This window comes from Flavobacterium anhuiense (assembly GCF_900101855.1).
GTDB classification, from domain to species: Bacteria; Bacteroidota; Bacteroidia; order Flavobacteriales; family Flavobacteriaceae; genus Flavobacterium; species Flavobacterium anhuiense.
This window is the reverse complement of record NZ_FMVC01000005.1, coordinates 230,686-288,356: the sequence shown is the minus strand read 5'-3', so window position 1 is coordinate 288,356 and position 57,671 is coordinate 230,686. Positions and strand designations below refer to the sequence as shown.

The window sequence follows — 57,671 nt, the reverse complement described above, 5'->3', positions numbered from 1 at the left end:
GGACAGAGTATAAATGGCTATAATGCTAATGAGCTTATTTATAATAATACGAGTATTAACAAACCAGATTATATTTCTACTTGGTATCTTACTGAAATAATTCCGCCAAACAGTAAAAACCCTAATGATATTATATCTTTTACGTATAAACCATTAAATAATTCTATTGATTATGCAATACCTATTGGTGAACAATTAACAGATACAATTAGAGCTATTACACCTCCCATCTTAAAAACAATTATATCCGATGTAACGCGATCAAACAAACAGTTTTTAAGTACTATAAATTTTAATAATGGAATGATAGAATTTATATCTTCCCAAGACAGACAAGATTTACTTGATGAATACAAATTAGATAAAATAAGTGTTTTTTCTTTAAAAGGAAATACAAAAAATTTGATTACTGAATATGGTTTTATTTATGATTATTATTCCAGATCTGGTGGACCTTTGGTAGATTCATTTATACCTTTAAGTTACTATAATGAGCGAAATACAAAAAGTAGAACTAAATCATTAAAACTAAATCAGCTAACAAACAATCTATTAAATGTAAGTCATAAATTTGAATATGAAAGTACTCCATTACCTCAAAGGGGGACTACAAAAAAAGACTATTGGGGATATATTAATGCAAATCAAGGGAGTTTATCACCTCCAACAGTTGTCAAGCGAGACTCAGAATGGGCTAACAACAATGTTACATATTCGATTGGTAATGGCAATAGATCTGCTGATGAAAACTTAATGAAATCAGGAATTTTACAAAAAATTACTTATCCAGAAGGTGGCTATTCTGTTTTTGAATATGAAACCAATAGATATATGGAAAATGTTACTACATTTAATGTAGTTCCTAAAAGTGCTTCAGTAGTGGTTTACGGTAGTGGCTGTAATTCAAATTATGGTCCAAATACAAAAACTACAACCTTTACACCAGTAAATTATGTACAAGGTAGTGGAAAATTAAATATCTCTTTTATGCCAGCTACACAAGAATCTGGCGGAATTACAAATGTTAAATATGATAGTGAAATGTGGCAGAGGCCATTGCCTTTTACGGCTGGAGGATCATTTGAATATGACAAAAATTTTGGAGATTTTACCCATACTTTATCTGCAGAAGAATATAGATCTGGTCAGATTGGTGCCTATGGGTGTCCTTTAACTACTATTACTGCTTCATGGAAAGAAAACATTGGCAGTACCACTGTACCTACTGTTAAATTTATTGGAGGATTAAGAATTAAGTCAATAAAAAATTACGATGGAAAAAATAACCTTGTCCCTGCATTTACCAAATTGTTCCAATATGAAGATCCTAATGTAATTGTTAGAGAAGGAAATGGTTGTTTTGTAAGAGGAATGTTCGTTCGACAGTCGAAATCTGATGTAGTTTCTATTCTTTCAACCTCTTCGGTGTTTGACAATAATACTAGTGGAAGTCCAGCTATTACATATGGTAAGGTAACAGAATTTGATTTTAGTACAAATACAAACTCAAATAATGGCAAAACAGAATATATATTTGAAAATATTCCTATAGAACGTTTATTTGATATTAATGCCAACAGTCTTCCTACTGTATTTAAAAGTCCGTTTTTTAATCCTATTTACAATTATAATGGGGAATTTGTTGCAAACATTTATTTACCACTGTCATTTTTATCCGATTTTGCGTTTTATAAAAATGACCAATGGAACCGAGGCTCATTGCTGAAAAAAAATATATACAAAAACGGTACAACTGTCAACACCTACAAATTAGTTCAAAGTATAACAAATCAATATACAATATCAAAACAATCGACACTACCCTATAATATTGTTTTTAACAATTTTCCATCAGCAATTTTTCCAGGAGACGAACTTAGCTCATTTTATTTACCGTATAATCAATCAGCTGATTTTCATACTGGTATTTTTTATTACGCGGTTGGTCAGACTTCGCAGGGCAAAAAGCAAATAATCAAAACAATAGAAACAGATTATGATGAAAATGAGAATCCTACAAATGAAAAAATTACAACTTACAGTTATGAAAACCCGATTCATCATCAACTAACTAAAACTGAGACTGTCAATAGCAAATCAAAAACCTTAAGAACACAGTTAAGTTATCCTCAAGATTTGATTTCAACAGAACAGACGGCTGAAATGCAGACTCTGATAAACCAAAACAAGATTAGCCAGCCTGTAAAAACAGAGACTTTTGTAAACAATGTACAAACATCTGAATCTAATACAAAATATGAACTGAGCAGTACTACTGGCGGTGTACTTCTTCCAAAAGAAATCCATTCTTCAAAAGGATTAGTAGAAACTTTTCCTTTTAATGACGCTAATCGTAAAGTAAAATTTACTTTATATGACACTGATGCAATTAACGGAGTTGCTTTCGGAAATGGAAATGTTTTGGAATATGCTCCTGAAAACGGCGCTCCTGTTTCCATCATCTGGGGATACAACAAAACCCAGCCAGTAGCCAAGATCGAAAATGCCTCTTACAGCGAAGTTCAGCCTTATGCCGCAAATATCCAAAACCTTTCCAATACAGGAAACGAAGCCGATCTGATCTCAGCCTTAAACGCCTTGAGAAATGCTCTTCCAAATGCCATGGTGACCACTTACACCTATATTCCTTTGGTCGGAGTAAGCACTATCACAGATCCTAAAGGAGATAAAACCACCTACACCTACGACAGCTTCGGAAGGCTAGAATCCGTAAGGGACAATGCAGGAAACATCCTTTCAGAGAACCAGTACCATTATAAAAACTAACCGGACCAAAGCATCATGAAAAACGCAATAAAATTCCTTTTGGCTCTGTTTCCTATTATGGCATCAGGCCAGACGCAAAGCGAAAACTACATCAAGACCGTAAAATACAAGGTGCCGAGCGCCACACCTATAGCATCCCCAACCATCCAGCAGGCATCGCAGAACACGACCTATTTTGACGGACTGGGAAGGCCCGTGCAGCAGAACGCCTCGCAGCAGTCGGCTTCAGGGAAGGACATCATCACCTATATCGAATACGACGGCTTCGGAAGGCAGGCAGAAGAATACCTGCCGTTTAAGGCAGAAACGGCAGACATGGCTTTTGACCCTTCAGCCAAAGCCAAACAGTCTTCATACTATGCAAATCCAAATCCTGCCATTAACGGAAATCCCGCTATGGAAGCCACTTCCTATCCCTTCAGCAGAAAGGAGCTTGAGGCTTCTCCGCTCAGCCGCGTGCTCAAGCAGGCCGCTCCGGGAAACGCTTGGTATTCGGGATCGGGCCATGAAATAAAAATGGACTACCAGGCCAATGCCGCCAATGAGGTGAGGCTGTTCTCTGCCGCCACGCAATGGAATTCCGCATCTGGACTGTATGGCATTTCCCTTGTCGCCAATGGCTACTACAGCGCCAATGAGCTCTATAAAACCGTAACCTATGACGAGAATACGGCTGCTGCTCCATCTGAAATAAACGGATCGACCGTTGAGTTCAAAAACAAGGAAGGGCAGATTGTGCTCAAAAGAACCTATGATGCCCAGGCAAAACACGACACCTATTATGTCTATGACATCTACGGAAACCTAACCTATGTGATTCCTCCAAAGGCTTCCGACCTCATTGACGGTTCTCAAGGCATTCAGGCCGACATCACCTCTACGGCTGTGGTCGCGCCTGGACAGACCCTGAATCTGACCGCTTCAAATTCCATCACCCTGCTGCCGGGATTCCATGCGCAGGCTGGAAGCGTCTTTTCGGCTATGATCGACAATGGCACCCAGACCCTCTTAAACGATCTGTGCTACCAGTACAGATACGACCACAGAAACAGGCTGGCCGAGAAGAAGCTGCCAGGAAAACAGTGGGAGTTTATGGTCTATGACAAATTGGACCGAATTGTGGCCACAGGCCCTGCCAATTCGCCTTTCCCTGATGGGAACGGCACGGGATGGACCATCACCAAATACGATGCTTTCGGCCGCGCAGTCTATACCGGATGGGCGCAGCATGCCTCGGCTGATGCTGCGGGAAGAGTCACACTGCAGGCTGCGCAGAACGGCGCATCTGCCATTAATGAGGCCAGAACGGCTTCGGGAACCCTGGACGGAGTGCCTGCCCATTACACCAATGCTGTGGCTCCTGCATCTTTCAGGCTCCTTTCGGTAAGCTATTACGACACTTACGCTTTCCCTGGCGCTGCCGCAGTGCCTGCAATGCTGGAAGGCCAGAACATATCCCCTCAGGTTAAGGGTCTCGCATCGGGATCATGGACAAGGGTGCTCACTTCAAGCGCCGAAGCCTTGGGAGAAACCTCAACCACTATCTATGACGATAAGGCAAGGCCGGTGAGGGTATGGACATCAAACCATCTGGGAGGATATACCTGTACCGACACCAAACTTGATTTTTCGGGCAAAACGGAATACAGCATCACAAGGCATAAAAGAACGGCTTCCGATGCCGAGCTTACCACGAGAGACGGCTTCATCTACTCCGCGCAGGACCGCCTTCTGGTGCAGACCCATCAGATAAATGGCGGGACAGTCGAGGTTATTGCCGAGAACGCCTATGACGAGCTGGGGCAGCTCATTTCCAAAAAGGTAGGAAACAGTGCCCAGAATGTCAATTACAGCTATAACATCCGCGGATGGCTGGCGGGAATCAACGATGTCACCTCTCTTGCAAAGCCTGGAGACCCTAAGGATCTTTTTGCCTTTAAGATCAGCTATGAGAATCCTTCAGCCGGAGCCGATGCGCTCTACAATGGAAACATAAGCCAGACACACTGGAAGACTTCCAATTCTGAAAGTGTGCTCAGAAGCTATAATTATGCCTATGATAAGCTTAACAGGCTTATAAATGCCGATTTCAGAAACAGTGCGTCAGCGGCGCAGAATTCAAGCTATTTTGAAAAGCTGCAATACGATAAGAACGGCAACATCACTTTCCTCCACCGCTCTGGAGATGTGGTTTCTCAAGCAAACTTAGAATGGATGGATTACATGACTTATTCCTATAATGGCAACCAGCTGAAAAGAGTTAAGGAAGCAGGAAACAATTACTTTGGGTTTACCACCCAGATCGCGCAGACTGACGCGGCAGACCAATATGCCTATGATGCCAACGGAAACATGGTATCCGATGCAAATAAAAATATAACTTCCATTGCCTACAACCATCTGAACCTTCCCGTAAAGGTAACTTTTGCGGCAAGCGGAAATATTGCCTACATTTACAATGCTGCAGGGCAGAAATTGAAAAAGATTGTAAGCGAAACAGGAAAGGCTGCCATAACAACCGATTATCTGGGAGGATACCAGTACGAAAACGGGGTGCTGAAGTTTTTCCCAACCGCAGAAGGTTATGTTGAGCCATCTGCAGGCACATACAAATATGTGTACCAGTACAAGGACCATTTGGGCAACATACGTCTGAGCTACGACAAGAACCTGACCATTCAGGAGGAGAACAATTACTATCCTTTTGGGATGAAGCATATGGGTTACAATGGTGCAATTGCGTCAACAAACAGCGCTTTAAAGTACAAGTTTCAAGGACAAGAGCGTCAGGATGAGCTGGGCTTGAACTGGGACAGCTTTAAGTGGAGAAATTATGATCCGGCCATCGCAAGATTTATGAGTATTGACCCTCTAACTGAAAAATATCGTGATTGGGCACCATATGTTTTTAGTGGTAACCGTGTAATCGATGCTAGAGAATTGGAAGGGCTTGAGCCATATTTTCCATATAAGAGCAAAGATGCTGCTGCTGAAAATTTTTCTCAAAATTACAATGGTGTTTCAATTGTTAAAGATCGTGAATTTGCAACCAAAGTTTATAGTACAAGTGATAACAGTGGAAATACTATATATTCATATGCAGAACCAGTCGAAGGAGGTCCTGATGGCGTAAATCCAAGCAAAGTTACTGTTCCTGCAGGAACTAGTGAGGAAGCAATGGCACACACCCATGGTGCATACGGTGTATTGTATGATAATGATAATTTCTCTGGACTTGCTGGCGATGCACAAAGTCGAGGAGATATGGGACTAGCTGAAAGAAAAAACTTAGATGTATATGTTGCAACGCCAAATGGTTCTTTTCAAAAATACGATGTTAAGACGGATAAAATAACATTGTTAAGTACTGCGATGCCTAGTGATCCAAAACATCCTTCAAGATTAAATACAAAAGATGCAATGGTGCCTGTTACAACTATAACACCTAAGCCTGTTGAAATTAAACCTGTAGAGATAAAAGCTTCTCAAATTAAATCTAACTAAACATCAACACTAAATGAAAGTAATTAATTACAAATTTATTTTAATGTTTTTTTTAACTACCTGTTTTACTTTTTGTACTACAATAAAACCAACAGGAGATATTAATTATGTTCCAAATGAAGAAACTGCAATAAAAATTGCAGAAACAATATTGATTCCAATTTATGGAAATGAAGTACTTACGAAAAGGCCTTTTACTGCAAAACTAATTAATGGTAACATCTGGCATATAGAAGGCTCTATTGGTTTAGATGAACTTGGTGGTATTCCGATAATTGAAATTCAGAAAAAGGATTGTAAGATTTTACGCGTAACACATACAAAATAAAATTACCTACTTTGCGAAAGTCATCAGCAAAGAACATCGACAAAGCATATAAATCAGAAACCTCGCCGGGGGCGAGGTTTTCTGCATTTATAAAGTTATGAGAAATCGGCTTGATTTTTTAAAAGAGTGCCTTTTTAATAAAAGTAAATCAAAGCAAAAAGCTCTGAGGCATTCTTTTAAAAAAAGCAAGCATAGCCCTTGTGGCGACTGAACAAAATAATATACTAACCTAGTGCGTTGGCAGTGGCGTTGGCTGGCAGAGCGTTGGGGGGCGGATATTTTACATAATGAGTTTATAGTGAAGGGCGGAGCGCACCCGCAGGGCCTGCACTATAATGACTTATTATGTAACATAGCTTGGGAGAAGCATGGGCAGAGCGTCGGCTTGGCTTTGGCTTTGGAAGTTTTGTTTTTCTTTTGAAACCTTAGAAAACCGGAATCGTTTAAAAACAAGAAAACCACTTGAAATCAGTGGTTTTTTTATGTTTTACAGAGTTGTTTTATTGTGCTAACTGCTGGATTTTCTTTTTGGTAATGAAGGCATCAATTAGAGTTTTGATTACAGATTTATCATTTTCCTGCATTTTTTCAATCCCCTGCTCTCCGAAGAGTTCCATATGAAAAGCTGCGCAAATGTCTCTGACTTTGCGCAATTTTTTTGCCTTAGAAATTGTAAACCTGATAAAAAGTCTCCGACTTTTTACGATTACTTCTTAAAAACCTAAATTTGTAAATATCTTAACCTACATTCAATTTGATATTAAAGTTAATAGCTTTTAGATATTTCTTTTTCAAAGAAAGTGAGATGATATAAAGTCGGAGAAATTTGTGTAGCCTTAATAATAAGAATGTTTTTACGAAACAAGATCTATTTTTCAAATTGCAAAATCAACCCGATAGCTCGGATATGCGCAACGATAGCGCGGAAATTTTTTCCGTGCCCGCAAAGAAACTCGACAAAGGAATAGTAAGCCCCCCTACCAAATGGCGGGGTTTGCTGCTTTTTAGAGTATTGAGATCAGGCTTGTTTTTTAGCATAAACATCAACCAACTAACCAAAGTTGCCAGCAACAGCCGCAAGGATTTGGGATTCATTGACGGAGCCAATGCATGCTATGACTATGCCTATGACCTTAACGGAACATGGTATCCGATGCCAATAAAAACATCACTTCCATCGTTTACAACCATCTGAACCTTCCCATAAAGGTAGTCTTTGCCAATGCAGGAAATATTGCCTACAGATGAAATTATGTTACTTTAGTGAGTAAGTTTATAAAGTATCTTATTAGTTAGAAAAAAAGAATATTAAATCCCTTTTTAAATACATAAGCGTTAATCTTACTTTAAACGATTAACGCTTATTTTGATTATTTAAGTTTTATGAAGACCTTTAAATTTTGAGATTACTAATCTCGCTATCAATCCATGCTACGTAAATAGTTCTCAATCATCACACAGCTAGGTTAATTTCCATAGCTCCCCAGAAAGTTCAACTGAAAAGCTGCGCAAATGTCTCTGACTTTGCGTTTTTTTTGCCATATTGAACACAACATCTCAAAAGTCTACGACTTTTTTCCATTTATATCTTGGCAGAATTTTATATTATGAAGTTTTATTTTAAAGTCTGAGACATTTGAATATTAGGTTTAGATGTTTGAATGGTGACTTCACAAAGCCAGTTAAATAAGTATTCTAAATATTCCTTTATCTTAAAAATTCCCTTTCTTAAGCGGATACTCATCATTCCCTGGATTAATGTTTGCTATTGACTCTCCTGAGATTATATACTGCTTATCATTTTTTTGAATGTATATAATTCCAAGTTCATTATACTTTTTATTGAATACTATTTTAATTTTATCCTCAGCCATATTTTCTGCCTTAAGATTTTTATACAATTCTGGTTTTTCTCCATCACCAATGTAAACAATGGCAATATCGTCTAGACTTTTTATGTCTATTGAAAAACTGGTTACCAGTTCATCTTTATTTGTTCTCTTAAAAGTGTATCTCCCTGACCAAGAATTAGCTTCTCTCCTATTTTCAGATCTGGTTTTAGAACTTATGATTTTCCCTTCAGGGGTAATTTTATAACCCTCATTCAGCTTTTTATAAATTTTGGAAAACTGCATTTCAAAAATACTTATGGTTAAATCTTTATTGATTACAAACGATTTGGCAGAATAATTTGCATCTTCTGGAACTTCTCCGTCTGCTTCAGTTGCAATAAGCTGCTTCGAAATCAGTTCTTGATCTTTTACATTTAGAATCAAATGATTTAGAAAATAATCCTCTTTTTCATCTCGAATATTTACAAGATACGTCTGAAATGGCAATCCTCCATTATCTATTCTATATACAACATTAGGATTGTTTTTATTGATTTTTGCATGAATAATATTCGTTATTGATTTTAATTCGTTTCCTTTTACTCGCGGATACTTTTCATTGCATTTTGCATTTTCTTCCAAATAACATTCTTCCATATATTTATAATAATCAAAAGGCAACGCTAATAAAGATTCTTTCTCCAAAAGATTTTTATTACTGATTAATTCACAGACAATAGTTCCATTTTTACTTGAAATAGTCACGGTATTATTTTCGTATTTAGCCGTAATTATCGATTCTTCATTATTTTCTTTTTTGCTATACTCAGTTCGTTTTATAGTTTTAATTACCCTGTTTTGATTATCGTATTCATTAACAATGCTTTCAGTACGATTGTAGTTTTCTCCCACAAAATATTTTTTCTCGTGGAATAAGACAAAACTTTTCGGATTGTAAACCGTTTTTATTTCTTTTCGAACGTTGTAACTTCCAAATTCTAAATAAGTTTCAATCATCGCATTGTTTTTATACGCATATTTTGCATTGTCTTTTTTAGCATAAGAAGCTGTATCCTCTTTCTGAATTTTTTCCCAATCTTTCTTATACTGGAAAAATGTATTCAAATTGGTTTTCTTATAAACAGAACCTTCAATATTTTCGATTAGACTGTCTTTATCTTTAAAATTCAAAAACTTATTGGTTCTAAAAACTTCATACGCTTCTGTAGAAAGTTTTTCTTTTTTTGAAAGAGAATAAATCTGAGATTCCTGCGAAATACATCTAACCGCAGACGATAAAAACATAAAAAAGATTAATATAACACGCATATTTTTTTTTTGAAATATTTACTTGAATATAATTTACTATTCAAATTAAAGAATTAATTCTCATATGAATATTCATACACTTCGCTTAAATTATTATCAGAATTGTAATTGTATATCATTTTAGCACAGCCATTAGAATCATTTAATGATATAGTTTTCGATAAAATCTTATCTTTTTCCTTCGATATAAAAATGTCTTTGTTACCCTCTGAATATCGCATGTTCTCAGAAAGTAATGTATTGTCCATTATGTTGTAAATTTTCATTTTAGAATTCAAAACTTCCTGTTCGTTTTTATATTCATAAACCAGTCTCTGCGTTGCATTGACTTCTTTTGCAATTCTTCCCAAATCATCATATTCACAAAAACTGATCGCAACCACATCTCCGCTCCCATTTACTGTTTCAATCTTTGCACACTGAAATTTGTCATTCAAATGAAACACTTTGGCAATCATCACATTTTTTTCATCAACAGAAATGATGCTGAACTGTTTTTTGCCATATTTAAAAACGTCCTTAGATTTTTCTCCCTTTTCATTTCTTCGCACTATACTGTCAATCAAATGATATGAATTTCTATAATACAGATCGTCGGAATACAAAACGCCATTAATAATGGTCGAGTATTGTTTAATTTGTCCGTTTTTATCATACAGCGTTTCTAACTGCATAAAACTTTTTGCAGTTTTGGAACTGTCTTTATACGCTTTTGCTGTTACCTTTCCTGCAGAACAGCTCAAAAAAACATTGGGCTTTGGATAATAAGAAACATTTGAATTTTGCATCAAATTATCAGCATAGTTCTGATCCACTTTAAATTTTGATTTTAATTCTTTTTCTGATTCTTTCTGCCTTTCCGCGATTTCTGCTTTTCGCAATTTGCTATAATACACTTTGTCATTAAAGGGAACTTTAAAATACGATTCGTAGGTTTCAATATACTTATCCGGATTGGTTACAAGAATCGGCTTATCGACACCATTGGACAATATCATTCCCGATTTTAGCTTGTAATCTTGGTTATTGAAATAATAGTAGCCATAATTCCTAAACTCGATTACGCAATCTTCCTTGACATGAAACACATGCACATCCTGAATGGTGTCAAAAGCTTCAGCAAATCGTTGATAGATATTTAAATGCTTTTCTAAACCACTTCCCTGATTGTGGTCGAAGAATACCAAACTCACATCGTTTTTATGGTTAATTTCATAAAGCATTGCCTCGGGTTCGGGATTATCAGTTAGTATTTTTTTAGAACATGCGGTCAATAAAAGTAAACAGAGCACCGCGCCGATTAAATTGCTTTTAGCTTTCAAATTCTTATTGTTTATCTTTTTTAAGACAAATTTGAAAAATATAAGCATACGGATTTGAACTGATATAAATCCGTATGCTGTAATTGAATATTTGTAAAGGTTTTTTATAAATCCGTACGGGCGTCTTTAGTTTTTAAGAGGAAGTGTCAGTAAAACTATAGTTCCGTTGTCATTGGAAGTAATTTCTATATTGGTTTTGATTTTGTTTTCTCTAGCCAAAATCTCCAAACGTTCTCGGGCTATAGTCCCCGATAAAGACTGATGATCGGAATCAGCATTCGATTTATCCTGATAACCTTTTCCGTTATCTGTAATTTTCACCACGATCTGATTTTCTTCCACGGCGATTTCCAGTGTTATCAATCCTTTATCAGAAAGACTTCCTATTCCATGAATAATAGCGTTTTCGACAAAGGGCTGAATCAGCATTGGAGGTATCAATAAAGCAGAAGTATCCGTATCGGGTACGATTATGTTGTAGGCAAACGTATATTCAAAGCGCATCTGCTGCAAACTCAGATAGTTTTCTATTGCTTCGATTTCTTGGTCGAGAGGCACATAATTTTTACGGCTTAATTCTAAACTGCTTCTCAACAATCGGCTAAACTGACTTAAATATTTTATAGATTTTTCTTTTTCGTCAAATCTGATAAAACTTTGCAGGGCAGACAAAGTATTAAAAATAAAATGTGGTTCCATTTGCGTTCTCAGCAATTGCTGCTGCAATAAAATTTTCTCTTTTTCTTGTTTTTGCCTTTTCTGTCTTTGGAAAAAATAAAGCAAAAATATCCACGAAATGGCCAATAATGATAATAACCCCACAATAAGCAACAGTAATTGATTTCGTTCAAGACGATTCTCAGTATTATCAATCGCCTTATTTAATCCATGAATAGACCTGTCTTTGGCCTGAAGTTCATATATCGTAGCCATTTCTTCTGTAGCCTGAATACCCGAATTCCTGAGAATGTTATCTTTAAGTGCCAATATCTCATCTGCTTCTTCTAGAGCTTTTTCTTTATTTCCTTTCGCAAAATAATAATGCATTTTGGCTTTTTTGTTCAGACATTTTTCATAATAAGACAACAGCTGCAAATGCTGCCTTTCAATCTTATCAGCTTGTTTAATTAAGTTTTCTGCCTCAGGAAAACGTTTGGTATGAACATATAGATCGATTAGGTTGGCAATAGTGGTGTAAAGATTTTTAATCATGACAGGACTTTCAGGACTTGCCAATAGACCTTCTTCATCATATCCTTTAACCAAATTGTAATGATGTATCGCCTTATCGTACTGATTGTTTAACAAATAATAATGTGCCATATGCTCATTAGTAAATCTAACCTGCATCGGCTCATTTGTTTTTGATGAAATCTGTTTGAGTTTTTTAATGTAAAAAAGAAGCGAATCTGGCTTATAAATATTGCTTTCTTCACAGGCGGTAAACAATTGCGAATAAGCCCTAAAATTATATTTGTAATTATCCTCAGGCAATCCTTTTAAAATTTTTAAGGCCAGCTGATTCTGTTCGATTGATTTTTGATATTGGCTGATTTTATTATTATCCTGAGCTGCATTTAGCAAACAGATAACTTTTGCCATTGGTTTGCACTTTAGCGAATCGTCATTCATAATGATTGCCGCAGATTTATTGAAATAATAAACCGACTGATAAAACTTTCCTTCAAGTTCTGAAATTAAACCCGCTCCATTATAAATGGTAAATTTTAGGGCGTTGAATTCTTTTTCTTTTTCTACCAAACCTAAAGCAAAATTGATATGCTGTTTGGCACTGTCAATGTCTTTTTTTACTAGGTTTTTTGCCAGATTGTAATGTATGAATGCTAAAGCCGAACCTGTTTTTGAGAAATCTTTTTCTTTGAGTTTGCCTGACCAGAAAGCCAGTTTATCTGCTTCTGGATTTTGATCTAAACTATCGCTGATTACCTGCAATGATTCCAGCATTTTTTCTGGATGAATCGACACTTTTTCAGATTTATGCTGACAAGAAATAACAGTCAGCAGCAAAAAAAGTAATGTTTTTTTCATTATCTCAAAGGATTTAAATGATTTATCACAAACTCTTTTCTGCGAGTCGCTACAGGAATTTCGGAGTTATTTTTCATGACAAGGATGCCTGTTTTCATATACTTATCTATAAAATCTTTGTTGACAATATAAGACTGATGGGTTTTTATGAAAAAGTCCTCAGGAAGAATATCTTCGTAATATTTTAAGGGTTTAGAAGCCGTTACTACTTTCTTGTTTTCCAAATGAATTTGAGTATAAGATCCTTCGCCAGACAAATGTACAATGTCATTGAGACGAACAATTTGCATACAGTCTAAAGATGTGATGCAAATTCTGGAACTCATATCGATCGTTCTTGAACTATATTCCTTCACAAGATTAATCTGATTCAAATAATCGGTCTGTTTTACCTTTTTGATTTTTTGTATCGCTGCTACAAATTCATCATTATCTATAGGCTTTAAAAGATAGTCCAACGCACCATACTTAATGGCTTTTATTGCAAAATGATTGTAAGCGGTAATAAAAATAATATGAAAAGAAGTCACTTCTATTTGATTCAAAATATCGAAAGCCGTACCATCTGTAAGCTGAATATCCATCAAAATCAAATCGATTTCTGTATTTTTTAAGATTTGTACTGATTCGTTTACCGAACCTGCCATCGCTTCAAGTTTTAGAGAATCTTCTTGCGAGACTAACCATTGCAACTCTTTTCTAATTGCTGGTTCGTCTTCTATTATTAAGGTTCGTATTTTGTTCATATTTAGGAAATAACAGTTTTACAAATTGAAATTTTAAGCCAGATAAAAAAAGCTCTTGGAAACTGTCTCTTTATAAAGATCAAAATTTGCAGTACGAATATATAATTTTTTATTTCAATGTTTTAAATGCTATACTTTCGATATATTTTTTTATTTCTCTGTAAATGGTTTTTGCTTAAGTCCAAGCAAACACAAAAAGTAATTTGAGTGCACATTTAAAAAAGAACATTGCAAATCTCCTCAGAATTTCAACGAATTTATATTAGCTGAAATCAGTAAATCTTTTATTTTCATTTTTGTACTATCCGTTTACTATTTTATTTAAGAATCATGATTTATAAAAAATTTATTCTTCTCTCGAGCTTTTTTCTTTTTGTACATGTTTTACAAAAACAGCAATCTTTGGTTTCATATTCCGATGCCAATCAGGAAATTGCTGGAATTTATGTTTTGACATCTTGCGAAAATTCTAGGTTTAAAATTAAAATCGAAAAGAAAGCTGGAGAATATTCATTTTTAATTTTCGATAGGAATAAAATCATTTCAAAAGGTAAGGTTGGAAAACATAATGAAGATGATACTCTTTATTTGAACTTTGGAAAAATTGACGGCATATATGATACCGACACAATACAAATTCAGAATTACGGAAATGCAATGAACGAATATGTGCATTTTACGCAATGCGGTGAAAAGTATCTCACATTTATAAAATCCAAATAATAATCTCCAATGATAAAGTTTTTTACATATATTTTTTTAATATTCATCTTTTTATCTGGCAGTTCGTCAATTGAAAAGAATAAAAACTTAGAAATTAAAATCAATTGGCAGAAAAACCTATCAGGCGATTTTTCATTTGCAAAAAATTGGGAATATCCAGAAGGAGTTTATCGAAATGATTTTGGGCAATTAAGCTGTGACGGACTTTGTCCGACGGAAACAGAGAGGATGAAAGATGAGAATGGAAAAATTTATAAAGATTCTTTGGCAAAATTCTATCAGCTTGTAGATACCACTCACCTATTTCATTCGATTAAATCTAAAACAAACAGTTATGAATGGGCAGGTGCAAATTTTATAAGCTTTAAAAGAATCAGTAGAGATACAATTTATTGTTTTACCAATAAAAATATCGCAACTCATAGCAGTTTGATTCTGAAAATAACAAAGGATAAATGTATTCCTGAAATCGAGTTAAATAGCATTTCGGGTCCAATAGGAAAGCAAATATATGCTTGCAAAAAAGGTATTATTACAATTGACAGGGATTTATGGCATAATGGAATTCTAAAAGCAAAATTTGACTTTATTTTTGAACATCCCGAAAACCCAGATAAACCGCTGTTTTGGAAAGGCAAAATCTATTCGCAAATTAATCAGAATGAAAAATAACATTTATTATATTTAAAAATCCAAATCATTTATACATGAGAAACAATCCATTCCTAACCATTATTTTATTGTTCTGCATAGAAATCGTGCTGTATTATTATATGGATTATATAAATTTAATATCAAACTCTTCTGCCTATAGGGGCGCACTTATGCCATTATTCTGCTTTACAGTTCCTGCAATTTCAGTTTTAATTTCGATATTTTTCACCAATATTCCGTATAAAAAAGAATTCAAATACTTTTCTATATTTCTAGTAATTGTTTCAATTATGGTATTTGCAGTGTTATCATATTTAGGAGCTTTAGCAAAAGCATATCAACATTAATAGAACGACCATGAATAATACAAAACTCGATTATATCAACATTTTCTTGGCTGTAATTCTGGTTGCCGTAATCGCCCTTTATTTTGCCACCAGATTTAAAAATAAAGAGCAAGACAAAATGTTTTGGAATGCTGAAATTCATAGCAGTTTAGAAAATCCAACAGCAGAAAATTCAAATATCATTCAAATTATAGATGCCACTTTTTATAATACTTTCAACGATTCTAAAAGTGAAATCGATTCTGAATCAAAACGAGTAACCAGCGCTAAAAGTGAGAATTCTATTTTTTTCAAAATCTGGCAGGAAGAGCTTTTACCCGATTCTCTTAAACTAAAATATTTCTCTGTAGACGAACGCAAATTTTATCAGCTTCAAACTCTGGTTCCTTATAAAAAAATGAAAAATTTGGTTACCGAAAAAGATGTGGTACCTATTTTAATTTTAGAAATACTGCCTAAAGGCAAAATCCTTTTAAAAATAATTCCTAAAGAAAATACAGAACCTCAGCTTTTGGAAACATTTATGGCTAAAGAAATCGCGGGAAAGTTGGATCTGCTAGTTTATGAAGAATCTTTAGGCGAAAAATACAATCGTTTTGAAAGCATTGAAAATATAACCGATTATGCTGATTTACTTCAAAATCAGTACAAATGGTCTTCAAAAGTTGAAATGGAAGAACAAGATGTGTTGGCAAGTTTTTATGCATATTCATTTAAAGACGACCGAATAGAACTTTCAGAAGATGCTGATGCTGCTGCAATTCGCAGCATTCCTAAAATATTTTATATCTATTGGGAGGATAAAAAGAAAAAGAAATATAATATTCAATATGAATTGTCTCCTATTGAAGTTTTAAGCGCTTTTAGAAAATTAAATGAAGGCGTATCTTCAAGCGATATAAAATTCATTTTTAAGGTATATAAAAACGCTTACGCCGAATGTGAAATGTCTAAAAATGGCATCATCATTCCGTTAAAAGATTTATATCCTTATAAACCCTAAAACTTTATTCAAAAGCTTCTTTTTAAACTAATTGGGTTTCCTAAACGTATTTTAAGCAAATCAACACCAACTGCACTTTTTAAACTTCCGTTTTTGCAGTAAACATCTTATTCTCATTTTTTTAATATTTTTTTTACAGAAAATATTTTTTATGGCTAAAAAAACCATGAAAATATATTTTCAGGACTTTATTGCACCCAAAAATGTATTTTATTTCTCCTTCTAAAAATCATTATTAGTCAATTTTGCACTCGAAGTTACTGAAGACCTCCACTTGACAGGTGTCATAAGCAATTTCCAAAACTAACTATTCAATTAACCAAATTACCAACCAAAATGACAAATTTTATCAGGATTAAAATGGGTCCTAATGGGGTATCTGGATTTAGTTTGAAAACAAAATTGATGCTATTCTGCATTTTGTTTTCTCTATCGCAAGTCCACGGATATACCCTTAGTTCTAAAGGTGCGGCGAAATCGCAAAATGTTCAACAACAAAAAAACATCACTGGACAGGTCAATGATGAAAATGGTATGCCACTTCCAGGTGTTACCATTTTGGAAAAAGGAAGTAAAAATGCTGCCCTAACAGATTTTGACGGAAAATTTTCTTTAAAAGTAGAAAATGAAAATGCTGTATTAGTATTCTCTTTTTTGGGGTATACCAATACTGAAGTTTCTGTAAAAGGAAAAACTATCGTAAATGTAAAAATGCAAAGGACAACGGCTTCGTTGGAGGAAGTTGTAGTTGTAGGATACGGTAAAATGAAGAAAAAAGATTTAACAGGAGCAGTTGTTCAAGTTTCTCCTGATAGATTAGTTAACCAAAATCCGCAGACCGTTCAGGATATCTTAAGAGGAACTCCTGGTGTGCGAGTAGGTTATGATCCTTCTGCAAAAGGAGGCGGGAATATACAAATTCGAGGGCAGACTTCTGTATATACAGCGGGTGGTCATAATTCACCTCTTATTATCTTAGACGGAATGCAGTTTTATGGTGAGCTATCAGAAATCAACCCTGACGATATTGCCCAACTTGATATTCTAAAAGATGCTTCGGCAGCATCTGTTTACGGATCGAGAGCAGCTGCAGGGGTTATTCTTATTTCAACCAAAAAAGGCAAAACAGGTAAGCCTATGGTAAGTTTTTCTACCAACACAACGATTAGCAATAAAAGTGCTTATCGCAAAGTGTATTCTCCAGAAGGCTACTTAAAATACCGTGAAGATTGGGAAACTGCTCAAACCTATGGTGTCAACACAGCAACAGGACAATACGAAGCATTTATTGCTGGAACAGTGGCTAATGGAAAACCAGGGTATTTTTCAAATCCAAATGATTTGAGTAAATGGGGCATTACTGAAGCGCAATGGTTAGCTTATCAGCCAGCCTCTCAAACAAATGGAAAAAGCAGTAAAGAAGTTTGGGGAGCACGTTTAGGATTGAATTTTGATCCATCACTAATGGCAAATTTCTTAGCTAATAAAACACATGACTGGAGCAATAGTTCTTTTAGAACAGGGATTAATCATGATAACAATTTAAGTATTTCAGGTGCAGCTGACAGAGTAAATTATTATGTTTCTTTTGGTTATTTAAAATCAGAAGGAGCTATTGTTGGGAACGATTATAAAGCCGCTCGCTCCAACATGAAAGTTGACGCTAAAGTTACAGATTGGCTTGACCTTGGAGTAAACGTTAATTTTCAAGATCGATCAGATGGAGATGTTACGCCTTCTTTAGGTACAAATGCTGGAGATAATAATATGATGAGAACCAGTCCGTTTGGAACCTTCATCGATGCAAATGGCAATTATGAGAGACAGCCTATGGGAAAAAATGTTTCTGGACAAAATTACAACTATTACTACGAGCGTCAATTTATTGATAAAGAGACAGGATATACAACATTGAATACTATTTTCAATGCTAAAGTAACTTTGCCTTTAGGTATCACCTACGCATTCAATATTGCTCCTCGTTACCAGTTTTTTCACGATCGTTATTTTAGATCAACGCAGAATCCAAACTGGCCTGCAGCTACCACAGGGGTAAATAGAAATAACTCAACAAGATTTGATTACAACTTGAATAATACCATTACATGGGATTATACGATTGCACAAAAACATCACATTATTGCCACTTTTGTTCAGGAAGCAGAAGAACGCCGTTTTTGGTCAGACGGAATGGATGCCTATAATATTCAGCCATCAGATGCATTAGGTTTTCACCTTGTTAACACAGCAACAATGGCGAATAGTGCACTTAGATCAAACGATACACATGAAACCGCAGATGCATTAATGGCGAGACTTTTCTATTCGTTTGATAATCGTTATATGCTGACAGCAACGGTACGCCGTGATGGATATTCGGCATTTGGAGCTTCAAATCCTTACGCAGTTTTCCCTTCTTTTGGTGTTGCTTGGAACTTTAAAAATGAGAAATGGTTTAACTGGGAACCTATGAGCACTGGTAAACTTCGTTTGTCTTGGGGTAAAAACGGAAATAGATCGCTTGCAGATCCGTATGTTTCTTTGGCAAACTTAGTCAATACTGGAACTATGGGCTATTTAGATGCTTCTGGAAAAGCACTTGAAATAAAGTATTTAGCACTTGACCGTATGGCAAATCCAAACTTGGAATGGGAAAAAACTACCTCAACAAATATTGGGCTTGATTTAGGATTCTTGCGTGATCGAATCACTGCTACATTAGATTTTTACAAAGCATCTACTCATGATATGATTATGAGCCAATCTTTGCCAGGTTTTACTGGATTTTCAACAATTGCTACCAACCTTGGAGAAGTTCAAAATCAAGGTTTTGAATTGAGCCTTAACACACTAAACATGAAAAAACCAAATTTTGAATGGCGTACTTCATTTGGAATATCTTACAACGAAAACAAAATTGTCTCATTATATGGAAACATGGTAGATATTAAAGATGATAATGGAAATGTAATCGGGAAAAAAGAAGGAAATGATTCTGCTAATGGATGGTTTATTGGAAGACCAATCTCCCAAATCTGGGATTATAGAGTAACTGGAATCTGGCAGAAAGATGAATGGAAAGAAGCTCAAAAATACGGACAGCGCCCTGGAGATCCAAAAGTAGCTAACAGTTATACAGCAGATGATATCGATGCGGTAGACTCAGATGGTAAACCATACAAAAAAGCAGTTTATAATGAAAAAGACAAACAGTTTTTAGGAAACTCAAATCCACCAGTACAATGGATGTTGCGTAATGATTTTAAGATTTATAAAAATTGGGATTTAGGTATTAGTATGTATGCTAATATGGGGGGCAAATCGCTGAATTCAAATTATATGAATACTTTCAACGATGCGAGTTTATATAAATTCAATTTTAACCCATACGTGAATCCATATTGGACATTAGATAACCCAACTAATGACTGGGCACGTCTTGATGCTAAAGGGCCTGCCGGAACTCCAGTTGCACCGGGAAGATTGTATGACCGTAGTTTTATTCGTCTAGATAATATTTCGCTTGCCTACACGCTTCCTAAAGATCTTATGGATAAAGTGCATATTAAGAGTATAAAAATATATGCTTCAGTTCAAAACGTAGCGACATGGGCTGCTTCTAAAGAATGGAAATATTTTGGAGATCCAGAAACAGGAGGATTGGCTACGAGACAGTTTAATTTAGGTTTTAATTTCCAACTTTAAAATTATACAACAATGAAAAAATATATAAAAAATAGCATTTCAAAGCTAGTGCCTTTTTTAGCATTGGCAGTGCTTTCTAGCTCTTGTTCAAAAGATTTTCTCGAAGCAGATCCGCTTTCGTTCTATGAACCTGAAACTACGTTCTCTACAGAAGCTGGGTTACAGGCAACTTTAGCACTTTGTGATAAGCAGTTGCGTAATAATTATATTCACTTTGGTTATTCTGGTGTTAGCGTGCCAATTGGTACCGAGTATCTTTTCTCTGATATGGCCCAATACGGAAAAACAGACACGGGTAGCAATATTGCCGATTATGCTAATACTATTGTTCCTACTGGAGATTTTAGAAGAGATGCTGGTGGAGAACATATTTATCTTGGGTTCATGTGGACAGAAGCGTATACAGGAATTAAAAATGCAAATACTGTATTAACCTATATTGATAAAGTAACAAGTTTATCAGAGGAAGTTAAACGAAAATATATTGGTCAAGCATATTTCCACAGATCTTATCGTTATCTAAATTTAGTATATCAATTTGGAGACATCCCGTTGATTACTAAAATTTTAGAAGTTCCAAAACAGAGTTATTATTCTACTAAAAAAGAAGCCATCATAGAAATGATTACAGCAGATATGGAAAAAGCTGTAGAATGGGTTCCAGAACAGGCTAAAATTGGATATGTTGGAATGGTGAGCAAAGGCGCTTGCCGTCAGCTGTTGATTAAATGTTATTTAGCATCAGGCAAATTTGCTGAAGCTGAAGCGCAAGCTAATATTTTGATTAACCAGTCAGGCTATGCATTGGTGCAAGGCAATTTAGGAATTTTTGATCCAGGAGGAAATCCTACCGCATGGCCAATTACAAGAAATGTGATTTGGGATTTACATAGACCAGAAAACAAAGTGATTAGCTCTAATACTGAGGCCATATTGGTGGCTCCAAATGGAGGTGCGCAATCGTTTTTAGCCTTTTCATCCATGAGAATTTTTGGTCCAAACTGGAATGATGCCAATTTAATTACTCCCGACGGAAAAACTGCAGCACCTCGTTTTCCGTTGACTGATAAAACAAATTATAATGCAAAGTATGATTATCAAAGAGCAATTGGACGTGGAATTGGTACAATCAGCGGTTCTTATTACTCACAACATCCAATGTGGGTTGTAAATGGTGTTGAAGATAAAATCGATCTTAGGCATAACAGTACTGTCGGTAACTGGGTAAATATGGAAGATCTTAAATATGCATCTGGAGCTGGCGGAAGCGCGACATGGGCAGGTCAAAATTTCAGAATGAGGGATGCATCTGGAAAATTGTTAGCACAAGATTCTATTCGTGACTGGTTTGATTTCCCACATTATAAAATCTTTTATCATGATGTCGTGGCCGAAGCAAATCCAGCAGCAAATGATTTTCAAGGAGCTACTGCAGGAGCAAGTGCACACATGTATATCTATCGTTTAGCCGAAACCTATTTACTGCGCGCTGAAGCACGTTTTTATCAAGGCAATGTTTCTGGAGCGGCTCAGGACGTAAATGTGGTAAGAGCTAGAGCAAAAGCTTCGCAAATGTATACTACAGTAACGATTGGTGATATCTGCGCAGAAAGAGGAAGAGAACTTTATATGGAAGAATGGAGAAATGTAGAATTAAAACGTATTTCGCACTGTTTGGCTCTAAGCGGAAAAGCAGATGAATGGGGAAATACGTATAGCAAAGATACTTGGGATAAACAATCAGGAAAAGATGCAACTGGCGGAAGCTACTGGTGGCAGCGCATTGTACATTACACGCTTTACAACAAATATCCAGCTGGAATTTCTCTTAAACCAGGCGTAAAGTTTTATTCTATGGACAAGCGTAATAATTACTGGCCAATTCCTTATAGACTTGCTATAGAGCCTAATATTAAAGGTCAGTTAAGCCAAAATTTTGGTTATGATGGTTATGATGCAGGAGTAAAAGTTTGGGATAAATGGCAAGATGCCGTTGCCGACGAAAGCAAAATTTAATTTTTATAAAAGATTAGAAGATAGAAACGAGTTAAAGTTCATTTAACTCGTTTTTATTTTAAATGAATTGTCATTTTTGCCTGCGCATTTACATTAAAATAGCATCGAAAAGCCTTTGGTATATTTTATAAACAAATCAATTGCAAGCAGAATAATTATAACTAGTACAAAAGCTATAAAGTATGTCAATCTTTGAGCTTTTTTATCAAATTCAAAAGTTTTGGGATTAATAAAACTATCAGCATAAACAGCAGGCGAAATTTTTATATGTGGGCAAAATAAAACAGCACCTTGCAGAAAATGAGCAATTAGCTGATATTTATTTTTCGGAACATAAGACAATCCATTTTCAGCTGTTGAAAAATGAATAGGAACTTTCACTCCGTTCTTAAAACCAAAAATATATCCTGGCGAATATTTTGTTCCAACTTTCCGATCAATATCGCTTACGTAATCCTCTTTGCTCTTCTCGAGTTCTTTATATAAAACACTGTAAACCGAACCATCAGCTTGTTGATGATGAAGACCATCTTGATCTACAGAAATCAAAACGACTTTTTTTTGCTTTTGATGGAGGTAATTTTTATACAGTAACCAACTGCCCCAAAGCAGCAAAGGGAAATAGATAAGATTGAAAATCATTTCTCCGTTAGACAAAGGGCTATTATGCTCCAATTGGAGAGCTAATGGAATTCCAACAAATAAAGCAATCATTGCGATGCATAAAAGTGCAAACAGCATATACATTACTACGGTAACGACAGTATTGCGCTCAGAGCACATTTTTGGAAAGTTTTCTTTGCTGTAAACCATTAAGTTTGAAATACTAAAAAAATTGAATTATGCCTAACTTCTGCTCATGAAGATAAATTTTATACTAAAAATGATAATAATTCCATTTCTGATGAAATAGAATATATTTAATCTACTTATTTTTTAGTTTTATAAACTTTATAAAATACAAAAAGAATACCCAGCCAAATTGGAATTAATTCTACAGATAACTTCATATCCGTCATCCACATGATAAATAAAATACCCAACAAAAAAATAAAACAGATGTAATTGCTTATCGGATAAAATATCGATGCAAACTTAGTTTTTGTATTTTCCCTGTCTTTTGCACGTCTAAATTGTAGATGCGTATACGATATCATAACCCAGTTAATCACTAAACAAGAAACGACCAAAGACATTAAAATGCCAAAAGCTTCTTCTGGCATTAATTTGTTTATTAAAATACAGATAGCCGCAAAACACGAAGAAATTAAAATCGCATTAATTGGCACTGAGTGTTTGTTTAGCTTCTTCAAAAATTTAGGAGCACTGCCCTGATCTGCTAAACCAAATAACATACGTGAGTTGCTGTATACACTACTATTATATACAGACAAGGCGGCAGTTAATACAATCAAATTAAGCACATTAGCAATAAGGCTTGTAAAATATATTTTGTTGCCAAACAACTCAAATTCCATTCCGTTTAAATTTTGAAAAACCATAACAAACGGACTGCTATCTGTAGTGATTTGTTTCCAAGGTGACAAAGCAAACAAAATTACCAATGCCCCAACATAAAATATAAGAATTCTATAGATAACCTGATTGGTCGCTTTTGGAATGTTTTTTTCTGGATTTTCTGCCTCAGCTGCAGTAATTCCAATTAATTCTAAACCTCCAAAGGAGAACATAATTAATGCCATTGCAGCTAATAAACCTTGAAAACTGCCATTTGAAGTTTTTTCAAAAATGCCTTTTGGAAAGAATCCCCCATCGTTATACAAATTATGAATCGTAGCCTGCTCTCCTCCTGTTCCACTTACGAGCAAGTACGTTCCAAAAAGTATCATAGCAATAATTGCAACAACTTTTATAATAGAAAACCAAAATTCGGTTTCTCCGTACACTTTTACCGAGGCAAAATTCAAAGCATTAATAACCAGAAAGAAAAATAAACTGGATGCCCACAGCGGAATTTCAGGCCACCAAAACTGCACATAAACCCCGATGGCTGTAAGTTCAGCCATACTAACTAAGATGTATAAAATCCAATAATTCCAACCTGATGCAAAACCTGCAAAAGAACCACAATATTTATAGGCAAAATAGCTAAAGCTTCCTGAAACAGGTTCTTCAACAACCATTTCACCAAGTTGTCTCATAATAAAAAAGGCTATAATTCCAGCAATAGCATATCCTAAGATAACAGATGGCCCTGCTAATACAGCCGCTGGACCAATGCCCAAAAAAAGGCCTGTTCCTATTGATCCGCCTAAAGCAATTAACTGAATGTGACGGTTAGTCAGCCCACGTTTAAGCTGATTCTCTTCTGCGTCTTCATGATTTTTTTCCACAAATTAGGTTTTAAAGGAGTTAAATGTTTTTCAGAAATCTATAAAAAGCGAAGATAGGTTAAAAAAGGAATCGTACAAAGCTATACTCAAAATTGTATCACGCCTATCAATTCTAAGAAATTTTGAAACTTCTTTTTTTTGTTTTAAGCAAACTGCAATACAGGATTCGGAAAAAGAATTAAAATCAAAAAAAAGACAGATATCAAAATATCTGTCTTCATGATTAACAATCATATTTAGCGCAAAAACAAAAGCCTTGGAAGTTCCCAAGGCTTTTGTTAAAATGTTTTTATGCTGACTATTATTTACTGAAATCGTAGCTTAGCGAAGCGCCAAGACCAAATTGAAATGTTGATGCATAATCAGTGACTGCTACTGGACCCCAGTAGTAATCCCAATAGTAATCATATCCAACAGCTGCTGACATAGACTGCAAATAGGCATGAAGATTAATCGATACCGGCGAATCGGTTTTTATTTTCACACCGCCCTTAATCTCCCAAGCAAAATAAGTTCCGTTACCGCTTTTTGGCGTTTCAAGAATTGACACCCCTAAACCTGCACCAAGAAAAGGAAGCGCTTTCTGGGAGCTTGAGCCAAAATAATACGTATAATCTGCCAGTATGTAATTGATAGCGCCTTTATCATCGCCCGCATTAACTTGGGTTCCAGGAGCAATAGCACCATTGTTTAAAGGCACTTTTGTATACAAAGGCATGTGTGTATCGAGCCTGTTATACTTCAACTCGATTGAAGCATTATCCATTATAAAATATTCCAGACCTGCTCCCCACTCAAAACCATCTTCCACCTTTCCGTAAGATGAATCGAAATCTACTCTATCGGAAAAGGTATACCCTCCATAGAGGTTAAGCAGAAATGATTGGCTGCTTTGCGCTGAAAGCACCAGTGAAAAGAAAAACAAGGTAACTAATAAATGATACTTTTTCATAATTTCTAATTTTTTAATTTGTTCATGGCTAATTTCTTTTCAAAGTTATCTTACAGAATTGATTTTCAGCTAAAATACAAGACCAAACATGTTTCAAATTATAAAATGAAACCAATTTATTGGTCATTTATAAAAAAATCACGCACAAAAAAGACCAGACATCCTAGACATCTGGTCTTGCCATTACCTCTCCATAAATCAATCTCGCTTTAAAGCCTTCAGGTTGTAATTGACCATCTAACGATCACCAAATTCCTTACGACTGTAAAAAGTATCGTCATCGGCGTCATACCCTACACTTGGATCATTATCAGGATAGTACGACCTTAGCACTGCCCTTTCATAATTTCGGTCAAATCGCTGCTGAGTATTGAAACGGCCTGTTCTTCTGAATGTGTCATATCCGATTCCACTTGCCATAACAGTCTTCGTATCTTTATTAATATTCACCGAACCAATTGGTATGATCAAATGGCTGTCTCCGTCACGGTACATAAATTCCTTTTCATTTCCATCTGCTATATTTTCATGCACCTCTCGCTGGCTGTCCTCAATTAAGGTTTTATCGGCTTTTACATCTAGATACACCACACGCTGCATATCTTTGTTCACCCATAGATTGTCAATAGTTCCTATTGTACGATTGTCCGCATCCACTATCTTCCATCCCCTGACATCAGAATAGTCAGAAGCTACTTTATAGTCGGAAAGCTCATCAAGCCTGTATAAATTTCTGTCTTTATTTTCCATGTTTTTGTTGCTTTTATAATTAATTTCCAATGGTATCCGCTGGAGTAACATTTTCGATTTCTGTTCTATTCGGATCCTGCATCTGATCGTCCCTTAAAAAGACATAATATACAATCGCACCAATCAAAAGCAGGGCTATAATCCATGGCCAGATAGGCTTCTTCTTTTCAATTTTAATTTCTGCCATAACTTTAATTTTTATTATTGATATTCATTTTTTTTAACTTCATCATAAAGTTACAAACCGCAAAAAATCATAAAGTATTTAATTTCAAGCAGATGTTATAGAATTCCCAGTAGATTGAAAAACTTTAAATTTTCTCTTTGCATTAGATGTTGATTTATAATCTAAAAAATCATTTTATAGGGTTTCTCTTAAAAAACACGTATTACTACCTGATGGCAATTTCAAACGTCATCTTACATTTGTTATGATTTAATAATCGAATATTTACAGATAATATTCCTGCTCCAAATGTTTCTAAACAAAAGCTATTGTTATATTCTTCTGAAATAAACTATTATTAAAATCCCCATTTCTATACTCCTATCCTATTGAAATGCTGCTATAAAAGGCATGAATATTCAATAGCATCAAAAAACTCTGCGCCAAAACATCTGTATGTAAGATTTCCAGTTCAGCTACTGGTGAATTCCATGTGGATTTATTTCATTTTTTAAGTTAGAAAAATCAAAAAACAAATCAATTCTTCAGCTACTATGAAAAACACGGTAAATTTCTTTTTAAATGGGAAACCCACGATTATAGAAAATCCTTCTCCCGATTTACTTTTAATTGATTATTTAAGATCTCCCGAAGTAGCGCTCTGCGGACCAAAGAAACCATGTGGACAAGGGGGCTGTGGCGGATGTACAGTTATCTTGTCAGAATGGGATAATCAGGAAAAGAAACCCAACCATCTGGCAATAAACTCCTGCCTTAGGCCAGTATGTTCTATAGGAGGACTTTCTATTACCACTATCGAAGGAACAGGTGCAGCCCGTAAGCCCGATCCAGAGCATTTTGTCCAAAAAACCAGCTCAACACGCATGCCTGCTCCGTTAGGCGAAGATTATTCTCCTGTATTAGAAGAGGCTGAAAAACAAGCTGAAGAAAAACATCTTGCTGTTCTAAAAAAAGTTGCCCGAGCCACTAAAGATGGATCCAGTGCTGCTGACATAAAACTTATAAAGAATATTTCTGATTTTCCATCTGAAGAGACGCATACAGGAATAAACCCAGTCGCATATCAATTGGCGCTTAATAACGGCAGCCAATGTGGTTATTGCAGCGTAGGATTTGTGATGAATATGTCAGAATTCATAATCAATAACAAAAAAGCAACCAAAAAAGAAATCGAACAAGCCTTTGACGGTAATTTATGCCGATGCACAGGATATCGATCAATCCTTACGGGAATGAAAACTTTTGCTTCTGATTGGAGTAAGGATGATGAGGAAAAGAGGATGCCCTGCATGCTTGATCCTGTGGGTAAAGCTCAATTACCAGGCAAATTAGAAATACCTTTCCCAAAAGAAGCCCAAAATTCGGCTATAGGCGTTTCAACCAATCGATGGGCTGCTCCGACTACACTACAGGAACTCGCAGAAATTTTAAAAGAAAACCACGACGTTAGATTGGTACATGCAAATACCTCTTACGGAATTTATAAAAACGAGTATCTGCCAAGTACTTTTTACGCTGATATTCGCTTCATTCCCGAATTAAACGAGAGAAATAAAATAACTGAAGATCACATTCTGCTATCAGCCAGCACCACTTATAGCAGCTTTATTGAAATACTTTCTAAGTACATTGAAACTGGGCAAGACATTAAAAAGAAATCCCAATCGGATGTTACAGCACTTGAAGCATTAGACTATATGGCTCGCAGAACCGCTGGGCGAATAGTACGTAATGCTGCCACAATTGGCGGAAACACGATGCTAGTTCTAAAACATATTCCAAAAGGCACAGGCGAACCATTTCCGTCAGACCTTTTCACTGTCTTGTTTGCTTTAAATGTAAAAATCAGCTATTTCCAATTAGAGAAAAATGGCCAATTTAAAGCGTATGCAAAAACGGCAGAAGAACTTTTAGAAGCAATAAAAACAGATTCAAAACTTGCTGATACTATTGTTCTTAGCTCATATGAAATTTCGTTAAAAGACTCTAATGCTATTGTATTTGCTCAAAAAGTAGCACTTCGTGAAGTAAACGCTCACAGTATTGTCAATGCTACGACCAGCTTCAAAATTAGCGATCAGTATATTACGGAGTCGGCAGTAATTGCACTTGGAGGTATTGCTCCTTATCCGTGGAGAGCAACAGAGACTGAAAAAGCGATGATAAATATAAAGCTAGAGCTTAAAGACGCTGCTACACTTTCAGCAATTCTGGCAAAAGAAGTGCGAAAAGAACTAGATCTTCAGGACGAACGCATGAAAGAAGTTCCGAATGAAGATTTCACGAAAGAATACCGAACACAATTGGCCGTATCCTTTTTTTACAAATCAATCATTAACGCTTTAATTGCTAAAGGAGCTAAAATCCCAGAAAACCTGATTTCTTCGGCAGAAAACAAATGGAACAAATGGCCTGCAAGTGATGGCGTTCAAAAATATAAAACACAAGATTACAAAGCGCCAGTGGCACAGCCTTATATCAAAGTTACGGCCATGTACCAAACTTCAGGACAGATTCATTACACACATGAGCTTCCTGTGCCTCCACAAACATTAAACGGAGCATTTGTGCAAAGCCGAAAAGCCCTGATGAATTATTCTTTCGCAGTGAATGGCAAAAAAGTCGAAATTGAAGAATTACGAGTACATCTTAAAAAGGAATTTCCTGCTTTTAGCGATATTATTACTCATGAAAACGTTAAAAACGGAGGCCGTAATTATCAGGGAATGGGAAATGACCAGCCGCTTTTTGCAGAAGAATTAGTGAGTTATGTTGGTCAATCTATTGCTATGGTACTTGCCTCAAACGAACAGGAAGCAATCAGAATTGCCACAGAGGTTTCTGAAAAATATGTTCAATATACAAAACCTGGAACTCCTTGGACAGGAAAATGGAGTGAACCTATATTCGATTTTCTTGAAGCGATAAAAAAAGAAAGCATCTTTCCCGATGCGCCTACTTCAACCCCGTTTATATCACATATCTGGAAGATAACGCGACCAGGAAGCCAGTTTGATTGGGTGAAAGAACATCCCACTAAAATTGAAACTCTAATACGTGAACAATCCATAACCAAAAGAAAAGAGAATGTAGACAATATCCCGTGTACAGTGGTTACTTCTTCACAGCTTTGTGGTGGACAAGCTCATTTTTATATGGAACCGCAAGCCTGTATTGCAACTCCTGTAGACGAAGGCCGAATAAAAGTGCAGCCATCTGTACAAAGTCCAGGCGGAATGCATGATACGGTTGCCTCGGCATTAGCCATGTACCATCACCAAGTAGAAATAAATGTTCCGCCCGTTGGAGGAGGATTTGGAGGAAAAACCGAACAAACGCGCTTTGTGGCTGGACCTGCTGCGGTTGCTGCGAAAGCGGTGAAAAAGCCTGTCAGAATAGCCATGCCACGTGACGAAGATACTGCCATGATCGGGAAACGCCATGCATATTATGGTGAATACGAAATTGCCGTAGATACTGGTGAATATAAACCTGAAAACAAAGGAATTCTTCATGGTTTCCAGCTTAAAATGTGGGGAGATGGCGGTGCTTTCTATGACTGTTCCTTCATCGTATCCAATTGCATCCAACTGCGCACAGATAATGCTTATAAAATTAAAAATTTCGAAAGCCAGATTGATGTATGCAGAACCAATACCGCTCCTAGCACAGCGATGCGTGCCTTTGGAGATGTACAAGGAAAAAATATTGTAGAAAATGCTATTGATGATGCCGCTGTTTCTATTGGCATGAGACCTGAAGATCTGCGTGAAAAAAATCTTTACGACCGTGGTGATGTGACTCCATTTGGTCAGGCGCTTACTTACTGCTATATGAAACAGGTATGGGCATACGCTAAAGAAGTTTCAAATTTTGAAGCTAAATATGCAGATGTCCAAAAATTCAATAAAGAAAACAAATGGTTTAAAAGAGGTATTTCTATGATTCCTGTAAAATATGGGTCAGGATATAATCTGCTTATGCTGGAACAATCAGCTGCTATTGTGGCCATTAATCCAGCCGACGGAACCGTAGTAATCCATCAGGGAGGTGTTGAAATTGGACAAGGCTTAGTTACTCAAGCACAGCAGGTAGCTTCCTATGTCTTAGGAATTCCGATGGAGATGATTTTTATTGACAATGTAAATACAAGCATCACTCCGAATCCAACAAGTACGGGAGGTTCTACAGGAACTCCTTATTCATGCGAAGCCGTAAAACAAACCTGCGAGGAAATGCGATCTAGGCTTATGGAATTTGGCTATCAGATGCTAAATGAAAATGGCGAAGAATGGTGCAAAAATAAAAATATAGATTTTTGGAATTACGGCGCAGGTGAAAATAAAGGCTGGGCCAAAAAAATTGACCCAAAACAGGGAAATAAATCTATGATATGGCAAAACCTAATCAGTTTGGCCGCCTCTCAAAGGGTAAATCTTATTGCTACTTTTAATGCTAAAATAAAAGGTGGCGAAATACAGATTCCAGCCATGACATTTAAAACTGAAAAAGACCAGCCGAATATTCCAGGCATAGAACGTATAAAAGATGCTTCGCTTGGCGGCGGTGTTGATTCCTTTGTGGGCTTCACCTATTCTGTTGCCTGTTCTGTTACCGAAGTAGATATCCTCACAGGAGAAGTAAAAATCATAAGCTCTGATATTATTTATGATATGGGATGGAGTATGAATCCTGCTATTGACATAGGCCAGATTGAAGGCGCTTTTGTTCAGGGAATCGGATATTTATTAACTGAAAAATTAGTATCAGAAACAGACGGTCCAGACATCGGAAGATTAAATTCAACCAATACATGGCGTTACAAAATTCCTGCTATAACTACAATTCCGTTAGAAATGAACACCTATCTTTTTCCAAGGGATGAAAAATCTGTTCAAAGCATACCTGAAGATCCTAACCAGATATTTTCTGCCAAAGAGGTCGGTGAACCTCCTTTAGTGCTAGCCAACAGTGTCTTCTTTGCCATAAAAGATGCCATAAGAGCCTCAAGAGTAGAGCGTGGATTATCTCCACTATTTCGACTAGATGCTCCTGCTACTGTACAGGAAGTGCGTAGGGCTTGTGAGATTACTGAAAACAATTTAGCCAATACATAAACTATTAACCCAATCTTCAATTTATGAAACAATTAAGACCGCTTATTATAGCAATTTCGATTTTGTTTGCTTCCTGCGACAAAAAACGTGAAGAACCTGTTGCAGAAAAAAAGAATCTAGCCCTCGCTGCACTGGAACAGAAAAATTATGAAGAAGATGGTTTTCCCGACTTCGGTTACATGGTAAGCCCTCAAGAATATCGAGAAAAATATTCTGACCAGCCTATTTTTCGTCTAAAAACAGATTTCCCAACTGAATTGCCAGAGGAAATGCCTAAATTTCTGGATATTGATTTTAAGAAAGAACCTTTAAAATATATAGAAGCTGTACGTGACTATGGTTTTGAGGGAAATACAGAGGAATGGGATCCATACAAAAACAAAGTACGCAACTGGTACCATATTCCATGGCTTCATCCAAGTGTTGAAGGACCAAATGCTTACCCGCCAAACGGAGGTACAGAAGGTTTTCATGGTTTAATTAAAGAAGCGCCTCTGGGACCTCTACAGTTAGGACCAGGACTCAAAGGAATTGAGGGAGACTACTCGGTTTACGCCATTACCTTGATCAATGATAAAGCAGGTTATGCTATGGGTAAAATGTGGAAATCTCCTCAAAATCCTAATATAAAAGTATTGGATAAACGTTATGACAATGGCGGTTTCCCAACAGGGACTGTTTTTATCAAACTGCTTTTTACCGATGCTCCAAAAGGTACAGATTTCGTAGATTATCTTGTAAATCCGCTTACTTGGAAAGCTTATATAACAGAAAATTTCTGGAAATCAGACAAAAGAGTAGTTTCTGATGTGCACCTTCTGCAAATGGATATTTCTGTGCGTGATCCTAGAGCAGACAGAAGTCCTAGCAATCCTCAAGGAACTGGATGGGTATTTGGAACTTTCTGCTACAATGGTAAGCTAAACAAGAAAAACAAATTGATGAATCTTGTGCCTGTTGGGCTTACATGGGGGAATGATCCCGAAAACAAGATTAACAAAACATCTCCTTATCCGCCAATTAAGACTGAAGTAAACAAGGATTTGAAAGAAACGGTAATTTTCGAAAGTCCAAATCTGCCTCCTCAGCATCTTGGATGGAACGGCAGATTAGACGGTCCTGCTGATCTTAATACAGTTTCATGCATGTCATGCCATAATGCAGCTCAATATCCTGCAGTGACATCTCTTGTTCCGCCTAATGCTGCTCCAGACGGAGGCGTAAACCCACCTGTTGGAGGAGGAGGTAAAGTATGGATGGAGTGGTTTCAGAATATAGAATGCGGAACTTCTATGGACCCGAATGTATATTCAACCGATTTCTCGTTCCAAGTCGCTATAGCCTTAGAAAATTTCTTTACTGCTAAGGCTGCTTCAGAAAACGGTAAATTTGCATCACAATACAAAGCTGTTCATGTGCCTATACGCCGTGGAGATATTGCACCTAACAAATAATTTCACACTCAAAATTAAATCTTACCTGTCCTATTTTATGGCAGGTAAGATTTAATAACAGCGTACATTCACTTAAAATATTTTCCCGTTATTTGGCTGTGCTGATTTAGTGTCTCAAATGAAATCCTATAAATTTTAAAAGTTCATCTTTACAACAATAACATTTATTCTATAGATCAAAAAAAAAACATTTGACAGGCTCATAAACATAATCAAACTATTTAATTATACCGACCGGGTTAAAAATTAATCTTTATATTTGATAATTAAATTAATAGAATGAGCGAAGAGACAAAAGCATATGCCTTAATAACTGGTGCAAGCAAAGGAATTGGAAAATCTATTGCTTACGAGTTGGCCAAACAGGGCTATCCGTTACTGCTTGTTGCAAGAAGTGGTGAGGAATTAAAGACGCTATCTGATGATCTTCATGCAAAATACGGCACTATTGCTCCTATCTTTCCTATTGATCTTTCAATAAAAGAGGCATCCCTGAAAGTAGTTGATTGGGTAAAAATGAATAATTATCCCGTTGGCATTTTAGTTAACAACGCTGGTTATGGTGTATGGGGCGATTTTAGCCATTCTCCTCTCAGCAATCAGCTTGGCATGATGCAGCTTAACATGAATGCAGTGGTAGAATTGTCGCATTTATTGATGCCTATTCTTTCAAAAGAAAAACAAGCCTACATTTTAAACATATGCAGTACGGCTGCGTATCAAGCTGTACCGACACTTGCAATTTATTCAGCCACAAAAGCATTTATCTTGTCCTTTACTCGTGCTCTTCGTTTCGAACTTGCCAAAACTTCAATATCAGTAACCTGTTTCAGTCCAGGTCCTGTCGATACAGGCTTTGCTGCAAGAGCGGGTTTAAGCGCTTTAAACAAAATGGCTGAAAAGTTTAATATGCAACCTGATAAAGTGGCAAAAATGGCAGTAAAAGCCATGTTCGGAAAAAAATCAGAAGTTATTCCTGGTTTTACAAATATCATTTCTGTTTATGCTAACCGTATACTACCGAAGGCATTTATCGAAAAAACAGCAGCTGGGATTTATAAAATTTAATTTTTTCAAAAAAAAATTAAAAAAAATTCATTGTAAAAGAAAAATTATATTATCTTCGCATTAAATCTCTACTAATTCGATAGAATATGTCTAGTAAAAGAAATATGTTTAATTTTCCTAAAAGCCAAATGCACGCAAACATGCGAATGTGTTGCTGTTGCTGTTGTAGCTGTTGCTAAACTTTTAGATAAAATTTCAAACACTATTTTTCATTTATTAAATATATTTATCATGGTCTCTTCATATAAAACATTTACCCTAGCTAATCAATTAACTGCTGAACAAATCAACTTTTTTAACCAATATGGTTTTATCCATTTCAAAAATTTTATAACCCCAGAAACCGTTTCATCAATCATTGATGCTTCAAAAGAAGTAGAACAAAAATGGATTGACAATGATCTTCAAAAAGTAAACGGCGTTCCAATTAAATATGGTAAAGATTTAGACGGCTCTCCTATTGTGCAGCGCTTTGCCTTTATCAATCAGCACCATCAAACATTAAGCGGCCTTCTACTTGATCCAAGATTTAATAGCTTGTTGCAATTGGCAGGCGATGGCGCAAGATTAGGCACTGAAGAAAAAGATGGAATGGTTTTCAATCATTATATCAATGGACCTGAAAGCAAGTTTACTAAGATGGGCTGGCATACAGATGGCTTGAGGGATATTTTTTATGGTACAAAATTAAATCCCATGTTAAATGTGGGCATTCATTTAAGCTCTTTAAAACCTGAAAACGGCGGTCTTAAAATCATTCCAGGTACGCACAAACAGAGTATTTACCAAATGCTTTTTCGCAAGAAATACTTTTTAGACCATAAAGAAGATCCAGACGAAGTTTCAATAATTCCAGAAGCTGGAGATTTAACCATCCATGACGGGCGCTTGTGGCACAGAGTCGCGGAATCATCTATCCGCGGCGAAGAAAGCAGAAGAAGAGTTATTTATATTCCCATTATAGCAGGAAAATATGCTCCTAAAAATGAGAACAGCCCAACGGTTTTCTATCAACGTTTTGCGGGAATTGTTAAGTAATATGCTGTTTGTTATTGCATTTAGTTATCTGGTCAGATCAGGTAAACTAAAAAGAACCTCCGATTTTTTAAAAAATGTCCAAAGAAAGATAAAAGTAAAAATTATAAAACTGGAATTGGGTATACTGTCAGGCTTACTAATATTGGGTTATTAATGGGAAAGGAAACGCAGCATGAAGCGAGTAATGCTATTGTGCAAAAAACATTTTCAGACCGCAAACGGACTAATATCTTAAAAAGAGCGGAGCAGCTGACCATTGTATTTTTGCTTCCGAAGGTGCCAAGATTCATTTCACCTAACCTGCTCACTTTAATTGGTGCGCTTGGTTCTGGGTTAGTCTTTTTAGCTTTTGTTTTGGGTGCTTATTCAACAGATCAATATCTACTTTTGGGCATTATCGGACTTGCTATAAATTGGTTAGGAGATTCTTTAGATGGAAGATTGGCATATTACAGAAATATTCCGCGCCGCTGGTATGGTTTTGCGCTCGATATCATCGTCGATTGGATTGGTATCGTGCTTATAGGCTTTGGCTACTACATCTATGCTGAAAACGGTACGCAAATCATAGCTTTTGCTTTTGTTGCATTGTATGGCTGGTCTATGATCATCAGCCAGCTACGCTACAAAATCACAAACCAATACAGCATAGATTCCGGTCTTGTCGGTCCAACAGAACTCAGGTTTATTATTGCTCTAATTTTAATTGCAGAAGTCTTTGCTCATGGATCAATTGCTTACTTGGCTGGCTTTATTACCATTATTTTATTTGTAATCAATACCATAGACAGCTTTAAACTTTTAAAGCTGGGCGATTTAAAAGACAGAAGCCAAGACTGAGATGTTTAAGAAAAAATCAATTTTCACTTTTCTACGGGCGCAAGTTGCGGCATTTTTAGGCGGCCTTACGGATTATGGCTTAATGATTTTATTGACCGAAATATTTAAGCTGCATTTCACCTTCTCTATTTTAATTTCAGGAAGCGTTGGCGCAATTATCAATTTCAGCATCAATAGATTTTGGGTGTTTAAAAATCACTCTGGCTATAGCAGCTGTATCAATAACCAGCTTTTCAAATTTGCGCTGGTTGTATTGGGTAGCATTTCCTTAAAATCATTCGGCACGCTCATTCTGCAGAAAACATTTCAAATCGATTATCGAATCGGAAGAATAATCACTGATAGTTTTGTATCGTATGGTTTTAATTACCCACTAATTAAATATTGGGTTTTTCGGGTAAACGAAAAACAGAGTGCAACCGAATAAAATTAACGTATAAATGTTGTGTTATGGACAAATTGACGTTTAAATATTTTTCAAAATCAGTAATCGCTATAGCGATCTTAATAAACATGGCCTCTGAAAAACTATGGGCGCAGTCTGAAAATCCATCGCCATTACATTTTCCAACACCTAAAAATATAGATGATATGCTGTTTTACATTCAGCGAGATCCCAATACAAACACTGCTGTTTATGCCATAAACTATCTAGAAAACGGAAAAATAAACAAAAGCAATCCCGTAAAAGGGTATTGGATTCGATATGCTGAAAAGGGAGAACGAAAAGACTTCAATTATATCCAGCGCAGATTTGCTTATGGAATCGAAAGTAAGATTTTAAATAATGAAGAGTTTGAGCTTCAGTTTGCAGCCTATAAAAAACTTCCCCTCACCTTGAAGAAAATAGATTCAGATCAAAAATATCATGCATTTGTAAATGTGAACCGCAAAAAAATACAGGTAGAAAAAATATTTGTACGAATTGAAGGAGGCTCGTTCTGGCTACCAAATGTTAAGTATGCAGAAGTTACGGGAATTGATGCTTCCTCAAATAAAATAATTACTGAAAGAATATTATTAAAATAAATTCTAAAATTAAAACTTTGGAACCAGAAGATAAGCGCTGCCAATCAACTTTAATTATTTTCCAGTAATAGTATTCTAACATATTGTTTCTTGTTTGGGTTACACTGCAAACAATATCTTACTGTTTAAACTTTTAAAATCCAACAGAATCGTCCTGTCAAATCCGTCTGAGTAAAAAAAGATCAAAAAAAGTAATCCATATACAAAACGTAAAAAGCATTCTATTAAGAGAACTTCAATGATGATAATTTTGTTTTCATAACTTATAAAAACCAAAACCAATGTCTTTCAGATTTCAGCTTCTATTAATTTTATCAGTATTCAGCCACACCTCTTTTTCTCAAACTGTTTATCCTAAGATTACAGGATATTTTGGCATTTTGCATCCAATAGTAACTGTAAGTGAAGATCAAACTGCTGTAAACTTCAGAGATTATTATGCTGTGGGTTTCCCAACGGGAATCAATATTTGGAAAAACGAGAAAATCGGATTTTCTTTTGAGGTAGTTCCGAATATTAAAGATGATCAGGGAACTGATAAAGTAACCAATTTATTGTTCCATCCTGGAATTCTGGTTGCTTTAGGAAACGGATTTACATTTGCAGGAAGAGCCGCTTTTGAGTCCTCGGGGAGATATGGCTTCACACCTGTTATAAATAAAACAATAATAAAAAGCGCCAATTGCAGCTACTTTGCCGCTATACCTCTCCCTGTACGCTTTGGCAACGATCATCCAGCTTCCTTTACAGCAGGCTTTCAATTTGGAATTGCATTTTAAAATTTAGGTTTATGAACGAAAATCCCAAATACACATTAAAAGAGCTGTTTCTATATTTCTTAAAGCTCGGCACAATCGGATTCGGAGGTCCTGTTGCTTTGGTTGGCTATATGCACAAAGATTTGGTGGAAAATCGAAAATGGATAACTGAAGAAGAATACCGAGAAGGACTTGCCTTGGCACAGCTAGCGCCTGGACCTCTTGCAGCACAGCTTGGCATTTATCTAGGATTTGTGCATTATCGCTTTTTGGGTGCAACATTAATTGGATTTGCCTTTGTACTGCCCTCTTTCTTAATGGTACTGCTATTAGGGATTATTTATCAGATATATGGTGGCCTTTCTTGGATTCAGGCTGTATTTTACGGTGTAGGCGCAGCTGTTATCGGAATAATAGCTTTGAGTTCGTATAAACTTACTTTAAAATCTATAGGAAAGCCAAATCTTGAAGCAATAAAATCCAAATGGCTATTATGGCTATTTTTTATTCTTGCCGTTCTTATCACTTATGTCACAGAAAAAGAACAAGTGTTTCTTTTTATAGCAGCAGGACTTCTATACATGATTGTTTATGCGCGTCCTAAATGGTGGAATATAAAGACTGCAAACTCTTTTTCTTTAATTACTTTTCTCGCTATATTTTGGAGCTATGAAAGTTCAACTCTCACTAAAATAGCGGTCTTTTTTGCTGAAGCCGGCACCTTTGTCTTCGGAAGCGGCCTCGCTATAGTTCCCTTTCTTCATTCAGGAGTTGTGACCGAAAATCAGTGGCTTACAGAACAGCAGTTTCTGGACTCTGTTGCTGTTGCCATGATCACGCCAGGCCCTGTAGTAATAACTGTAGGATTTATAGGTTATCTCGTCAATGGTTTTTTGGGGGCACTGGTAGCTGCACTAGCGACCTTTCTTCCTTGCTATCTCTTTACTATCGCGATGGCTCCATCGTTTAAGAAGATTGCTCAGAACAAGCCTGTTAAAGCATTTGTAGAAGGCATTACGGCCGCTGTGATAGGCGCACTTGTCGGATCTGTAATTGTAATAGCCAAAAGGAGCATAATAGACATTCCAACGGCTATCATCGCTATTATCACCATTTTTGCACTGCTTTATATAAAAAAAATTCAGGAACCTTATATTATTGTGGTGGCGGCTTTCTTGGGTCTAATCATTAAATTAGTCATCGTATAGGGCTAACAGCTTCGTTACTTCCCTCTCCCAAGAGATTCAAGCTAACTATTGCTCACAAATCTGAAAAAGAAAAATACGACGCTCCTTGTCTCTATTAGCAACGAAATACCTCATTCATCCAGATTTAAAATACCAGATAGAGGGCTTTTAAGAGATCAAAAGTTTTATGCCATTGAACCTTTAAAAAAATAGATCTTAATCTGAATATATTTTTTAGATTTATGAGCTGAAACATTACTAGTCCAAAAAATCCTTAAGCCCATATAAGCATGAAATTTCATAATATAATTAAGACGGACGACTCAAAAACTACGTTACTTATCCGTCTCATGGTCGGTACGGTATTTCTTTCAGAAGGTATTCAAAAATTTCTGTTTCCCGCTCTTCGCGGCGTAGGCCGTTTCCAAAAAATGGGACTGCCTTCTGCTGAATTCTTAGGAAACCTTGTTGCTGGCTTAGAAATAATCTGTGGAATACTAATTTTGATTGGATTTATCACAAGATTGGCAGGCATTCCTCTTTTAGTAATAATGGTTGCAGCTATAGTCACTACCAAATTCAAAATTCTTGCCCAAGATGGCTTTTGGGAAATGATGCACGAGAGCCGCACAGATTGGGCAATGCTACTGGGAAGCATTTTTCTTATTATTAAAGGTGCTGGCAATTGGTCAGCTGACAAAACTTTAATGAAAAATGGAGCATAATGCAACCCTTAAAGAAATTGCACGGGTATTCCTAAAGCTGGGAACAATTGGCTTTGGCGGACCTGCTGCGCACATAGCCATGATGCACAAAGAAGTGGTCTCGAAATACAAATGGCTAAATGAACAGCATTTTCTGGATCTGCTTGGAGCTACCAACCTTATTCCTGGACCGAACAGCACCGAAATGGCTATTCATATAGGTTATGTCAAAGGAGGCTGGAAGGGTTTGCTAACTGCCGGGTGCTGTTTTATCATGCCAGCCGTATTGATAACTGGGATTCTGGCACACCTATACAGTCTTTATGGACAGCTCCCTGAAGTACAGCCGTTCATTTATGGCATCAAACCAGCTATTATAGCCATTATTATTGGAGCAGTCTCACCATTAGCTGTAAAGTCGGTAAAATCTATATTTTTAGGTTTGATCGCAATAGCTGTCCTTACAGCCTCTATGTTCGGAGCTAATGAAATTTATCTACTCTTCGGATCGGGACTTCTGGCGATGGCTTTTTTTTATATTCAAAAAATGAGAATTGACGGACTTGGCAGCTTTGCTCCACTTGCTTTAATGTCTTTGCCTCAAACCGGATTTTGGACAGCAGTAAATTCTAAACTCTTTTTAACGTTTCTAAAAATAGGTGCTATTCTCTACGGAAGCGGATATGTGCTGTTTGCCTTTTTGGATGCTGAATTAACAGCCAAGGGTCTACTTACAAAGCAGGAATTAATGGATGCCATTGCTGTAGGCCAATTTACACCCGGTCCTGTATTTTCTTCTGTAACTTTTATCGGCTATCAAATAAATGGCCTTTCAGGAGCAGTGATATCGACTGTCGCAATTTTTCTGCCATCTTTTATTTTCGTTGTACTGCTTAACTTTATAATGAAACGATTACGAGGGGCAAAAGGATTATCTGTTTTTATTGATGCAGTAAATGCTGCTTCTATAGCAATAATAGCCGCTTTGTGCATATCTATGGCCGAAGAAACTGTTACTGATTGGCGAACAGTTTTAATTGCAAGCGTTAGCGGTATTACAGTTTTTACCTTAAAAAAATTAAATACTGCCTTAGTAGTTTTGGGAGGCGCATTGCTGGGGTACATTCTGACTTATGTTTAGCACATAATGCAAAAATTTTGATTGCTAATACACATCAAAAAAACGTAAAATAATCCACTTTCTAACCAGCTTCCTCACTACTATTCTGTCTAATAGCAAAACGCCACCTAATTTTCCGCAGGAAAATCATTGGAAATCATTTCGAGCTTATCTCTGCTTATAGGCTTGTTTATAAACCGGATGACCAGAGGATTGCTTTGGGCGCGCTCAATGTCATCGGGATGCAGAGAAGTGGTTAGCATTAAAATTATACATTTGGCTTTAATCACCTCTGGAAAAGTGGCATACTGCTCCAGAAACTCGTATCCATCCATGCCCGGCATGCTGATATCTAGAAAAATAAAATTCGGTAAAGCATCAGGCTCATCTTCCAATGCTCTCAGATATTCCAATGCCTGCTGAGCAGATTCACACAGAATAGTTTCTTGGGCAAAACTGCATTTTTCAATCATTTTTTTTGCAATAAATCGGTCTGTCGGATTGTCATCGACAACAAGAACCTTTTTGTAAAATGTTTTTTGAGAAGCTGCTTCCATCACTTTATATTTTTATAATCTGTCTGTTTGGGATTTGAATATAAAAAGCGGTTCCCTCTCCCACTTTGGAAGTTACCTTTATCTGGCCTCCAAGTTTGTTGAGAGCCTCCTTTGCAATATAGAGCCCAAGCCCTGATCCTACCGCCTTATTGGATGCGCGATAAAACATATCATATATTTTAGGCTGGGATTCTTCTGGAATGCCTATTCCGTTATCACTAATTACAATATGCGTTTCATCTTCCAAAATGTCAATTTCAATTTTAACAAAAGGATTTTTCTTTTCGGTATCTTGATAACGAATCGCATTTGAAATGAGATTATTTAAAATATTGTTAAGCCTGCTTTTATCAGAAAAAACAGGGCTATCCCCTCTAATAGCGGTGATAAAATCAACGCTGCGGCTATTATCGCCCATGAATTTTAGATTCTGCTCTATGTCATTCAAAAGCTCTTTGTAACTAATCGAGTCATTGCTTACATCAGTGCGGAGATTACGCGAATAGTCTAAAATATCACAGATAAAGGTGTCCAGCCTTTCTGCATTGCCTTTCAAAGCTTCTAAATATTCCAAAGTATGGTCTTCTTCTGTCTCATCTTTTGCAATTTCAATCAGCCCCAGCATGGAATTTAGCGGTGCTCTTAGGTCGTGGGAAGCACTATACACAAAGTGGTCCAATTCATAATTGGCTCTTTTAAGTTCCATATTTTCAATTTCTTTTTTCTTGAAAATAAGATCGATATGCATTTCGCTGTATTTCTTAAACTGGTAGGCCCACAGTCCGCAAACTGAGAAAATAGCCGCCACAAGAACAATATGGAATATAAAGGTTTGCAGCGACATATGATCCAACTGCGTAAAATAAATGCCGCCTACCCCTGAGTACTGCATATAGGCAAACAGGGCGTGATGCACTATAACGATGATTAGAAGAGGAATCTGTAATTTCCATTTCTGATATGTAATCAATATGGCGCTGGAAAGAAATGCTGTAAAGTGCATTTCAAACAGGCCATGCATCTGATAGATAAATTGGGCCATAAAGATTCCTAAAACAGCACTTAAAACATACTGGTATAAGTCTGAATCAGCAAGAACCATTTTTGCAGAAAAATAGGCCACCAATAATAGGCCACCCACTCCAACTGCTATCTGCCAGGTATCATAAAAAGTAGCCAGAAACAAGCCAAAAGCAAAAAAGGTGAAAATAAAATAATTGGCTAAACGGTCTGATTTGGTTTTAATAGCTGATAAAAATTCAGCAATATGGGCTGATTGGTCTAGGTTTTCGTCTTTTTGCTTCATTTGCATCTCTTAAGCTATTTAAGGTTAAAACGATCTATACTGTAAAAATAAATCCCAATTTTAGCATTCTAAAAGCATCAGGCCATCAAACGTTCTGTGGCTATCTAAAAAACTGTTATTACAATTCTGAGATACTTTTCTTCGAGATGATTTTCAAGCTGCCGAACATTTGCATAAGTTCAGCATGTCTTCAAGATTTGGAACTGGGCTTGAACTAAAATACAAAATTTTTAAGACAATTGTAATAAGAGCATTGCAAAAAATAGGAAAATGATACCATCAATATCATCCCTCAACAAAATTTTTACATCACCCAAAATAAAAACATAAAATATTACAATAGTTAATTTCCCTTTTACCTGCTCTAAATACTGAAATCTGAAAAATTCATGTTAAAAAATTACGCAATCGGTTGTTTTTTAATTTCTTTTATTATTAAATTAGCAATGAAAAACTTACAAGAAGTTGTAGGTTAATTTACTAACTAATTAAACCAATTAAAGTTATGAAAAGAGTAAAAAAAGTGATTTTTCTATTTCTGGCGATTATTCCTCTGATGGAATTATATGCATGGCCTGGAATGCCGTTGCCTCCTCTACATGTTGATGGCAAGAATCTAAAAGATCCCTGCGGAAAAAATGTATTGCTGCACGGGGTAGCCATAACTCCCAGTCCCTGGTTCAATGGCTGTTCTTATGGCCAATGTCGCTGGGATAATTATAATGTTCAGGGATGTCTGAATTACAATAATGCCGTTATGGATGCGCTCACAAACACAGCAAATGGATGGAAATTAAATTACATAAGACTCCATATCGATCCCTACTGGACTAACACACCAGGATGCACAGCTGGAGAAAATAACATCTCGTGCTTTGATTATAATAGACTGGTTACTTATGTAAACCAAGTCATAATCCCTCTAATCAACCACGCCAGAAGCAGAGGCCTTTATGTTGTGCTTCGCCCTCCTGGAGTATGTCCCAATCGAATTGCCTATGGAGACAGCTACCATAATTATTTAAGAACGGTTTGGCAATATCTATCGAGTCATCCCAACTTAAAAAATGTAGACAATGTTATGTTTGAAATTGCCAATGAACCTATAGAAATACTAGGAACAAATGGAAACTGGGGCGCAACAGGTGATGAGCACTTTGCCGCATTGAAGAACTTCTTTCAAGATATTGTGAATAGAATTAGGTCTAATGGTGCAAATAATGTCTGCTGGATACCGGGAACAGGATACCAATCCCATTATCAGGGATATCCAAACCATTTGATAACAGGTGGCAATATTGGCTATGCTGTACATGTCTATCCAGGGTATTGGGGAGCAAATGCTGAAAATACAACCAGCTTCAATAATGCTTGGAATGCCAATGTGCAACCGATTGCTAATATAGCACCAATTATGATAACAGAAACCGATTGGTCACCTACTGGAGCAGAGACATGGGGAACTGGAACAACAAGCGGTTTCGGACTTAATCTTAAGGGCAGAATCGATGCCACAGGAAATTGCAGCTGGAATCTACTGGCACCCGAGGGACTTATAACTAATGCAGATCCCTACAATGTTACAACTGCCTTCAACAATAACTGGGAGGCGTGCGCTGCGCCAGTCAAACAGTGGTTCTCTGAATATGCAAACAGCAACATTCCGTCGCAAACCTGCACTACTCTAGTAAACAATGGCGTCTATGAAATTGAATTTAAAACAAATTCAAATAAAGTGGTAGACCTTATGTATGGAACGAATGCAAATGGCACTGCCATCCGACCTTGGGATCGATTGGGCACAACAGCACAGCAGTGGATTGCCATTGATGCTGGAAACGGGTATTGGCGTTTTAAATCCAATGCAAGCTCAACTGGACGTGTAATAGATCTTGAAAGTGCAGATCCAACAAATGGGAAATCGATACGGCTTTGGGACAATTATACTAATGATGCCCAAAAATGGCTGGTAACCGATGTTGGCAACGGCTATTACAGCATAAAATCAGCAGTTGACACCACAAAAGGCTGGGACACATCCAACTGCAATATGGATGGAACAGCAAATCTCCAACTTTGGGAATATTATGGGACTTCATGCCAACTATTTAAATTCAATAAAATAGGAACGACTTCAAAAAGTGCTGTTGCACAGAATATTTCAGCAGACAATATAGAAATAGATGCTGGCGTACAGATATATCCAAATCCGTCAAAGGGTGGAGAGTTTAATATCCATTTCACTTCAGAGTCAGATAAAGAGTATTCTCTAGCCATATACTCAATTGGCGGCGAACTGGTTTATGAAGCAAAAAATCTGAAAACCAATGCTAATCAAACTATTAGAACAAAACTTCGCAAAGGCATATATGTAGCAAGGGTTCTTCAAGATTCATCTGCTGCATCCAAAAAGATAGTCGTTGAGTAAAGACAGAACTTTTATAGTTCTACCAATCATATAAATACCAAGCCACTGTTTTAGATCTTCATTTAAAACAGTGGCTTTTTCTTTTCTTCTGCTGGCATCATGAAAATAAAAACACTGATTTAATTAACGTATACAAGCAAATCTCTGCGACTTATATCCACAGGCACTTTCTCTCATATTTTCCATATTTATTTATCTCATTCCATTCAAAGTAACGCTAAGCAATGCTGTGAATTCTTGGCAGGAAAACTTCAGCCATCATACATCTAGCACTTCCGCCTCCGCAAGCTTCAATCGTATCTAAACTTGAACTTAAAATTTCTGCATGATTTTCTAATTGGGCAATTTGTTTCGGAGTCAAGATTTGATGTGCTGAAGCACTCATTACAATATATCTCTTATCATCTTTCCCTCTCACTTCCAGCATATTTCCTGCAAAATTATTTACCTGATCTTCTGTGATTAAAATGATTTCTTTTTTATCTTCTTTTAAATGATCCAAAACCATTTTGCGCTCTTTTTTATCATCAATAGAATCTGCGCAAATAACTGCAAAAGTTTCGCCTAAGCACATCATCACATTAGTATGATAAATCAGTTTCCGCTTTCCATTTACAGTTTGAAAAGCTTTAAAAATTACTGGTGTATAATCAAAGTTTTGGCAGAATTTAATAACCAATTCTTCATCTGCGCGAGGCGACAAAGCACAATATGCTTTTGCGTTGGCACGATCTAAAAGTAAACTTCCGGTTCCTTCTAAGAAAATGCCTTCTTCTTCTGCCGCGTTATAATAAATAATATTAGAAATCTCGAAGCCTTTTTTTTCCAAAATATCCAAGATATCATCACGACGTTCCAGACGACGGTTTTCTGCAAACATAGGATACAATACTACATCACCATGCTCATGAAATGAAACCCAATTGTTTGGAAAAATACTATCTGGAGTATCGGTTTCTATAATGTCATCAACAACAGTTACATCGACACCAACAGCCCTTAGCTTTTCTACAAAAGCATCAAACTCCTGCTGCGCTTTAGCATTAACAGTATCTGGCAAAAGTCCATTCAATACTTTCTGGTAATAATTATTCACTGCCGTCTGTTCATTCATTCTGAATGCTACGGGTCTAATCATTAGGATTGCATTTGTTGTCTGTTTCATTTTTATATTTTTTTCGTTTCAAGTTTCAGGTTTCAAGTTTTTTGCAAGGCCTGAAACTTGAAACATTATTTAGTCTCTAATTAATGGCAAAGTTGAACATCTCAACAGACCTTCTTGTTTTGAAATTTCTGCATAAGGAATTTCCTCAACTGTAAAACCATTTTCACGAAGCCAGTTGTTCAATCTCGTGAAATTCTTCTCAGAAACCACCACATCTTCATCTATTGAAAATACATTCGAAAACATATTGTACATTTCTTCTCTTTCGATATGAAATAAGTTTTCTTTTCCGAAAAGTTCAACCAAATACAAATAATCTGCCTCTTCGCGGAAACCTCTTTTATAGATAATCCCTTTATCTTTTCCTACTGGCTGAAAACAGCAGTCTAAATGCAAAGCGTTGTCTCTTGCTTCTAACTTAGATTTTACTAAATCAAACTCTTTTACAATTTTATGAGGAAACAGAGATTTGATATAATTTACGCCATGCATATTGGTTCTTGCAGTTATGTAATCTTTATAATCGCTCCCTTTATAAGTTCCTATAAAAATATGGTCTTTCCAAAGCATAACATCGCCGCCTTCTATATGAACTTCTGCTGGCGGACGAACAATTTTTAATGGATCAATCTGATCAATTACATATTGAATCGCGTCCAGTTCGCGTTCTCTGTCAGGCAAAATGTTAGATTTTACAAAAACATCATCAATGACAAATCCAATATCACGGGCAAAAATCTGATTGTAATTTTCAATCGTTTCTGGGCGATACACTTTTACGCCATATTTTTTAAAAACTGCATTAAAAGCCTTCATTTCAGCAACCATATCCTTTTCCACAGGATAAGTTCCTGCCTTAATATGTTCCAAGGATTTAGGGTCATAGGCCTCTTCTATAGATGGAGTTGGACCATTGCTGACAGCTGAACCCAAAACTACAGCACGAAGTCGAGACGTTTCGTTCTTTACATTTAACCGCAGCAAGAATCTATTATATTTTTGAAGATAATGGTACATCTTGTATTATATTGGTATTTTATTTTTGAGAGTTAATTATTCTATTGCGTTTCCCTTATTCATTGAGTTTGCCATTTTCTACGAACCATTTTTTCCATGTGCCTCCAGTTCCATCAATCCAATTATTTAAATTAAATGTATTAGTTCCAGCACTAGTTCCTTTAACCTCGTAAACGCTAATGGCAACCTTATTCAGATTCCATTCCAATGGATTGTTTGGTTTGCAAATTTCTGGCTTGTTGTTTGGAATTTCTGTATTTGGCATTATAAAATAGGCAACATCATCTTTAGAAGGATAATTTCCAAAGACTCTTGCAATTCCTTTTTCGCCTATACAAACCGAAGTGTATTCATCGCAAGCTATTCCTTTTCCTTGAACTTTATAATCATTTATAATTCGGGCTAAAAAAGCAATATGTCTTCCTTTTCTATCGGGATTATCATAATGGGTATCGGTAATGACATCTTTTAAAATTGCATTATCTAAAAAAGACTCGTTGGATATTGTGACTTTTGTATCAAAAGGATTTAACAATGCTTCTTGAGAAGTGATCGTGCCATTTTGAGCCGAAAAATAAAATCCTCCCTGAATCGCCATACCAGCACTGGTTCCGCCCACGACAACTTTTCTATTGATTATTGCTTTATTGATGGCTTCAGAAATTGGCGTGTTTCTCCAATACGAAATATATTCCCACTGATCTCCTCCTGCAAACCAAATTGCTTCTGCATTATTTATTTTTTCTATTATATATGCATCAGAACTCGCTTTGGCATTTTTAAAAACAATAGTTTCAACAGAATTAATAGCAATTCCTAAAGAGGTATACAAATACGAATTATAGCCGTCCGTTCCCGAAGTGCGTAATATTAAAACATCTCCGCCATCTGCCCTATTTAAAAACCATTTCATTGCCTGATCGTTTTCGGTTGCTCCTCCCATCAAGCAAATTCCTCCCTTTGGGGCTGTAATTCTATCTACTTTATTTCCTGTAAAGTAAGACACATAGTTTTTTGCTTCTGGTGTTTTTGGAACCGAATTTTCCGTATTGTTTTCAGAAGAGCAAGCGCTCAAAATAAACAGAAAAGTTATTGCTAGTGTTTTCATTTTAGTCTGATTTTACCAATTGAATAAATATAAAGGGGGAAGAATCAGCAGCATTGATGCTATTAAGAATACCACCATTCGAGGCAGCATCCATTTAAACCACTTGCTATAAGGTATTTTAGCCAAAGAAAGCGCTCCCATTGTAACTCCGCTTGTTGGAATAATAAGATTAGTAAAGCCGTCTCCTAATTGAAAAGTCAGCACTGCCATTTGTCGGCTTATTTCTGAGGCATCACAAATCGGAATAATAATGGGCATGGTCAAAGAAGCTTGTCCCGATCCTGACGGAATGAAAAAGTTTAAAAATGATTGGAAAAAAAAGATGCATTCAGCAGATACAGCCTTTGGCGTGTTTTGGGTTATTGATACAATAGAATTAAGTATCGTGTCAATAATTTTGCCTTCTTGTGTAATAATTAGAAGTCCTTTGGCCAGTCCGATTACCAATGCCGCAGTCATCATGTCTTTAGCTCCCAATACAAAAGCATCTATCGCTTTTGATATTGACATTCTGTAAACAATGGAGACAAAAATAGCTAAGGCCAAAAACAAAGCAGCGATTTCGTTTATGTACCAATTATAATTGCTCACCCCGTAAATTAAAATGAGAATGGTTACAAAAAGTGCATATAAAATTATTTTCCTAGCGGTGTCTAATTTAAAGTCAGATGTCTCAAGATTGCTATTCTCTTTTTCATCGGCAATGCCAAACAATAGGCTTTTCTTAGGATCTTTTCCAATTTTTATTGCATAATGCGTAATTACGAAGCAAGCACATGTTGTTAAAATAAACCAGACAAAAATCCTATATTCCATTCCGCTAAAAATTGGAATTTGTGCTATACCTTGTGCAATGCCAATAGTAAATGGATTGCTAAAGGCACCTCCAAAACCAACGCCAGTTCCTACAATTGGAATTGCCGCTCCAACAATTGCATCATAACCCATTGCTTTTGCCATGGGTACGGTAATCAGAATAAAGATTAAAATCTCTTCGCTCATTCCAAAAGTAGCTCCTGCAAAAGAAAATAATACAATTAAAAATGGAACAATAAAAATTTTATGTTTTGGCCTTTTATGACTAAACTCAATTACATTAAAAAGTCCTGCGTTTATTGCGCCCGTCATGTTTATAATAGAAAACGCTCCTCCCACCAGAAAGACAAAAGCAATAATTTGAGATGCCGAAATAAATCCTTTAATCGGAGCTTCCAAAAAAGCTTTGATTCCTTGAGGAGATGCTTGTACAGACTTGTAAGAACCTGCAATAATTTTCTCCGTTCCGTTTGCAATCGTACGATCGAATTCTCCTGACGGAATTATCCATGTCAGACCTATAAAGAGAAGTGTAATTACTAGAATTATAGTAATTGTATCTGGGAATTTTTCTAATATTTTCATTTTTTTTATAATTTAAATTTCTCTCCCGGCAGAAGGATTTCTAATCTAATATCTTTACTTCCTAATAGTCCGTTTTTGACTTGGATATTTGTTTTGTTTGTTTTTCTTATAATGACCACTTGCGAATCTCCAGTAACTCTTGCATCGTCACCTTGTACCGCTATAGCAGTCGATTCATCAATGCCGATTCCTAAATAATCTGGATTTTCCATAGCAACCGACAATAAACGGTTCATTCGCATTCGGTAAATGAAATGTTGATCGATAATGGCATTTGGCAGCAAACCCAATCCCGTTGCTAATTCAAAATTTTTTGCTTCGATGCTATGGAATTCTCCAGTATAAGTTGGGTGCTTCAATTCATTTCCTGAAATCATTTTTGTGCTCATTACTGCTGCGCCAGCACTTGTTCCTGCTATGGTTGCCCCATTTTGATAGGCAGAATGAATGGCTTTATAAACAGGGGTATTCAAAACTGATTTCATAAATAAATTTTGATCTCCACCAGTAATATAAATAAGGCTAGCTTTTTTGAGAGAATCAATCTGTATTTTTGGCTGGCTGATTCGATTAAAATTAAAAGCCTTTATCTTGTTTGAATTTATACCTAATCCAATAAATTGTTTTGCCGTATAATAAACTGCCGAATCGGGTTCTTCGCTAGCCATTGGAAGTATCACCATAAAGTTTTCTTTATTTAGATTACTAACTGCAATCAATTCAGAAACCAATTTATCAGATTTTTTTCCGCCACCAATTATGAATAGCTTTCCTTTAGTTTTAAGCTCTTCAACATTGTTAAGCTTTGATTGGCAAGAACACAACAGTAGTAAACACAAGATTACAAAAAATGGAATAGATTTCATGATATAATTTTAGTGTTATACTTCTTCGTTATCCCAGATATATACTTTTTTTTCTTTCTTTTTTTCACACACAAATCCACGGTACATTCCTTGAGAATTATATGAAAAATTAATATTTCCGTCTTTGTCAATTGCAATAAGCCCTCCTTCTCCACCCAACTTTGTCAAATGGCCTTTTATTGTTACTTCGGTTGCCTGCTCTAGAGACATTTTTCCAAATTCCATTAAATTTGAAACCATGGAAGATACTGTGGCTCTAATAAAATATTCTCCAACACCAGTGCAAGAGACGCCACAAGTCTTATTATTGGCATAAGTCCCAGCTCCAATAATTGCAGAGTCGCCAATTCGTCCATCCAATTTATTAGTCATTCCTCCTGTCGAAGTCGCTGCGGCTATATTGCCATTTCTATCAATAGCAACTGCGCCAACAGTTCCCATCTTTAAGTTGGTATGATCGAGAAAAGTTGCTGTTTCAGAGATTTTTTTTGCCTCCAAAAATTGTTCTTTTCTAAAATCAGTATCAAAGTAATGGTTTTCTACTAATTCGTGATTAGTTTGTTCTGCCAAATTATCGGCAGCTTCACCAGAAATCATGATAAGGTCTTTATATCCTAATAAACTTTTGGCGAATAGAACGGGATTTTTAATTTTCATACTGTTTGCTACCGATCCAGCCTCTAACGTAGCGCCATCCATTATTGAAGCTTCTAATAGATGTTTTCCTTCTCGAGAATAAACGGCTCCCTTTCCCGCATTAAAATGAATGCTATTCTCTAAAGCTACTACGGCAGCAGTGACCGCATCAACGGCATTACCGCCTTTTGCTAAGATCTCTTCTCCTGCATTAAGAGCAAGAATAAGATCCTCTTTTATCATTTTTTTATCTGTTGGTGATAGATTCTCGGGAGTTATCACACCCGCACCTCCGTGTATACAAAGTGCAAACGGCGTTTTATTTGTCATTTCTTTTTCTTTTTTTGAATTTAAAGAAGACTAGCTAAGCGACATACATTTTTTGTAAATGAATCCCGCATTAGCAGCTTCCTGGGGGATTTTTTTAGTATCCTGGATTTTGTTCTAACTTGCCTTGGGCAATTGTAATTTCGTTTTGCGGTATTGGATAAGTTGTTCTGAAAGCAGGAATATTCAAAATTGAAGCTGCTCTGCCTAATCGAACGATAGTAAACCATTGGTGTCCTTCAAAACCTAATTCCCTTTTGTTTTCTTCAATCAAAATAGTAACAAAAGCATCTAGATTTGGAATTTGGGCTAAAGTGTAAGGATTACTCGGTAAAGCTCTTTGACGCACCACATTTAAATCAGCCAAAGCCGAAGTTAAATCCTGAGGGTTTTTCTTTGCCAAAGCTTCTGCACGAATCAGATAGATTTCTGAAAGTTTAATGATAATGGCATTTCCGTCAATTTCGCTGTCACGAGTTCCATATTTATCACAAAAAACTTCTTTTCCCGAATCGTAATATTTATAACTTCTTGGATCGTTGTCGTCGTCCATTGGTTTGAAAAAACTATTGTAATCAGCAGAAACTTCTGGAGGTGAAACTGATAAAAATTCGGTTAAACTATTACCGTCAATACCTAAAAACTGTAACTCTAGGATAGCTTCAGACGAACCTTCAACATCATAAATATCATTAAATTTTGTATTTAATTTATACGTACTATTGCTAATTACTTTACTGGCATACAATATGGCATTATCATAATCGCCTTGATACAGATAAACCCTTGCAAGCAAAGCTTCAGCAGCAGCTTTTGTAATAAAAAATCTATTGCTGTCATATTTCAAAATTGCAATGGCATCTTTTAAGTCTGAAATAATTTGCTGATAAGACTGAGCAACAGTAGATCTGGAAATTTCTTTAGCAGATTTTGCATCCAAATATTTAGTTGAAACAGGAATACCATATTTTGAGTTTGGATCTGTAAACTGCCCGAATTGGCGCAACGCATCAAAATGTCCTAGTGCTCTGCAAAAAAGTGCAGTTCCTTTAGAATTGTCATCTTTCAGCTCAAGCTCTTCCATTTTCTGCAAAATCAAGTTGCTGGCATTAACAAGCGTATAAACATTTACCCAATTGCTTTGAATATAAGCATTTGATGGTGGCACAATAGCGTTGTCCAACTGGGTAAAACGCTCTTGAAAACCGGTCGCATCTGCATTGCCTCCCGTTAATTCCTGAGCCAATATAAATTCACCTCCGTAGTACGTTCCGCTTTGCATCACGTCATACAGTCCTACAGCGGCGGCTTTTAATGAAATATTATCAGTTATGGCAGTTGCCGCCGGAATTTCATCATCTAATTTTGTGTCCAGTACATCATCACATCCTAAAACTGTAAAAGCAAGTAACATAGACAAGAATACATATATCTTTTTATTTTTCATGATTTCAAATTTTAAAATGTTGTACTTAATCCTAATGTAAAAGTGCGTGCCTGACCTAAAGTTCCAAAATCCTCCCCTTGCAGAATATTCAAATCTTCCTGACTTGAAGTATTTGTAGAAACTTCAGGATCGAAACCTAAATAATCGGTTATAGTAAATAGGTTTTGAGCTTGGATATAAAGAGAAAGACTATTCAAACCAATTTTGCGAATCACATTAGAAGGCAGCTTATAAGCAAGACTTAAAGTTTTCAATCTGATATAATCTCCATCTTCCAAAAATTGCGTGCTAAAGCGCTGCATCTGTCCATCTTTTGTAGAAGGCCTTGGCACATCAGTAATTTGCCCTGGCGTTCTCCAATAATTATCATATACTCTTTCGCTAATATTAGAATATGGAATACCGCTTTTTGTATACCCATAATTATCGTAAACATGGCGGCTTTGATTGAATATTTTGTTTCCTCCAGAGAATACAAAGTTTGCCGTCAAAGTAAATCCTTTGTAGCTGAAATTGTTGCTCCATCCACCAAAATAAGTTGGCAATGCGCCTCCAACCATTTGTCTGTCAGAAAAATCGATTATTCCATCTTTATTTATGTCATCAAATTTTGCGTCTCCAGTTTGTGGATCCACACCCAAAAATTTAATTAAATATAGAGTGCTTACTTCTTGTCCTTCTTTCAAAATATGATTTCTTCCCACTTCTTCACCGTCATTAATCAATTTTTTAATCTTGTTGTCAAGCAACGTTAGATTAACCCCTGTATTCCATTTAAAATCATCTCCATCAAAGACGGCTGCATTAATTCCAAATTCAAAACCTTTATTTTCTATAGCTCCAACATTTTGATAAACAGAATTAAAACCAGTAAGTCCCGAAACTTTTGCTTGCAATAAAAGATCATCTGTTTGCTTGTTAAAATAATCGGCCGTTAAAGTGATTCGGTTTTTAAACAATCCAAAATCTAAACCTATATCAATTTGCTTTGTTTTTTCCCAACCCAAGTCCGGATTTTCTAATCGGTTAGGTGCTATTCCTGGAACTCCGTTATAATTAGCATTTAGAGTATAAGTTCCTCTCCAATTTGAACCAATTTCTTGGTTTCCTGTAAGTCCGTAACTAGCTCTGATTTTAAAATCAGAAATACTTTCACTTTTAAAGAATTTTTCTTTATTAACTCTCCAAGCTAAAGATCCTGATGGGAAATAGCCATATTGATTATTCTCTCCAAAACGTGAAGAACCATCAGCTCTCACTGTAAATGATGCTATATATTTATCATCGTAAACATAATTTGCTCTTCCAAAAAAAGATTGCAAACCATATTGGTTTTTACCCGAAGTACTAGCAATAATAGTACTTGCAGCAGAAATACTAGATGTAGTGTTAGTAGCATATCCGACACCAGATTGGTCAGAAAAACGAGTTTCATTTTCTTGTATTGTCCATCCTAAAATAGCTCCGAAATTATGCTTTTCGCCAAATTGTTTATTGTAGTTTAAAGTGTTTTCTACCAGCCAATTGGTTTCTTCATAAGTTGCAAAAATACCTTCACCTGTCTTCGATTTATTTGTGCCAGAAGGAACATAAGAATCCTCAACTAGGTTGGAATACTCTAATGAAAAAGCCGATTTAAACTTTAAATCTCGAATAATTTTCCATTCAACATATGCTGTACCCTGCACGCGCGTAGATTGAGAAATGTTTTTATACTCTTTGGCAATCTGAACAGGATTTTCAAGCGGCCACCAAGTGTTGTATTTAAAAGGGTTGGTATACTTCCCATTTTCATCATAAATAGGTTCTGTAGGATCCCAGCCTTGTGCATTAATTACAACTCCATATTCATCATTTTCGCCAATTGTTCTCTGATGGTTGCTACGCGTTATAAAAAATGTATTTCCTACTTTGAATTTTTCATTAATATTATGATCCAGATTCATGCGGGCACTTAATCTCTTAAAGCCTTGACCTATTTGAATTCCTTCCTGATTATAATAATTTCCGCTCAGATAATAGCTCGTTTTTTCGCTTCCGCCCTTAACACTAAGATCTAAATTTTGCGTTACGCCAACTCTAAAGATTTCATCGTAGATATTGGTATTGATTCCTTTTGAAGTATCGATCCAATCAAAATAATCAGAACCTAGTCCGTCAAATTCTGCAGCGGTGTTAAAAAACTTTTTAAACTTCTCGCTGTCAACCATTTTTGGATATTTCGAAATTTCAGCAAAAGAAGTGTAATAATTAACATCTACAATACTTTTACCTGTTTTACCTCTTTTTGTGGTAATTAAGATTACTCCGTTAGCACCTCTTGATCCATAAATGGCGGCTGCGGCAGCATCTTTTAAAACTGTAAAAGATTCAATATCATTCGGACTCAAATCTGCTAATGGATTAACTGGCTGTATATTTGCATTTAGTGCCGAATTATTTCTAGACACGATTGGAATTCCGTCTATGATATACAAAGGCTGGCTGCTCGCTGATATAGAAGAAACACCACGAATATTAACGCTCACAGCACTTCCTGGTGTAGCCGATGACGAACTTATATTCACCCCAGGAGTCTGTCCTTGCAAACTGTTTTCAAAACTTGAAGAAGTTCCCTGAGGCAAATCTTTGGTTTTTATAGATTGTATACTAGAACTCACATCTTTTTTAGATTGCGTTCCATAACCAATAATTACTACTTCATCTAGGCTTTGGCCTTGACCGGAAGTCATAGAAATAGTATAATTGGATTTTTCGTCTATCGTAACTTTTTGGGTTTGATATCCGATATAGGAAAATTCTATCGAAGTGCTGTTTTCAGGTATTTGAAGTTGAAATTTTCCATCAAAATCTGTAATTGTACTTGCTTTTGAATTAGAAACAATAACATTGACGCCTACCATGGGTATATTGGATTGTTTGTCTGTAACAGTTCCTTTTATAGTTTTTTGTGCATATGTTGTAATACATGACAACAACACAATAATCAGTTTTATTTTATTGGTTAGTTTCATTTTCTTAGTTTAAAATTTAATAAAATTGACAATAGAAACACCTCGACTATTCATGAAAATGAAGAGTTTTGGCATAAAAATCTGTAAACTGAGAAGTGAAACTTTTTAACAATTAAATATTGGCTGCAAACCTTTTAGATAAAGTGATTTGCAATCAATACAACGATATAATAAATTGGTAAAATTCATTTGGTTAGGTTTGGTTGAGAAAATAAAAAATACAATAATGATACTAAACACTTAAGAATAGTGTTTGCATATCAATTCTTCAACAGTTAAAGATAGGCTGAAGACCTCTTAGAGTAAGAGATTTTGATTTTGTGATTGTATTTGCTTTTCCTGCAATCAAAATAGAGTGGTATTATTTGACGATAAAATTAGAAAAAAAATTGAATTAAAAAATAAAAATCATATTTTTAATTAAACTTTATCCATACTTTTAGTTTTTAAGCTGACTTTTCCGCATAATTTTAAGAATTTAATCAAATAAAACAAAAAGAATTTATAAATAATACAGAACTAAGAAGTTCTTTTCAAATAGCCTTTAATAATAACAAATATCAAAGTTATTAAGTCAATTTATCAATTTATTGATCATGCCATTAAAAATAAAACCATGAAAAGGCAGCACAGCATACCAGTACAACCTTCCGAGAATTCCTGATGGCTTAAAAGTTGCTGCCTGATATAATGTATTATTAAAAATTTTGAATTCGAGCCATGCTTCTCCCGGAAGTTTCATCTCTGCATAGAGAATTAATTTTCCTTCTTCCTTATTAGCATACACCACACGCCAAAAATCAAGAGCATCTCCTGCATGTATATCATGTTTATTCGTTCTTCCTCGTCGAACTCCAACACCTCCAAAAAGCTTATCAATAAATCCCCTCAAACCCCAAAGCCAATCACCATAATACCATCCGGTTTCTCCTCCTATAGACCAAATTTTAGCAATAGTATAGTCTCTGTTTATAATTTTTCTTTTTCTTCTATCGATAAAACAATCTTTTTTAGGAACCTTTAAATAATATGAAATACTTCCTTTAAACTGTCCGCTTATTTGCGCGTCTTTCCAGCTCGAAGCTACTTCATCTTGGTCAATTTTTACAATTGCTTTTTGTAACGCATGACGGTAACTCATAGGTTTTATATCCAACAACTCATTGATTCTATTGTCCCTGCAAACCACTTCTACTCTCATGCTACTCACTAATGCCGAAGCCAGTTTAAAAGAAGTGGAAGTAATGAAATATAACCAATAGGAAGACAACTTAGGCGTCATTACTGGCAGTGTATAAATAAATCTTTTGAGTTTTTTAATCTTTGCAAATTCTAGCAACATTTCCTTGTATGTAAGAATATCTGGCCCGCCAATATCAAAACTCGCGTTGTATGTTTTAGGGTTTAGCAGTGATTTCATTAAAAATTCTAAAACATCGGCAATGGCAATAGGCTGGCATTTAGTATTAAGCCATTTTGGTGTAATCATTACAGGC

At 36.0% G+C, this 57,671-nt stretch carries 43 protein-coding genes (2 of these 43 only partly in view); 22 read left to right on the top strand and 21 right to left on the bottom strand.

Annotated elements, in window-relative coordinates:
• The 3 genes in view from BLP44_RS15040 to BLP44_RS15030 are tightly spaced (at most 15 nt apart) and all read left to right on the top strand, a layout consistent with a single transcriptional unit that may run on beyond the window.
• On the top strand, positions 1-2,787 hold the 3' portion of the coding sequence (locus BLP44_RS15040; RefSeq protein WP_170830250.1) for an RHS repeat protein. It extends 612 nt beyond the left edge of the window; 2,787 of the gene's 3,399 nt are visible here — the last part of the coding sequence; the start codon falls outside the window, past its left edge; its stop codon occupies positions 2,785-2,787.
• Positions 2,788-2,802: 15 nt separating this feature from the next.
• Positions 2,803-6,291 (top strand): DUF6443 domain-containing protein, encoded by a 3,489-nt coding sequence (locus BLP44_RS15035; RefSeq protein ID WP_091134139.1) that lies wholly within the window; start codon positions 2,803-2,805, stop codon positions 6,289-6,291.
• 13 nt (positions 6,292-6,304) lie between these two features.
• Positions 6,305-6,619 (top strand): NTF2 fold immunity protein, encoded by a 315-nt coding sequence (locus BLP44_RS15030; protein WP_091134137.1) that lies wholly within the window; start codon positions 6,305-6,307, stop codon positions 6,617-6,619.
• A gap of 500 nt (positions 6,620-7,119) precedes the next feature.
• Here BLP44_RS15030 and BLP44_RS22985 read toward each other — a convergent pair whose 3' ends face one another.
• Positions 7,120-7,272: a hypothetical protein gene (locus BLP44_RS22985; RefSeq protein WP_170830249.1), complete on the bottom strand. Its 153-nt coding sequence runs from the start codon at positions 7,270-7,272 to the stop codon at positions 7,120-7,122.
• 341 nt (positions 7,273-7,613) lie between these two features.
• Between BLP44_RS22985 and BLP44_RS22980 the strand changes: the two genes are divergently transcribed.
• Positions 7,614-7,814, top strand: coding sequence for a hypothetical protein (locus BLP44_RS22980; RefSeq protein WP_170830241.1), 201 nt, complete (start codon positions 7,614-7,616; stop codon positions 7,812-7,814).
• Between the two features lie 517 nt (positions 7,815-8,331).
• Here the strand turns inward: BLP44_RS22980 and BLP44_RS23055 are convergent.
• From BLP44_RS23055 to BLP44_RS15000, 4 genes are all read right to left on the bottom strand, one after another.
• A complete protein-coding gene (locus BLP44_RS23055; protein ID WP_211516885.1) occupies positions 8,332-9,780 on the bottom strand; it encodes a hypothetical protein in 1,449 nt (482 codons plus the stop codon).
• A gap of 53 nt (positions 9,781-9,833) precedes the next feature.
• A complete protein-coding gene (locus BLP44_RS15010) occupies positions 9,834-11,003 on the bottom strand; it encodes a hypothetical protein (protein WP_244511787.1) in 1,170 nt (389 codons plus the stop codon).
• Between the two features lie 225 nt (positions 11,004-11,228).
• Positions 11,229-13,151 (bottom strand): histidine kinase, encoded by a 1,923-nt coding sequence (locus BLP44_RS15005; RefSeq protein WP_091134130.1) that lies wholly within the window; start codon positions 13,149-13,151, stop codon positions 11,229-11,231.
• A complete protein-coding gene (locus BLP44_RS15000) occupies positions 13,151-13,897 on the bottom strand; it encodes a LytR/AlgR family response regulator transcription factor (RefSeq protein WP_091134128.1) in 747 nt (248 codons plus the stop codon). Before BLP44_RS15000 ends, BLP44_RS15005 begins: the two co-directional genes overlap by 1 nt.
• A gap of 402 nt (positions 13,898-14,299) precedes the next feature.
• Here BLP44_RS15000 and BLP44_RS14995 point away from each other — a divergent pair, with 402 nt between their 5' ends.
• The 6 genes from BLP44_RS14995 to BLP44_RS14970 all read left to right on the top strand — a co-directional run bounded on the left by BLP44_RS14995 (position 14,300) and on the right by BLP44_RS14970 (position 22,345).
• Positions 14,300-14,620 (top strand): hypothetical protein, encoded by a 321-nt coding sequence (locus BLP44_RS14995; protein ID WP_244511786.1) that lies wholly within the window; start codon positions 14,300-14,302, stop codon positions 14,618-14,620.
• A 9-nt stretch (positions 14,621-14,629) separates the two neighbouring features.
• Entirely contained in the window at positions 14,630-15,292 is a 663-nt protein-coding gene (locus BLP44_RS14990; RefSeq protein WP_091134124.1) for a hypothetical protein, read from the top strand.
• Between the two features lie 35 nt (positions 15,293-15,327).
• Positions 15,328-15,621 carry a hypothetical protein gene (locus tag BLP44_RS14985; protein ID WP_139159207.1) on the top strand — a complete coding sequence of 98 codons (294 nt, stop codon included), beginning with the start codon at positions 15,328-15,330 and terminating at the stop codon, positions 15,619-15,621.
• A gap of 10 nt (positions 15,622-15,631) precedes the next feature.
• On the top strand, positions 15,632-16,624 hold the full coding sequence (locus BLP44_RS14980) for a hypothetical protein (RefSeq protein WP_091134120.1): 993 nt from the start codon (positions 15,632-15,634) through the stop codon (positions 16,622-16,624).
• A 336-nt stretch (positions 16,625-16,960) separates the two neighbouring features.
• Positions 16,961-20,329 carry a SusC/RagA family TonB-linked outer membrane protein gene (locus BLP44_RS14975; protein WP_091134119.1) on the top strand — a complete coding sequence of 1,123 codons (3,369 nt, stop codon included), beginning with the start codon at positions 16,961-16,963 and terminating at the stop codon, positions 20,327-20,329.
• A gap of 12 nt (positions 20,330-20,341) precedes the next feature.
• Positions 20,342-22,345, top strand: a complete 2,004-nt coding sequence (locus BLP44_RS14970; protein ID WP_091134117.1) for a RagB/SusD family nutrient uptake outer membrane protein — start codon at positions 20,342-20,344, stop codon at positions 22,343-22,345.
• Positions 22,346-22,438: 93 nt separating this feature from the next.
• Here BLP44_RS14970 and BLP44_RS14965 read toward each other — a convergent pair whose 3' ends face one another.
• The 5 genes from BLP44_RS14965 to BLP44_RS22975 form a co-directional block, all read right to left on the bottom strand.
• On the bottom strand, positions 22,439-23,158 hold the full coding sequence (locus BLP44_RS14965; protein ID WP_091134115.1) for a hypothetical protein: 720 nt from the start codon (positions 23,156-23,158) through the stop codon (positions 22,439-22,441).
• A gap of 116 nt (positions 23,159-23,274) precedes the next feature.
• Positions 23,275-24,699, bottom strand: coding sequence for an amino acid permease (locus BLP44_RS14960; RefSeq protein WP_091134113.1), 1,425 nt, complete (start codon positions 24,697-24,699; stop codon positions 23,275-23,277).
• A gap of 301 nt (positions 24,700-25,000) precedes the next feature.
• A complete protein-coding gene (locus BLP44_RS14950) occupies positions 25,001-25,651 on the bottom strand; it encodes an outer membrane beta-barrel protein (RefSeq protein WP_008469204.1) in 651 nt (216 codons plus the stop codon).
• 237 nt (positions 25,652-25,888) lie between these two features.
• On the bottom strand, positions 25,889-26,452 hold the full coding sequence (locus BLP44_RS14945; protein ID WP_236940355.1) for a PRC-barrel domain-containing protein: 564 nt from the start codon (positions 26,450-26,452) through the stop codon (positions 25,889-25,891).
• Entirely contained in the window at positions 26,421-26,588 is a 168-nt protein-coding gene (locus BLP44_RS22975; RefSeq protein ID WP_008469206.1) for a hypothetical protein, read from the bottom strand. The genes BLP44_RS14945 and BLP44_RS22975 overlap by 32 nt, the downstream gene beginning before the upstream one ends.
• Positions 26,589-27,121: 533 nt before the next feature.
• Here BLP44_RS22975 and BLP44_RS14940 point away from each other — a divergent pair.
• The 11 genes from BLP44_RS14940 (at position 27,122) to chrA (ending at position 40,924) form a co-directional block, all read left to right on the top strand.
• Positions 27,122-31,705 (top strand): molybdopterin cofactor-binding domain-containing protein, encoded by a 4,584-nt coding sequence (locus BLP44_RS14940; protein WP_091134111.1) that lies wholly within the window; start codon positions 27,122-27,124, stop codon positions 31,703-31,705.
• Between the two features lie 23 nt (positions 31,706-31,728).
• A complete protein-coding gene (locus tag BLP44_RS14935) occupies positions 31,729-33,159 on the top strand; it encodes a hypothetical protein (RefSeq protein WP_091134110.1) in 1,431 nt (476 codons plus the stop codon).
• Positions 33,160-33,438: 279 nt separating this feature from the next.
• Positions 33,439-34,227 (top strand): SDR family NAD(P)-dependent oxidoreductase, encoded by a 789-nt coding sequence (locus tag BLP44_RS14930; RefSeq protein ID WP_091134109.1) that lies wholly within the window; start codon positions 33,439-33,441, stop codon positions 34,225-34,227.
• A 231-nt stretch (positions 34,228-34,458) separates the two neighbouring features.
• On the top strand, positions 34,459-35,265 hold the full coding sequence (locus BLP44_RS14925) for a phytanoyl-CoA dioxygenase family protein (RefSeq protein ID WP_008469212.1): 807 nt from the start codon (positions 34,459-34,461) through the stop codon (positions 35,263-35,265).
• Positions 35,266-35,418: 153 nt separating this feature from the next.
• Complete coding sequence (locus BLP44_RS14920) at positions 35,419-36,105, top strand: CDP-alcohol phosphatidyltransferase family protein (protein WP_091134107.1); 687 nt, start codon at positions 35,419-35,421, stop codon at positions 36,103-36,105.
• Position 36,106: 1 nt separating this feature from the next.
• Positions 36,107-36,532 (top strand): GtrA family protein, encoded by a 426-nt coding sequence (locus tag BLP44_RS14915; protein ID WP_008469215.1) that lies wholly within the window; start codon positions 36,107-36,109, stop codon positions 36,530-36,532.
• 23 nt (positions 36,533-36,555) lie between these two features.
• The gene (locus tag BLP44_RS14910) at positions 36,556-37,134 is read left to right on the top strand and encodes a DUF4833 domain-containing protein (RefSeq protein WP_008469216.1); all 579 of its coding nucleotides are present in this window, start codon (positions 36,556-36,558) and stop codon (positions 37,132-37,134) included.
• Positions 37,135-37,415: 281 nt separating this feature from the next.
• The gene (locus tag BLP44_RS14905) at positions 37,416-37,913 is read left to right on the top strand and encodes a hypothetical protein (protein ID WP_008469217.1); all 498 of its coding nucleotides are present in this window, start codon (positions 37,416-37,418) and stop codon (positions 37,911-37,913) included.
• A gap of 11 nt (positions 37,914-37,924) precedes the next feature.
• Positions 37,925-39,100 (top strand): chromate transporter, encoded by a 1,176-nt coding sequence (locus BLP44_RS14900; RefSeq protein WP_091134105.1) that lies wholly within the window; start codon positions 37,925-37,927, stop codon positions 39,098-39,100.
• Positions 39,101-39,369: 269 nt separating this feature from the next.
• Positions 39,370-39,804 carry a DoxX family protein gene (locus BLP44_RS14895; RefSeq protein WP_035692241.1) on the top strand — a complete coding sequence of 145 codons (435 nt, stop codon included), beginning with the start codon at positions 39,370-39,372 and terminating at the stop codon, positions 39,802-39,804.
• The gene (gene chrA / locus BLP44_RS14890) at positions 39,794-40,924 is read left to right on the top strand and encodes a chromate efflux transporter (RefSeq protein WP_091134102.1); all 1,131 of its coding nucleotides are present in this window, start codon (positions 39,794-39,796) and stop codon (positions 40,922-40,924) included. The genes BLP44_RS14895 and chrA overlap by 11 nt, the downstream gene beginning before the upstream one ends.
• Positions 40,925-41,031: 107 nt before the next feature.
• On the opposite strand, the gene BLP44_RS14885 is transcribed toward chrA, so the two are convergent.
• Both BLP44_RS14885 and BLP44_RS14880 read right to left on the bottom strand, forming a co-directional pair.
• Positions 41,032-41,460 (bottom strand): response regulator, encoded by a 429-nt coding sequence (locus tag BLP44_RS14885; RefSeq protein ID WP_008469222.1) that lies wholly within the window; start codon positions 41,458-41,460, stop codon positions 41,032-41,034.
• Positions 41,461-41,464: 4 nt separating this feature from the next.
• A complete protein-coding gene (locus BLP44_RS14880; protein ID WP_244511785.1) occupies positions 41,465-42,766 on the bottom strand; it encodes a sensor histidine kinase in 1,302 nt (433 codons plus the stop codon).
• 505 nt (positions 42,767-43,271) lie between these two features.
• On the opposite strand from BLP44_RS14880, the gene BLP44_RS14875 reads away from it, so the two are divergent.
• Positions 43,272-45,194, top strand: coding sequence for an RICIN domain-containing protein (locus BLP44_RS14875; RefSeq protein WP_091134098.1), 1,923 nt, complete (start codon positions 43,272-43,274; stop codon positions 45,192-45,194).
• A gap of 217 nt (positions 45,195-45,411) precedes the next feature.
• Here BLP44_RS14875 and ctlX read toward each other — a convergent pair whose 3' ends face one another.
• The 9 genes from ctlX to BLP44_RS14830 all read right to left on the bottom strand — a co-directional run.
• A complete protein-coding gene (ctlX, locus tag BLP44_RS14870) occupies positions 45,412-46,359 on the bottom strand; it encodes a citrulline utilization hydrolase CtlX (protein ID WP_091134096.1) in 948 nt (315 codons plus the stop codon).
• A gap of 69 nt (positions 46,360-46,428) precedes the next feature.
• On the bottom strand, positions 46,429-47,343 hold the full coding sequence (locus BLP44_RS14865; protein WP_066035215.1) for a dimethylarginine dimethylaminohydrolase family protein: 915 nt from the start codon (positions 47,341-47,343) through the stop codon (positions 46,429-46,431).
• Between the two features lie 88 nt (positions 47,344-47,431).
• On the bottom strand, positions 47,432-48,484 hold the full coding sequence (locus BLP44_RS14860; protein WP_091134093.1) for a cyanophycinase: 1,053 nt from the start codon (positions 48,482-48,484) through the stop codon (positions 47,432-47,434).
• Between the two features lie 12 nt (positions 48,485-48,496).
• On the bottom strand, positions 48,497-49,885 hold the full coding sequence (locus BLP44_RS14855; protein WP_091134091.1) for a YfcC family protein: 1,389 nt from the start codon (positions 49,883-49,885) through the stop codon (positions 48,497-48,499).
• A gap of 5 nt (positions 49,886-49,890) precedes the next feature.
• Positions 49,891-50,751 carry a cyanophycinase gene (locus BLP44_RS14850; protein WP_091134089.1) on the bottom strand — a complete coding sequence of 287 codons (861 nt, stop codon included), beginning with the start codon at positions 50,749-50,751 and terminating at the stop codon, positions 49,891-49,893.
• Positions 50,752-50,766: 15 nt separating this feature from the next.
• On the bottom strand, positions 50,767-51,717 hold the full coding sequence (locus BLP44_RS14845; RefSeq protein WP_091134087.1) for an isoaspartyl peptidase/L-asparaginase family protein: 951 nt from the start codon (positions 51,715-51,717) through the stop codon (positions 50,767-50,769).
• 94 nt (positions 51,718-51,811) lie between these two features.
• Positions 51,812-53,161, bottom strand: a complete 1,350-nt coding sequence (locus BLP44_RS14840; protein ID WP_091134085.1) for a RagB/SusD family nutrient uptake outer membrane protein — start codon at positions 53,159-53,161, stop codon at positions 51,812-51,814.
• Between the two features lie 11 nt (positions 53,162-53,172).
• Positions 53,173-56,175, bottom strand: a complete 3,003-nt coding sequence (locus tag BLP44_RS14835) for a SusC/RagA family TonB-linked outer membrane protein (RefSeq protein WP_091134084.1) — start codon at positions 56,173-56,175, stop codon at positions 53,173-53,175.
• Positions 56,176-56,749: 574 nt separating this feature from the next.
• A protein-coding gene (locus BLP44_RS14830; RefSeq protein ID WP_091134082.1) for an SDR family oxidoreductase crosses the window boundary here: on the bottom strand, positions 56,750-57,671 show its 3' portion. Its footprint extends 494 nt past the window's final position; the window shows 922 of its 1,416 coding nt (coding positions 495-1,416); its start codon lies beyond the right edge, outside the window; it ends in the stop codon at positions 56,750-56,752.

Coding starts and splice junctions, on each gene's coding strand:
- BLP44_RS15035 (WP_091134139.1), top strand. CDS start 2,803: ATGAAAAACGCAATAAAATTCCTTTTGGCTCTGTTTCCTATTATGGCA.
- BLP44_RS15030 (WP_091134137.1), top strand. CDS start 6,305: ATGAAAGTAATTAATTACAAATTTATTTTAATGTTTTTTTTAACTACC.
- BLP44_RS23055 (WP_211516885.1), bottom strand. CDS start 9,780: ATGCGTGTTATATTAATCTTTTTTATGTTTTTATCGTCTGCGGTTAGA.
- BLP44_RS15010 (WP_244511787.1), bottom strand. CDS start 11,003: ATGCTTTATGAAATTAACCATAAAAACGATGTGAGTTTGGTATTCTTC.
- BLP44_RS15005 (WP_091134130.1), bottom strand. CDS start 13,151: ATGAAAAAAACATTACTTTTTTTGCTGCTGACTGTTATTTCTTGTCAG.
- BLP44_RS15000 (WP_091134128.1), bottom strand. CDS start 13,897: ATGAACAAAATACGAACCTTAATAATAGAAGACGAACCAGCAATTAGA.
- BLP44_RS14990 (WP_091134124.1), top strand. CDS start 14,630: ATGATAAAGTTTTTTACATATATTTTTTTAATATTCATCTTTTTATCT.
- BLP44_RS14985 (WP_139159207.1), top strand. CDS start 15,328: ATGAGAAACAATCCATTCCTAACCATTATTTTATTGTTCTGCATAGAA.
- BLP44_RS14980 (WP_091134120.1), top strand. CDS start 15,632: ATGAATAATACAAAACTCGATTATATCAACATTTTCTTGGCTGTAATT.
- BLP44_RS14975 (WP_091134119.1), top strand. CDS start 16,961: ATGACAAATTTTATCAGGATTAAAATGGGTCCTAATGGGGTATCTGGA.
- BLP44_RS14970 (WP_091134117.1), top strand. CDS start 20,342: ATGAAAAAATATATAAAAAATAGCATTTCAAAGCTAGTGCCTTTTTTA.
- BLP44_RS14965 (WP_091134115.1), bottom strand. CDS start 23,158: ATGGTTTACAGCAAAGAAAACTTTCCAAAAATGTGCTCTGAGCGCAAT.
- BLP44_RS14950 (WP_008469204.1), bottom strand. CDS start 25,651: ATGAAAAAGTATCATTTATTAGTTACCTTGTTTTTCTTTTCACTGGTG.
- BLP44_RS14945 (WP_236940355.1), bottom strand. CDS start 26,452: ATGTTACTCCAGCGGATACCATTGGAAATTAATTATAAAAGCAACAAA.
- BLP44_RS22975 (WP_008469206.1), bottom strand. CDS start 26,588: ATGGCAGAAATTAAAATTGAAAAGAAGAAGCCTATCTGGCCATGGATT.
- BLP44_RS14940 (WP_091134111.1), top strand. CDS start 27,122: ATGAAAAACACGGTAAATTTCTTTTTAAATGGGAAACCCACGATTATA.
- BLP44_RS14935 (WP_091134110.1), top strand. CDS start 31,729: ATGAAACAATTAAGACCGCTTATTATAGCAATTTCGATTTTGTTTGCT.
- BLP44_RS14930 (WP_091134109.1), top strand. CDS start 33,439: ATGAGCGAAGAGACAAAAGCATATGCCTTAATAACTGGTGCAAGCAAA.
- BLP44_RS14925 (WP_008469212.1), top strand. CDS start 34,459: ATGGTCTCTTCATATAAAACATTTACCCTAGCTAATCAATTAACTGCT.
- BLP44_RS14920 (WP_091134107.1), top strand. CDS start 35,419: ATGGGAAAGGAAACGCAGCATGAAGCGAGTAATGCTATTGTGCAAAAA.
- BLP44_RS14915 (WP_008469215.1), top strand. CDS start 36,107: ATGTTTAAGAAAAAATCAATTTTCACTTTTCTACGGGCGCAAGTTGCG.
- BLP44_RS14910 (WP_008469216.1), top strand. CDS start 36,556: ATGGACAAATTGACGTTTAAATATTTTTCAAAATCAGTAATCGCTATA.
- BLP44_RS14905 (WP_008469217.1), top strand. CDS start 37,416: ATGTCTTTCAGATTTCAGCTTCTATTAATTTTATCAGTATTCAGCCAC.
- BLP44_RS14900 (WP_091134105.1), top strand. CDS start 37,925: ATGAACGAAAATCCCAAATACACATTAAAAGAGCTGTTTCTATATTTC.
- BLP44_RS14895 (WP_035692241.1), top strand. CDS start 39,370: ATGAAATTTCATAATATAATTAAGACGGACGACTCAAAAACTACGTTA.
- chrA (WP_091134102.1), top strand. CDS start 39,794: ATGGAGCATAATGCAACCCTTAAAGAAATTGCACGGGTATTCCTAAAG.
- BLP44_RS14885 (WP_008469222.1), bottom strand. CDS start 41,460: ATGGAAGCAGCTTCTCAAAAAACATTTTACAAAAAGGTTCTTGTTGTC.
- BLP44_RS14880 (WP_244511785.1), bottom strand. CDS start 42,766: ATGAAGCAAAAAGACGAAAACCTAGACCAATCAGCCCATATTGCTGAA.
- BLP44_RS14875 (WP_091134098.1), top strand. CDS start 43,272: ATGAAAAGAGTAAAAAAAGTGATTTTTCTATTTCTGGCGATTATTCCT.
- ctlX (WP_091134096.1), bottom strand. CDS start 46,359: ATGAAACAGACAACAAATGCAATCCTAATGATTAGACCCGTAGCATTC.
- BLP44_RS14860 (WP_091134093.1), bottom strand. CDS start 48,484: ATGAAAACACTAGCAATAACTTTTCTGTTTATTTTGAGCGCTTGCTCT.
- BLP44_RS14855 (WP_091134091.1), bottom strand. CDS start 49,885: ATGAAAATATTAGAAAAATTCCCAGATACAATTACTATAATTCTAGTA.
- BLP44_RS14850 (WP_091134089.1), bottom strand. CDS start 50,751: ATGAAATCTATTCCATTTTTTGTAATCTTGTGTTTACTACTGTTGTGT.
- BLP44_RS14845 (WP_091134087.1), bottom strand. CDS start 51,717: ATGACAAATAAAACGCCGTTTGCACTTTGTATACACGGAGGTGCGGGT.
- BLP44_RS14840 (WP_091134085.1), bottom strand. CDS start 53,161: ATGAAAAATAAAAAGATATATGTATTCTTGTCTATGTTACTTGCTTTT.
- BLP44_RS14835 (WP_091134084.1), bottom strand. CDS start 56,175: ATGAAACTAACCAATAAAATAAAACTGATTATTGTGTTGTTGTCATGT.